General features: G+C 62.5%; 38 protein-coding genes. 31 read left to right on the top strand and 7 right to left on the bottom strand.

Annotated features, from left to right (window positions below; translation table 11 throughout):
- The first annotated feature begins 6 nt into the window (after positions 1-6).
- The 8 genes from pdhA (at position 7) to AC3A4H_RS12605 (ending at position 7,750) form a co-directional block, all read left to right on the top strand.
- The gene (gene pdhA / locus AC3A4H_RS12570) at positions 7-1,050 is read left to right on the top strand and encodes a pyruvate dehydrogenase (acetyl-transferring) E1 component subunit alpha (protein ID WP_487766943.1); all 1,044 of its coding nucleotides are present in this window, start codon (positions 7-9) and stop codon (positions 1,048-1,050) included.
- Between the two features lie 15 nt (positions 1,051-1,065).
- Entirely contained in the window at positions 1,066-2,457 is a 1,392-nt protein-coding gene (locus AC3A4H_RS12575; RefSeq protein WP_487766944.1) for a pyruvate dehydrogenase complex E1 component subunit beta, read from the top strand.
- A 15-nt stretch (positions 2,458-2,472) separates the two neighbouring features.
- Positions 2,473-3,828, top strand: coding sequence for a pyruvate dehydrogenase complex dihydrolipoamide acetyltransferase (locus tag AC3A4H_RS12580; RefSeq protein WP_487766945.1), 1,356 nt, complete (start codon positions 2,473-2,475; stop codon positions 3,826-3,828).
- A gap of 11 nt (positions 3,829-3,839) precedes the next feature.
- Complete coding sequence (locus AC3A4H_RS12585) at positions 3,840-4,478, top strand: SGNH/GDSL hydrolase family protein (protein ID WP_487766946.1); 639 nt, start codon at positions 3,840-3,842, stop codon at positions 4,476-4,478.
- 15 nt (positions 4,479-4,493) lie between these two features.
- Positions 4,494-5,939, top strand: a complete 1,446-nt coding sequence (gene lpdA, locus AC3A4H_RS12590) for a dihydrolipoyl dehydrogenase (RefSeq protein ID WP_487766947.1) — start codon at positions 4,494-4,496, stop codon at positions 5,937-5,939.
- A 79-nt stretch (positions 5,940-6,018) separates the two neighbouring features.
- The gene (locus AC3A4H_RS12595) at positions 6,019-6,303 is read left to right on the top strand and encodes a GlsB/YeaQ/YmgE family stress response membrane protein (RefSeq protein ID WP_348779582.1); all 285 of its coding nucleotides are present in this window, start codon (positions 6,019-6,021) and stop codon (positions 6,301-6,303) included.
- Between the two features lie 8 nt (positions 6,304-6,311).
- Positions 6,312-7,289: a lipoyl synthase gene (gene lipA / locus AC3A4H_RS12600; RefSeq protein WP_487766948.1), complete on the top strand. Its 978-nt coding sequence runs from the start codon at positions 6,312-6,314 to the stop codon at positions 7,287-7,289.
- Positions 7,289-7,750: a type II toxin-antitoxin system RatA family toxin gene (locus AC3A4H_RS12605; RefSeq protein ID WP_487766949.1), complete on the top strand. Its 462-nt coding sequence runs from the start codon at positions 7,289-7,291 to the stop codon at positions 7,748-7,750. Before lipA ends, AC3A4H_RS12605 begins: the two co-directional genes overlap by 1 nt.
- Here AC3A4H_RS12605 and AC3A4H_RS12610 read toward each other — a convergent pair whose 3' ends face one another.
- Both AC3A4H_RS12610 and AC3A4H_RS12615 read right to left on the bottom strand, forming a co-directional pair.
- The gene (locus AC3A4H_RS12610; RefSeq protein WP_487766950.1) at positions 7,751-8,236 is read right to left on the bottom strand and encodes a CinA family protein; all 486 of its coding nucleotides are present in this window, start codon (positions 8,234-8,236) and stop codon (positions 7,751-7,753) included.
- The gene (locus AC3A4H_RS12615; protein ID WP_487766951.1) at positions 8,233-9,426 is read right to left on the bottom strand and encodes a bifunctional 2-C-methyl-D-erythritol 4-phosphate cytidylyltransferase/2-C-methyl-D-erythritol 2,4-cyclodiphosphate synthase; all 1,194 of its coding nucleotides are present in this window, start codon (positions 9,424-9,426) and stop codon (positions 8,233-8,235) included. Before AC3A4H_RS12615 ends, AC3A4H_RS12610 begins: the two co-directional genes overlap by 4 nt.
- Positions 9,427-9,595: 169 nt before the next feature.
- On the opposite strand from AC3A4H_RS12615, the gene dusB reads away from it, so the two are divergent.
- The 8 genes from dusB to hflX all read left to right on the top strand — a co-directional run bounded on the left by dusB (position 9,596) and on the right by hflX (position 20,297).
- Complete coding sequence (dusB, locus tag AC3A4H_RS12620; RefSeq protein ID WP_487766952.1) at positions 9,596-10,606, top strand: tRNA dihydrouridine synthase DusB; 1,011 nt, start codon at positions 9,596-9,598, stop codon at positions 10,604-10,606.
- The gene (locus AC3A4H_RS12625; RefSeq protein ID WP_487766953.1) at positions 10,603-11,745 is read left to right on the top strand and encodes a two-component system sensor histidine kinase NtrB; all 1,143 of its coding nucleotides are present in this window, start codon (positions 10,603-10,605) and stop codon (positions 11,743-11,745) included. The genes dusB and AC3A4H_RS12625 overlap by 4 nt, the downstream gene beginning before the upstream one ends.
- On the top strand, positions 11,742-13,196 hold the full coding sequence (ntrC, locus tag AC3A4H_RS12630; RefSeq protein WP_487766954.1) for a nitrogen regulation protein NR(I): 1,455 nt from the start codon (positions 11,742-11,744) through the stop codon (positions 13,194-13,196). Before AC3A4H_RS12625 ends, ntrC begins: the two co-directional genes overlap by 4 nt.
- Positions 13,197-13,315: 119 nt before the next feature.
- Complete coding sequence (locus AC3A4H_RS12635; RefSeq protein WP_487766955.1) at positions 13,316-15,607, top strand: sensor histidine kinase NtrY-like; 2,292 nt, start codon at positions 13,316-13,318, stop codon at positions 15,605-15,607.
- Positions 15,597-16,958, top strand: coding sequence for a nitrogen assimilation response regulator NtrX (gene ntrX / locus AC3A4H_RS12640; RefSeq protein WP_487766956.1), 1,362 nt, complete (start codon positions 15,597-15,599; stop codon positions 16,956-16,958). The genes AC3A4H_RS12635 and ntrX overlap by 11 nt, the downstream gene beginning before the upstream one ends.
- 34 nt (positions 16,959-16,992) lie before the next feature.
- Complete coding sequence (trkA, locus tag AC3A4H_RS12645) at positions 16,993-18,369, top strand: Trk system potassium transporter TrkA (RefSeq protein ID WP_348779592.1); 1,377 nt, start codon at positions 16,993-16,995, stop codon at positions 18,367-18,369.
- Positions 18,370-18,653: 284 nt separating this feature from the next.
- Positions 18,654-18,902, top strand: a complete 249-nt coding sequence (gene hfq, locus AC3A4H_RS12650) for an RNA chaperone Hfq (protein WP_348779593.1) — start codon at positions 18,654-18,656, stop codon at positions 18,900-18,902.
- A gap of 78 nt (positions 18,903-18,980) precedes the next feature.
- The gene (hflX, locus tag AC3A4H_RS12655) at positions 18,981-20,297 is read left to right on the top strand and encodes a GTPase HflX (protein WP_487766983.1); all 1,317 of its coding nucleotides are present in this window, start codon (positions 18,981-18,983) and stop codon (positions 20,295-20,297) included.
- Positions 20,298-20,303: 6 nt separating this feature from the next.
- Here hflX and mazG read toward each other — a convergent pair whose 3' ends face one another.
- On the bottom strand, positions 20,304-21,128 hold the full coding sequence (gene mazG, locus AC3A4H_RS12660) for a nucleoside triphosphate pyrophosphohydrolase (RefSeq protein WP_487766957.1): 825 nt from the start codon (positions 21,126-21,128) through the stop codon (positions 20,304-20,306).
- Positions 21,129-21,225: 97 nt separating this feature from the next.
- Entirely contained in the window at positions 21,226-22,275 is a 1,050-nt protein-coding gene (locus tag AC3A4H_RS12665; protein ID WP_487766958.1) for a LacI family transcriptional regulator, read from the bottom strand.
- A gap of 233 nt (positions 22,276-22,508) precedes the next feature.
- Between AC3A4H_RS12665 and AC3A4H_RS12670 the strand changes: the two genes are divergently transcribed.
- The 6 genes from AC3A4H_RS12670 to AC3A4H_RS12695 all read left to right on the top strand — a co-directional run bounded on the left by AC3A4H_RS12670 (position 22,509) and on the right by AC3A4H_RS12695 (position 28,520).
- Positions 22,509-23,762, top strand: a complete 1,254-nt coding sequence (locus AC3A4H_RS12670) for an ABC transporter substrate-binding protein (protein ID WP_487766959.1) — start codon at positions 22,509-22,511, stop codon at positions 23,760-23,762.
- Positions 23,763-23,901: 139 nt separating this feature from the next.
- Positions 23,902-24,783 (top strand): carbohydrate ABC transporter permease, encoded by an 882-nt coding sequence (locus AC3A4H_RS12675; protein WP_487766960.1) that lies wholly within the window; start codon positions 23,902-23,904, stop codon positions 24,781-24,783.
- Positions 24,780-25,661 (top strand): carbohydrate ABC transporter permease, encoded by an 882-nt coding sequence (locus AC3A4H_RS12680; RefSeq protein ID WP_487766961.1) that lies wholly within the window; start codon positions 24,780-24,782, stop codon positions 25,659-25,661. The genes AC3A4H_RS12675 and AC3A4H_RS12680 overlap by 4 nt, the downstream gene beginning before the upstream one ends.
- A 3-nt stretch (positions 25,662-25,664) precedes the next feature.
- Complete coding sequence (locus tag AC3A4H_RS12685; protein ID WP_487766962.1) at positions 25,665-26,780, top strand: ABC transporter ATP-binding protein; 1,116 nt, start codon at positions 25,665-25,667, stop codon at positions 26,778-26,780.
- A gap of 10 nt (positions 26,781-26,790) precedes the next feature.
- Positions 26,791-27,834 (top strand): hypothetical protein, encoded by a 1,044-nt coding sequence (locus tag AC3A4H_RS12690; RefSeq protein WP_487766963.1) that lies wholly within the window; start codon positions 26,791-26,793, stop codon positions 27,832-27,834.
- Positions 27,831-28,520, top strand: coding sequence for a D-lyxose/D-mannose family sugar isomerase (locus tag AC3A4H_RS12695; RefSeq protein ID WP_487766964.1), 690 nt, complete (start codon positions 27,831-27,833; stop codon positions 28,518-28,520). Before AC3A4H_RS12690 ends, AC3A4H_RS12695 begins: the two co-directional genes overlap by 4 nt.
- Positions 28,521-28,594: 74 nt before the next feature.
- Here the strand turns inward: AC3A4H_RS12695 and AC3A4H_RS12700 are convergent, their stop codons facing one another.
- Positions 28,595-29,539, bottom strand: a complete 945-nt coding sequence (locus tag AC3A4H_RS12700) for a phytanoyl-CoA dioxygenase family protein (protein WP_487766965.1) — start codon at positions 29,537-29,539, stop codon at positions 28,595-28,597.
- A gap of 174 nt (positions 29,540-29,713) precedes the next feature.
- On the opposite strand from AC3A4H_RS12700, the gene AC3A4H_RS12705 reads away from it, so the two are divergent.
- On the top strand, positions 29,714-30,529 hold the full coding sequence (locus tag AC3A4H_RS12705) for a helix-turn-helix domain-containing protein (RefSeq protein ID WP_487766966.1): 816 nt from the start codon (positions 29,714-29,716) through the stop codon (positions 30,527-30,529).
- 69 nt (positions 30,530-30,598) lie between these two features.
- On the opposite strand, the gene AC3A4H_RS12710 is transcribed toward AC3A4H_RS12705, so the two are convergent.
- Together AC3A4H_RS12710 and AC3A4H_RS12715 are read right to left on the bottom strand one after the other, a co-directional pair.
- The gene (locus AC3A4H_RS12710) at positions 30,599-31,300 is read right to left on the bottom strand and encodes a polysaccharide deacetylase family protein (protein WP_487766967.1); all 702 of its coding nucleotides are present in this window, start codon (positions 31,298-31,300) and stop codon (positions 30,599-30,601) included.
- A gap of 12 nt (positions 31,301-31,312) precedes the next feature.
- Positions 31,313-32,047, bottom strand: a complete 735-nt coding sequence (locus AC3A4H_RS12715; RefSeq protein ID WP_487766968.1) for a glycosyltransferase family 25 protein — start codon at positions 32,045-32,047, stop codon at positions 31,313-31,315.
- Between the two features lie 334 nt (positions 32,048-32,381).
- Between AC3A4H_RS12715 and AC3A4H_RS12720 the strand changes: the two genes are divergently transcribed.
- From AC3A4H_RS12720 to AC3A4H_RS12755, 8 genes are all read left to right on the top strand, one after another.
- Entirely contained in the window at positions 32,382-33,590 is a 1,209-nt protein-coding gene (locus AC3A4H_RS12720) for a septal ring lytic transglycosylase RlpA family protein (RefSeq protein ID WP_487766969.1), read from the top strand.
- A 131-nt stretch (positions 33,591-33,721) separates the two neighbouring features.
- A complete protein-coding gene (locus AC3A4H_RS12725) occupies positions 33,722-34,885 on the top strand; it encodes a D-alanyl-D-alanine carboxypeptidase family protein (RefSeq protein WP_348779638.1) in 1,164 nt (387 codons plus the stop codon).
- A gap of 92 nt (positions 34,886-34,977) precedes the next feature.
- Complete coding sequence (tmk, locus tag AC3A4H_RS12730) at positions 34,978-35,649, top strand: dTMP kinase (protein WP_487766970.1); 672 nt, start codon at positions 34,978-34,980, stop codon at positions 35,647-35,649.
- A complete protein-coding gene (locus AC3A4H_RS12735; RefSeq protein WP_487766971.1) occupies positions 35,646-36,701 on the top strand; it encodes a DNA polymerase III subunit delta' in 1,056 nt (351 codons plus the stop codon). Before tmk ends, AC3A4H_RS12735 begins: the two co-directional genes overlap by 4 nt.
- Positions 36,702-36,790: 89 nt before the next feature.
- The gene (gene metG / locus AC3A4H_RS12740) at positions 36,791-38,344 is read left to right on the top strand and encodes a methionine--tRNA ligase (protein WP_487766972.1); all 1,554 of its coding nucleotides are present in this window, start codon (positions 36,791-36,793) and stop codon (positions 38,342-38,344) included.
- Between the two features lie 11 nt (positions 38,345-38,355).
- Positions 38,356-39,147 carry a TatD family hydrolase gene (locus AC3A4H_RS12745; protein WP_487766973.1) on the top strand — a complete coding sequence of 264 codons (792 nt, stop codon included), beginning with the start codon at positions 38,356-38,358 and terminating at the stop codon, positions 39,145-39,147.
- Positions 39,148-39,150: 3 nt separating this feature from the next.
- Positions 39,151-39,969, top strand: a complete 819-nt coding sequence (locus tag AC3A4H_RS12750; RefSeq protein ID WP_487766974.1) for an MBL fold metallo-hydrolase — start codon at positions 39,151-39,153, stop codon at positions 39,967-39,969.
- Between the two features lie 19 nt (positions 39,970-39,988).
- Positions 39,989-40,459 carry a YbaK/EbsC family protein gene (locus AC3A4H_RS12755; RefSeq protein WP_487766975.1) on the top strand — a complete coding sequence of 157 codons (471 nt, stop codon included), beginning with the start codon at positions 39,989-39,991 and terminating at the stop codon, positions 40,457-40,459.
- Positions 40,460-40,694 lie beyond the last annotated feature (235 nt).

A 40,694-nucleotide genomic window follows, 5' to 3' on the forward strand; every position in this document is an offset into this window, starting at 1 on the left:
TGATGCATGGCTTCTGTCGCCAGGAAGGCGTCCGCTAAATCGAGGGCGGACGGCAAATCGAATTCCGCGCTCGTGGCGCCGAAACCCGCCGAGTTCACCCGGGATCAGGAACTCAAGGCCTATCGCGACATGCTGTTGATTCGGCGCTTCGAAGAGAAGGCCGGCCAGCTTTACGGCATGGGCTTCATCGGAGGCTTCTGCCACCTCTATATCGGCCAGGAAGCAGTCGTCACCGGCATGCAGATGGCGCTGCGCGAAGGCGACCAGATGATCACCGCCTACCGCGACCATGGCCACATGCTTGCCATGGACATGTCGCCGCGTGGCGTGATGGCCGAGCTCACCGGTCGCCGTGGAGGCTACTCCAAGGGCAAGGGTGGCTCCATGCACATGTTCTCCAAGGAGAAGAATTTCTATGGCGGCCATGGCATCGTCGGCGCCCAGGTGTCACTGGGTACGGGCCTGGCCTTCGCCAATCGCTATCGCGAGGACGGCAGGGTCGCGCTGACCTACTTCGGTGACGGCGCGGCCAACCAGGGCCAGGTCTACGAAAGCTTCAACATGGCTTCGCTGTGGAAGCTTCCCGTGGTCTACATCATCGAGAACAACCGCTACGCCATGGGCACGTCGGTCACCCGTTCGTCGGCTGAGACCGATTTCTCGCACCGCGGCGCCTCGTTCAAGATTCCCGGCATTCAGGTCGACGGCATGGATGTGCGCGCGGTGAACTCCGCCGCCGATCTGGCAGTCGAATGGTGCCGCACGGGCAAGGGCCCGATCATCCTTGAAATGCTGACCTACCGCTATCGCGGCCACTCGATGTCGGACCCGGCAAAGTATCGGACCAAGGAGGAAGTGCAAAAAATGCGCTCCGAGCACGATCCGATCGAGCAGGTCAAGGCGCGCCTGTTTGACAAGAAGTGGGCGACGGAAGACGAGCTCAAGGCGATCGACAAGGAAGTCCGCGACATCGTCGCCGATTCCGCCGAGTTCGCGCAGACCGATCCCGAGCCGGATGCATCCGAGCTCTACACCGACATCACGCTGTAAGGGGAGCGCAGAGACATGCCGATCGAAATTCTCATGCCCGCGCTCTCGCCCACCATGGAAGAGGGCAACCTCGCGAAGTGGCTCAAGACCGAAGGCGACAAAGTCGTCGCCGGTGACGTGATTGCGGAAATCGAAACCGACAAGGCCACCATGGAAGTGGAAGCCGTAGACGAAGGCACGCTCGGAAAAATCCTGGTTCCTGCCGGCACCGAGGGCGTCAAGGTCAATACGCCGATAGCTGTCCTGTTGGGCGATGGCGAAAGCGCTGCCGATATCGGCAAGGCGAAGGCTGCGCCCGCCGCGCCCGAAGCCGCGCCTCAGACGGTGTCCGAAGCCGTGCAGGAAGCGAAGGCCGCGGAGAAAGTTCCGGCCGCGCCGATGATCGAAGTGGCCGCAGACCCCGATATTCCTGCTGGCACCGAAATGGTGACGATGACGGTTCGCGAAGCGCTGCGCGATGCGATGGCCGAGGAGATGCGCCGCGACCCGGACGTTTTCGTCATGGGTGAAGAGGTTGCCGAATACCAGGGCGCCTACAAGATCACGCAGGGGCTTCTGCAGGAGTTCGGCCCGCGCCGCGTCGTCGACACCCCGATCACCGAGCATGGCTTTGCCGGCGTTGGCGTGGGCGCGGCGATGGCCGGCCTGAAGCCGATCGTCGAATTCATGACCTTCAACTTCGCCATGCAGGCGATTGACCAGATCGTAAACTCGGCGGCCAAGACGCTTTACATGTCTGGCGGCCAGATGGGCGCGCCGATGGTCTTCCGTGGCCCCAATGGCGCGGCTGCCCGCGTCGCCGCGCAGCACTCCCAGTGCTATGCGGCCTGGTACAGCCATATCCCTGGCCTGAAGGTGGTGATGCCCTATACGGCGGCCGACGCGAAGGGCCTGCTCAAGGCGGCCATCCGCGATCCGAACCCGGTCATCTTCCTCGAGAACGAAATCCTCTACGGCCAGTCCTTCGACGTGCCGAAGCTCGATGATTTCGTGCTGCCGATCGGCAAGGCGCGCATCCATAAGGCTGGCAAGGATGCCACCATCGTCTCGTTCGGCATAGGCATGACCTATGCGGTCAAGGCGGAGGCCGAACTGCGCGAAATGGGCATCGATGTCGAGATCATCGATTTGCGCACCATTCGCCCGCTCGACTTCGACACCATCATCGCTTCGGTGAAGAAGACCAATCGTCTGGTCGTCGTGGAAGAAGGTTTCCCGCAGAGCTCGGTCGGCGACTACATCGCCAACCAGGTCTCGCAGCGCGCCTTCGACCATCTCGATGCGCCGGTCATCACCATTGCCGGCAAGGACGTGCCGATGCCTTACGCCGCAAATCTCGAAAAGCTCGCATTGCCGAATGTCGGCGAGGTGGTCGAGGCGGTCAAATCCGTCACCTATCGCGGCTGAGGGAGGGCGCGGAAAATGCCGATCAACATCACCATGCCCGCGCTCTCGCCCACCATGGAAGAGGGCAATCTGGCCAAGTGGCTGGTCAAAGAGGGCGACAAGGTTTCGCCCGGCGACGTGATCGCCGAGATCGAGACCGACAAGGCGACGATGGAAGTCGAAGCCGTCGATGAAGGCACCGTTGCCAAGCTGGTCGTGCCGGCTGGCACCGAAGACGTGAAGGTCAACGCCGTCATCGCCATTCTGGCGGGCGAGGGCGAGGATGCGGGTGCCGCTGCCAAGGCTGACAGTGGCGCCAAGCCGGCTGCTCAACAGCCCGAAGCGGCAAAGGCGGCCCCGGCAAAGGCCGAGGAGGCCAAGCCTCAGCCCGCGCCGGCCGCTCAGCCTGCTCAGCTAGCCACTGCGAACGGCGCGGCAGTGTCCTCCGGGGCACGCTTCTTTGCATCTCCGCTGGCGCGTCGCATCGCCAAGGATGCCGGCGTCGACCTCGCGGCGGTGGCCGGCACCGGTCCGCATGGCCGCGTGGTGAAGGCCGATGTGGAAGCGGCGATCGCCGGAGGCGCCAAAGCTGCTCCGGCACCGGCAGTTGGAGCGCCTACTCCGGCTCCGGCCGCCAAGCCGATGTCGGACGAGCAGGTGCTAAAACTGTTCGAAGCGGGCAGCTACGAGCTCATCCCGCACGACAATATGCGAAAAGTCATTGCGCGGCGGCTGGTCGAGGCCAAGACCACCATCCCGCATTTCTACCTGACGCTCGACTGCGAGCTCGACGCGCTGCTGGCGCTGCGCGCCCAGCTCAATGCCGCCGCCCCGGTGCGCAAGACGGAAAAGGGCGAGGTGCCGGCCTACAAGCTGTCGGTCAACGACCTGATCATCAAGGCGATGGCGCTGGCGCTGCGCGACGTGCCGACCGCCAACGTGTCGTGGACGGATACGGCCATGATCCAGCACAAGCACTCGGATGTCGGCGTCGCCGTCTCGATCCCGGGTGGCCTGATCACGCCGATCGTGCGCCGCGCCGAGGAAAAGAGCCTGTCCACCATCTCCAACGAGATGAAGGACCTGGCCGCGCGGGCCCGCGACCGTAAGCTGAAGCCCGAGGAGTACCAGGGCGGCACCACGGCCGTTTCCAATCTCGGCATGTTCGGCATCAAGGATTTCTCCGCCGTCATCAACCCGCCGCACGCGACCATCCTGGCGGTGGGTGCGGGCGAAGAGCGGGCCGTGGTGAAGAACGGCGAGATCAGGATCGCCAACATGATGTCGGTGACGCTGTCGACGGATCATCGCGCGGTCGACGGTGCGTTGGGCGCCGAACTGCTCGGTGCCTTCAAGCGGCATATCGAGAACCCGATGGGCATGCTGGTTTAGGAGCGTGCCCGGTGAAAACCGTCCTCTGCTACGGCGACTCGCTGACCTGGGGTTACAATGCCGAAGGTTCTTCACGCCATGCGCTGGAGGACCGTTGGCCAAGTGTGCTCCAGGCGGCGCTGGGAGACGAGGTGCGGGTCATAGCCGAGGGCTTGAATGGCCGCACCACCGCCTTCGACGACCACTCCGCGCCGGAAGATCGCAATGGCACGCGCGTGCTGCCGACTTTGCTCGGCACGCATTCGCCGCTGGACCTGATCATCATCATGCTCGGCTCCAACGACATGAAGCCCTGGGTTCACGGCAATCCGCTTGCCGCGAAGCACGGAATGGGGCGGCTGGTGAAGATCGTGCGCGGCCACGCCTACCCGCTGGAGGCCGAGGCTCCGGAGGTTCTGCTGGTTTCGCCGCCCCCGATCCGCAGCACCGATAATGTCGAGTTTGCGCAGATGTTCGCTGGCGGCGACACTGCGTCGGCCAAGCTGGCGGGCCTCTATTCTGCGCTGGCCGACAGTGCCGGCTGCGGCTTTTTCGACGCCGGCTCCGTCGCCGAAACCACGCCGCTCGACGGCGTGCACCTGGATGCCGCCAACACACGCAAAATTGGCGAAGCGCTCGCGCCGCTGGTGCGGGTCATGCTTGCGCTTTGATCTGAGGAGATGACTGTGGCCGAAAACTATGACGTGATCATCATCGGCTCGGGACCCGGCGGCTATGTCACGGCAGTGCGCTCGGCGCAGCTCGGCTTCAAGACGGCCATAGTTGAGCGCGAGCATCTCGGCGGCATCTGCCTTAACTGGGGCTGCATTCCCACCAAGGCGCTGCTGCGTTCGGCCGAGATCATGCACTATGCCGAGCACGCCAAGAACTACGGCGTCAAGATCGACGGCACCGTTAGCGCCGACGTCAAGGCTGTGGTGGACCGCTCGCGCGGCGTTTCAGCGCGGCTGAATGGCGGCGTTGGCTTCCTGATGAAGAAGAACAAGGTCGACGTGATCTGGGGTGAGGCCAAGCTGTCGAAGCCGGGCGAGATCGTCGTCTCGAAGTCTTCGAAGAGGCCGATGGAACCGCAGCATCCGGTGCCCAAGAACGTCAAGGGCGAGGGCACCTATACGGCCAAGCACATCATCCTCGCCACCGGCGCGCGCCCGCGTGCGCTGCCCGGCATCGAGCCGGATGGCAAGCTGATCTGGACCTATTTCGAAGCCATGATCCCGCAGGAACTGCCGAAGTCGCTGCTGGTCATGGGCTCGGGCGCAATCGGCATCGAGTTCGCCAGCTTCTACCGCACGCTCGGGGTCGACGTGACCGTGGTCGAAGTCATGCCGGCGGTGATGCCAGTCGAGGATGCGGAGGTCTCCGCCTTTGCCAAGAAGCAGTTCGAAAAGCAGGGCATGAAGATCCTTCTCGAGGCCAAGGTGACCAAGGTCGAGAAGGGCGCGAACTCCGTCACCGCCCATGTCGAACTGAAGGACGGCAAGGTCGAGAAGATCACCGCCGACCGCATGATCTCGGCCGTCGGCGTGCAGGGCAATATCGAGAACCTCGGGCTGGAAGCGCTCGGCGTGAAGACCGACCGCGGCTGCGTCGTCATCGACGGCTACGGCCGCACCAATGTGCCGGGCATCTACGCCATCGGCGACGTTGCCGGGCCGCCGATGCTCGCCCACAAGGCCGAGCATGAGGGCGTGATCTGCGTCGAGAAGATCGCCGGCCTGCCGAACGTCCACCCAATGGACAAGCTGAAGATCCCGGGCTGCACCTATTGCAACCCGCAAGTCGCCTCGGTCGGCCTGACCGAAGCCAAGGCGAAGGAAGCCGGCTATGACATCCGGGTCGGCCGCTTCCAGTTCGGCGCCAATGGCAAGGCCATCGCGCTCGGTGAGGATCAGGGCTTCGTCAAGACCATCTTCGACAAGAAGACCGGCCAGCTTCTCGGCGCGCACATGATCGGCGCGGAAGTGACCGAACTGATCCAGGGTTTTGTGGTGGCGATGAACCTCGAAACCACCGAGGAAGAGCTGATGCACACGATCTTCCCGCATCCGACCCTTTCGGAGATGATGAAGGAGAGTGTGCTCGACGCCTACGGCCGCGCGTTGAACGCATAGCCGCAGGCGCCCCGCCGGGCTGTTGTTTCGGTAGCCTGTGGCTTATATGGTCTTGGCAAACGGTCGCCAGGAGACTGTGATGGACCAGAGCGTTGGTATCATGAGCATGCCGGGAGTCGGCTTTTTCGGCATGCTCGTCATCGGCTTTCTCGCCGGCTACGTCGCCGAGAAGACCATGAATCGCGACCACGGATTTCTAACCAACATCCTGGTCGGCATCGCAGGTTCGTTTGTCGGCGGCACCCTCGCTGGCCTTCTCAAGGTCCATTATTACGGCTTCTTCGGCAATCTGCTGGTCGCCATAGCCGGGGCGATCATCATTCTCTGGATATTCGGCCGCGCGCAGCCGGCGCGGCCACGCTAGGAACAGACATGGTTACAGTGCTCGATCTCGTTTCGGCCCCACAGCGCGTGCGGCACCCGGAAAAGGCCCACCGGCCCGACCAGGAGGTGCTGCGCAAGCCGGATTGGATCCGCGTCAAGGCGCCAGTGTCCAAGGGCTACATGGAAACCCGCGAGATCGTGAAATCGCACAAGCTGGTGACGGTGTGCGAGGAGGCGGGCTGCCCGAATATCGGCGAGTGCTGGGAAAAGAAGCACGCCACCTTCATGATCATGGGCGAGATCTGCACCCGCGCCTGCGCCTTCTGCAACGTGGCGACGGGCAAGCCGCTGCCGCTTGACCCGAACGAGCCCGAGAGCGTGGCGAAAGCAGTGGCCCAGATGGGGCTCTCCCATGTCGTCATCACCTCGGTCGACCGCGACGATCTCGCGGACGGCGGCGCGCAGCATTTCGCCGATGTGATTTATGCCATCCGCGCGCTGAACCCCACGACCACCATCGAAATCCTCACGCCCGACTTCCTGCGCAAGGACGGCGCGCTGGAGATCGTGGTGGCGGCCAAGCCCGACGTGTTCAACCACAATCTCGAGACCGTTCCGTCCAACTATCTGACCGTGCGGGCCGGCGCGCGCTACTTCCACTCCATCCGCCTGTTGCAGCGGGTGAAGGAACTCGACCCGTCGATCTTCACCAAGTCCGGCATCATGGTCGGGCTCGGCGAGGAGCGCAATGAAGTGCTGCAGCTGATGGACGACCTGCGCAGCGCCGACGTCGACTTCATGACCATCGGCCAGTACCTGCAGCCGACGAAGAAGCACCACGCGGTGAAGAAGTTCGTCACGCCCGAGGAGTTCAAGTCCTACGAGACGATCGGCATGACCAAGGGCTTTCTGCTGGTCGCTTCGAGCCCGCTGACGCGTTCGTCGCACCATGCCGGCGACGACTTCGCAAAGCTGCGCGCCGCCCGCGAAGAGCATCTCAGGAAGACTGCCAAAGCTTCCGACTGATGCCTAAATTCGAGACCATACGCCGAGTGTCCCACGCGCCGGACCAGATGTTTGCGCTGGTTGCGGACGTGGAGAAATATCCGCAGTTCCTGCCTTTGTGCGAGGGGCTGACCGTGCGTTCGCGCAAGGAGCGCGACGGCCGCACCGTCCTCGTCGCCAGCATGACCGTGGGTTACAAGGCGATAAGGGAGACCTTCACCACCCAGGTCCACCTGAAGCCGGACGAGAATACGATCGACGTGAAATACCTCGATGGCCCGTTCGAATATCTGACCAACATCTGGCGCTTCGATGACGCGGACGCCGGCGCGACCGACATCCATTTTTTCATCGATTACGAGTTCAAGAGCCGCGTTCTTGGCGCGCTGATGGGGGCGATGTTCGATCGCGCCTTCCGCATGTTCGTGGAAGCCTTCGAAAAGCGCGCGACCGAAATCTACGGCCCGGCCAAGGTGGCCTGATCAGCCGAGGGCCTTCACGCCCATGGTAAGGGCGGTCCGCACCGTCTCGCGGCGGATGAAATCGCGCCCTTCATTCGGAAAAACGCGGCTTTCCGCGATGGTGGGCTGGCCGCGCAGCGCCAGCCCGAACCAGACAAGGCCCACCGGCTTTTCGGCCGAGCCGCCATCAGGGCCGGCAATGCCGGTGACGGCAAGCGCGATGCCCGCGCGCGAGTTGGCGAGGGCGCCACTGGCCATCTCCAGCGCAGTTTCGCGCGACACCGCGCCATGCGCCTGCAGCGTGGCGGCAGAAACGCCCAGCATGTCCATCTTGGCTTCGTTGGAATAGGTGACGAAGCCGCGGTCGACTACCGCCGAGGAACCGGGAATGTCGGTCATGGCGGCAATGATCATGCCGCCGGTGCAGGATTCGGCGGTTGCAGCCATGATGCCGTGGCGCGCACAGGCCTTCAGTAAACTGTCGGCGAGTTCGCGCAACTCGTTCATTCGGGCAGTTCTCCGGGATAGACCACGCTCGCGGTCGCGATTGCCGCGATGCCTTCCTCGCGGCCGACGAAGCCAAGCCGTTCATTTGTCGTCGCCTTGACCGACACGCGGCCCTCATCGATGCCGAGCATGTCAGACAGCGCCGCGGTCATGGCTTCCCGATGCGGCCCCACCCGCGGGGCCTCGCAGATGAGCGTGACGTCGGCATTGGCGATGCGGCCGCCCCTCGAGCGCACCAGCTTGACGGCATGTTCCACGAAGATGCGCGAGGCCGCGCCCTTCCACTGCGGATCGGATGGCGGGAAATGCGTGCCGATGTCGCCCGCGCCGCAGGTCGCCAGCAGGGCATCCGTCAGCGCATGCAGGCAGACATCCGCGTCGGAATGGCCGGAGAGCTTCTTGCTGTGGGGAATATCGACGCCGCACAGCGTCACATGATCGCCTGGCTCGAAGCAATGCACGTCATAGCCGTTGCCGGTGCGCACATCCGGAAAGCTGTTCGAGGCGGAAAGACGTTGGTCGGCCATGGCGATATCCCTTGCCCAGGTCAGTTTCACATTGTCGGGCAGGCCGGGCACGATACGCACCGGCATCCCCACCCATTCGGCAATTGCCGCGTCGTCGGTGAAGTCGTTGCGGCCTTGTGCATGGGCCTGTTGGTGTGCTGCGAGAATCGCCTCGTATGGAAAACCCTGCGGCGTCTGCGCAGCATGCAGCCCGGCCCTGGCGACGGTTTCAGCAATGGTGCCGTCCGCCGCCTCGCGCTTCAGAGTATCCGAAACGGGCAGGGCAGGCAGCGCGCCGTGACCTCCGTCGATGGCAGAAATGACGCGGTCGATGAGCGAGGCGTCGACGAAAGGACGCACGCCATCATGGATCAGCACCTTCCCCGGATGGTACTGCTGCAGGGCCAGAAGACCGAGGCGTGTCGAATCCTGGCGCGTTGCTCCGCCATGCACCACCGCGACCCGATCGGCGAGCTCGCCCAGGGCCGCACGCAGCAGTTCGCTGTCGTCGGGGTGAATTACGACAGCAACGGCACCGATGCCAGGGTGATCAAGAAAAGTTGCAACCGTGCGGGCTAGGACAGTCCGGCCGCCGATCTTCCGATACTGCTTTGGGCCCTCTGTCCGGCCGGCACGTTCTCCGCGACCGGCGGCAACAATCACCACGGCGGTGGAGGCTAGCATGATTGACGATTCAGGTTCGCGTTTTTCCATGGCTGAGGCTTAGTCGCAGCCCGCGTGGAAGGCCAGACTTTTCCCGCCGGCGCCTTGTCCGCGCCACTTTCCCGCATTGCACAATAGGTGCGAACTGTTTAGAAAATAAGCATACAGGAATATTGCTCGGTATTTGTGCATGCCAGAAATCCCAACCCACGCGGAACCGCTCGAAATTGGCGGCGTGAAAATCCGTAATCGGGTTTTCCTGGCGCCGATGTCCGGCATCACGGATGACGCCTTCCGCAAACGCGCCTATGCGCATGGTGCCGGGCTTGTCGTGTCGGAGATGGTTGCGAGCGGCGAGCTTGCAAAGGGGCATTCCGAATCTGGGCGGCGCATTCGTCATTCCGGCCTGCCGGTGCACATGGTGCAGCTTGCCGGCCGCGAAGCGAAACATATGGCCGAGGGCGCGCGTATCGCCGCCGGCGAAGGCGCCGACATCATCGACATCAATATGGGCTGTCCCGCAAAGAAGGTGACCGGTGGCTATGCCGGCTCGGCACTGATGCGCGATCTCGATCATGCCGTGTCCCTGATCGATGCCGTTGTCGGCGCGGTGGATGTGCCTGTGACCGTGAAGATGCGGCTCGGCTGGGACGACGCGGCCCTCAATGCGCCTGTACTGGCGCGTCGCGCCGAAGCTGCCGGCGTGCGGATGGTCACGGTGCATGGCCGCACGCGCTGCCAGTTCTATCAGGGCAAGGCCGATTGGCGTGCCATCGCGCGGGTCAAGGAAGCCGTCTCCATCCCGGTCGTTGCCAATGGCGACGTGTGCAGCCCGGCCGATGCCGCCGAGATGCTGGCGCAGTCCGGCGCGGATGCCGTGATGGTCGGGCGTGCCAGCTATGGAGCGCCGTGGACGGCCGGCGCCATCGCCACTGGCCTCAATGCAGGCGTACCGCGCGCGACCGAGGAACTGGCCGACTATGTCGTCGCGCATTACGAGGACATGCTGGCGCTTTATGGCGTGGAAAGCGGCTTGCGGCAGGCGCGCAAGCATCTCGGCTGGTATCTCGACCGCCACGCAGCGGCGACTTCAGCGGAACTGCGCAAGGCAGTAATGACATCGCTCGATCCGTCGGTGGTGATCCGCAGCCTGCGGGAGGCGTTCGCGGCGTCCGAAACCGATGCGAGGGACGCTGCATGAGCGCGAATGATGTCCCGGCGGCTCGCCTCGCCGATGCCGCACAGATCGTTCTCAACACGATCCGCCGCCCGGTAATCATGATCGGCCCCGACGACCACATTACCTATGCCAATGCCGATGCCGAGGACTTTTTCCGCGTGAGCGCCGCCATGCTCGCCCGCACGACGCTGGATCGGTTCGTGCCCTTCGGCAGCCCCATCCTGGCGCTCATCGAGCAGGTGCGCGAGCGGCTTGCTCCGGTCAACGAATATCGGGTCGATATTTCATCGCCGCGCCTGGGCGTCGAGAAGATCGTCGACATCTATGTCGCGCCGGTGCCGGAACTGCAGGGCTCGGTGGTGGTGATGTTCCAGGAACGCTCGATGGCCGACAAGATCGACCGGCAGATGACGCATCGCGGGGCGGCGCGTTCAGTCACCGGCCTTGCCGCCATGCTGGCGCACGAGATCAAGAACCCGCTCTCCGGCATTCGCGGCGCCGCACAGCTTCTTGAGACGGTCGTTTCGGACGACGATCGCGCCTTGACCCGGCTGATTACCGAAGAGACGGATCGCATCGTGGCGCTGGTCGATCGTATGGAGGTGTTTTCGGACGAGCGGCCGATCGACCGCCATCCGGTCAACATTCACGTTGTCCTGGATCGAGTAAAGGCCATTGCGAGGAACGGGTTCGCAAGCAAGATCAACATCTTGGAGGAATATGATCCATCGCTTCCTCCCGTCTTTGCCAATCGGGATCAGTTGATCCAGGTGTTCCTCAACCTGGTGAAGAATGCCGCCGAAGCCATCGGCTCGCGCACGAACGGCGAGATAACACTTTCCACGGCGTTTCGCCCGGGCATGCGGGTCTCGGTGCCCGGGTCGCAAGATCGCGTTTCGCTGCCGCTGGAATTCTGCGTGCATGACAACGGACCCGGCGTGTCGGAGGATATTCTGCCGATCCTGTTCGATCCCTTCATCACCACGAAGCCCAACGGCTCGGGCCTCGGGCTCGCGCTGGTCGCCAAGATCGTGGGTGAGCATGGCGGCGTCATCGAATGCGAGTCCACACCACGGGGCGCGACATTTCGGGTGCTGATGCCGGCGTGGGCGGACACGTCCCTGCCTCGCGGCGAAACCGACGAAGGGGGCAGGGAATGACGCTGCGCGGCAACATATTGGTGGCCGATGACGACGCTGCGATCCGCACCGTGCTGAGCCAGGCTCTGTCGCGCTCGGGCCATGAAGTGAGGGTTACCTCCAACGCGGCCACGCTATGGAGATGGGTAGCAGCAGGCGAGGGCGACCTGGTTATTACCGACGTCGTCATGCCGGACGAAAACGCCTTCGACATGCTGCCGCGCATCAAGAAGGCGCGACCGGATCTGCCGGTGATCGTCATGAGTGCGCAGAACACGTTCATGACGGCGATCCGCGCATCCGAAACCGGCGCCTATGAGTATCTGCCGAAGCCGTTCGACCTCACCGAACTGCTGAACATCGTCAATCGCGCCCTGTCCGAGCCGAAGCAGCCGAAGCTCGAGACGCGCAGCGACGAACAAGCGGAGGCGATGCCGCTGATTGGCCGCTCTGCTGCCATGCAGGACATTTATCGGATGCTTGCGCGGATGATGCAGACCGATCTTACGGTGATGATCTCGGGCGAATCCGGCACCGGCAAGGAGCTCGTTGCCCGCGCCCTGCACGAATTTGGCCGGCGCCGCAATGGGCCCTTCGTTGCCATCAATATGGCGGCGATCCCGCGCGACCTTATCGAGTCGGAACTCTTCGGCCACGAGAAGGGCGCCTTCACCGGGGCCCAGAGCCGTTACTCAGGCCGATTCGAGCAGGCGGAAGGCGGCACGCTGTTCCTGGACGAGATCGGCGACATGCCGATGGAGGCGCAGACGCGCCTGCTGCGCGTGCTGCAGCAGGGCGAGTACACCACCGTTGGCGGCCGCACGCCGATCAAGACCGACGTGCGCATCGTTGCCGCGACCAACAAGGATCTTCGCGCAGGCATCAGCCAGGGACTGTTCCGCGAGGACCTGTTCTACCGCCTGAACGTCGTGCCGCTGCGCCTGCCCCCCCTGCGCGAACGCTCGGAGGATGTTCCGGACCTCGTCCGGCATTTCTTCAAGCGCGCCGAGAGCGAGGGATTGCAGGCGAAGCGAATTTCCGGCGGCGGCCTCGAACTGATGAAGCGCTATCCGTGGCCCGGCAATGTGCGCGAGCTGGAAAATCTTGTCTGGCGCCTGGCCGCGCTTTATCCGCAGGATGAAATTTCCACGGAGATCATCGAATCCGAGTTGCGCACCAGCCCGGAGCCGTCCGCGGAAGGCGGGGCCATGCCGCATGAGCTGTCGATCGGACAGGCCGTGGAGATGTTCCTGCAGCGCTATTTCGCGTCTTTCGCCGGTGACCTGCCTCCGCCGGGCCTTTATGAGCGCATTCTGGCGGAGGTGGAGTATCCTCTCGTGCTCGCCTCGATGACGGCGACCCGGGGAAACCAGATCAAGGCGGCGGAGTTGCTGGGTCTCAACCGCAATACCTTGCGAAAGAAGATCCGTGAACTTGGCGTAAACGTTTATCGAAATTCCAAGCAGAACTGATTTCTCTGGGGGATATCGAAAAAATCCGCGCCAATCTTTTCGGCGGCTGACCGCTCTTGTTGCATAATCGCCACAATGCGTTGCATAGGTCGACGCAATTGCGGTCTTGTAGCGGTGGCATGGCGAATCAGGCGAAAAAATCGGGGCGGGCGACGGTCGTGCCAGAAGCGAGCGTGGAAGGGCGGCGCCTACTTGCTCTGCCTGGCATCCTGGCCATCGTCGGCGCGCTGCTGACGGCGGCGATTTCCTTCGCGATATTGGTCGGGGCCACGCCGCTGACACCGAATGAGACGATCACGCTGATCATCATCGGTGTGAATGCCGCCTTCATCCTGTTCCTTGTCGGCCTGATCGTGCGGGAAGTTCACCGCATCCTCTCAGCACGGCGCGTCGGAAAGGCTGCATCCAGGCTGCATGTGCGCATCGTCACGATGTTCGCGCTGGTTGCGGCCATCCCCGCCATCACTGTGGCGGTCATCGCCTCCATCACGCTCAACATCGGTCTCGACCGCTGGTTCGAAATCCGGACCAAGACGATCGTCAACTATTCGCTTTCGATCGCTGACGCGTATGTCCAGGAAAATGCGCGCAACCTGCAAGGCACCACGCTGTCCATGGCCTATGACCTGGACAATGCGCGCACGCTCTACAATCTCGACCGCACCGGGTTCCGCAATTTCATGAGCCAGCAGGCCGTGGGTCGCGCGCTGGCCCATGCCGCTCTGATCAATGCCGACGGCTCATTCGTCATGACTGCGCAGACGCCGGCCGAATTTGCCATGCCCGAACCGCCCGCCGGAGCGGTGGAGACGGCGGCGGACGGCAAGCCGGTGCTGATCGAGCCGCGCACGCGCAATATTGTGGGCGCAATCATAAAGCTGCGTGAGCTCGACGGGCTCTATCTCTACACGATGCGGCTGGTTGACCCCGAGGTCATCAAGGCGCGTGAGATCGTTCGCGCCAACGCTGACGAATACAGGGGGCTGGAAGCCAACCGGCGCACGTCGCAGGTGGCAATCGCGCTTCCCTATCTGTCGCTCACGCTGATCGTTGTTCTCTCCGCGATCTGGACCGGCATCGCGGTTGCCGACAGGCTCGTGCGACCGATCCGCCAGCTGATCGGCGCGGCCGATGAGGTTGCCACCGGAAACCTGGACGTTTCCGTGCCGGTGCGCCCCTCCGATGGCGACGTCGCCTCGCTGGGCAACACGTTCAACAAGATGCTGCTGCAGCTGAAATCGCAGCGCGATGAAATCCTGGGAGCCAAGGATCTGGCCGACGAACGGCGTCGATTCTCGGAGGCCGTGCTCGAGGGCGTCACCGTGGGGGTCATCGGCGTCGATCCGTTTGGCACTGTCACCATCGTCAACAACTCCGCCGAAACCATGCTGGCAATCTCGGCCGACGCTTCGGTGGGGCAGAACCTCTCGGTGATCCTGCCGCATGTGGGGCGTGTCTTTGAAATCGCGCGCACCTCAAGAAAGCACGTTTACCGCGAGCAGGTCACTTTCTACAGGGCCGGGGCGGAGCGCACATTCAATGTGCAGGTGACGATCGAGGAAGGCGACGGCGAGAAGCAGGACAAGTCCTATGTCGTCACGGTCGACGACATCACCGACCTGCTGCAGGCGCAGCGGTCTTCCGCCTGGGCCGACGTCGCCCGCCGAATTGCCCACGAGATCAAGAACCCGCTGACCCCGATCCAGCTCTCGGCCGAGCGCATTCGCCGGCGCTACGGCAAGGTGATCACCGAGGATCGCGAGGTTTTCGACCAGTGTACGGACACCATCATCCGTCAGGTCGAAGATATCGGTCGCATGGTCGACGAATTCTCGGCCTTCGCGCGCATGCCGAAGCCCGAGATGAAGAACATCGACCTGCGCGAGCCGCTGCGCGAGGCTTCGTTCCTGGTCGAAGTCAGCCGGTCGGAAATCGCCTTCGAACGCGATTTCGGCAGCGAGCCGCTCAAGGGCACATTCGACAGCCGCCTTCTTTCCCAGGCGTTCGGCAACATCATCAAGAACGCCTCCGAGGCGATCGAATCGGCCCAACGCGAGAACGGGGAAAAGGGTGCTATCCGCATCCAGGCGCGACGCGACGGCTCCAAGTTCCGTATCGACGTCATGGACAACGGCAAGGGTTTGCCGCGCGAAAATCGTCAGCGATTGCTCGAGCCGTATATGACCACGCGCGAGAAAGGCACCGGCCTCGGCCTCGCGATTGTCAAAAAGATCGTCGAAGACCACGGCGGCCGGTTGGAGCTCCATGACGCGCCGGCCGATTTCCACGAGGGTCGGGGCGCGATGGTCAGCATACTGCTCCCTTCGACGGCCGAAGCCCCGACGCCGCAGCGCGGCGAAGTAAGTGTTGAGAACGAAGTGAAAACTGAAAAGGTCGGTAATGGCATCTGACATTCTTATCGTCGATGACGAAGAAGATATTCGAGAGCTCGTCGCCGGTATCCTGAGCGATGAAGGCCATGAAACGCGAACGGCCCACGATGCCGACAGCGCGCTGGCGGCAATCGCCGACCGTGTTCCCAGGTTGGTGTTCCTCGATATCTGGCTGCAGGGGTCGCGCCTGGACGGGCTGGCGCTGTTGGACGAGATCAAGGTCATGCACCCCAACCTTCCGGTGGTGATGATTTCGGGCCACGGCAACATCGAGACGGCGGTTTCGGCGATAAGGCGGGGTGCTTATGACTTCATTGAAAAGCCGTTCAAGGCCGACCGGCTGATTCTGATCGCCGAAAGGGCCCTGGAGACGTCGAAGCTGAAGCGCGAGGTCTCTGACCTGAAGATGCGCACCGGCGACTCGTTCGAACTCATCGGCATGTCGTCGTCCATGACCCATTTGCGCCAGACCATCGAGCGCGTGGCCCCGACAAACAGCCGAATCATGATTGTCGGCCCATCCGGTTCGGGCAAGGAGCAGGTGGCACGCGCGATCCACGCGATGTCGTCGCGCAAGAACGGGCCCTTCGTCTCGGTCAATGCCGCGACCATCACGCCCGAGCGAATGGAGATCGAGCTTTTCGGCACCGAATCCAACGGAGGCGAGCGAAAGGTCGGCGCTTTGGAGGAAGCACACCGTGGCATCCTCTACCTGGACGAAGTGGCCGACATGCCGCGCGAGACCCAGAGCAAGATCCTGCGCGTGCTGGTCGACCAGCAATTCGAACGGGTGGGCGGTACCAAGCGTGTGAAGGTGGATGTGCGAATCATCTCCTCAACCGCGCAGAACCTGGAGGCAATGATCGCCGAGGGGCGCTTCCGTGAGGATCTCTATCACCGGCTTGCGGTGGTGCCTGTAGTGGTGCCTGGGCTGGCAGAGCGGCGCGAGGATATTCCCTATCTCGTCGACGGCTTCATGAAGCAGTACGCGCGGCAAGCCGGCATCAAGCCGCGCCGCATCGCCGACGATGCAATGGCGGTTCTGCAGGCGCACAACTGGCCGGGCAACGTGCGGCAGCTGCGCAACAACATCGAACGCTTGATGATTCTCGTGCGCGGCGACGGCGCGGATACACCGATCACTGCCGACCTGCTGCCGGCGGAGATTGGCGACGTGATGCCGCGCGCGCCCAGCCAGTCGGACCAGCACATCATGGCGCTGCCGCTTCGCGAAGCGCGGGAGATGTTCGAACGGGAATATCTGATCGCGCAGATCAACCGTTTCGGCGGCAACATCTCGCGCACCGCGGAGTTCATTGGTATGGAGCGTTCGGCGCTACATCGCAAACTGAAGTCGCTCGGGGTTTAGCTTGTTTCATTCGCATATCCGGTCGGCGGTTTAGATGCGTGTCATTATCTGCGGGGCAGGGCAGGTCGGCTACGGCATTGCCGAGCGGCTTGCCGCTGAGAAGAACGACGTTTCGGTCATCGACACGTCGCCGGAACTGATTCACGCTATAATGGACGCGCTGGACGTGCGTGGCTTCGTTGGCCACGGCTCGCACCCGGAGGTGCTGGAGGCAGCCGGGGCGCAGAACGCCGACATGATCATCGCCGTCACACTCTACGACGAGGTCAATATCGTCGCCTGCGAGGTGGCGCACGCGCTCTTCAACGTGCCGATGAAGATTGCGCGCATCCGCGCCCAGTCGTATCTCAGGCCGCACTATCAGGACCTTTTCTCGCGCGAGCACTTGCCGATCGACGTCATCATCTCGCCGGAGATGGAAGTGGGCGAGATGGTGCTGCGGCGCATCGCCATTCCTGGCGCAATGGACGTGGTGAGCTTTGCCGAGAACAAGATCGCGATGGTGGCGATCGAGTGCCTGGAGGATTGCCCGGTCGTCCACACGCCTCTCTCACAGCTTTCCGATCTGTTCCCGGACCTGCCATCGACGGTTGTCGGCATCGTGCGGGCTGGCAAGCTGTTCATCCCGCGCTCGGTTGATCGTCTCGAACCGGAAGACGTCGCCTATGTGGTGACGACCAAGGACCAGGTGCGCCGCACCCTTGGCCTCTTCGGCCATGAGGAACAGGAGGCCACGCGAATCGTCGTTGCCGGCGGCGGCAATGTCGGCCTCTACGTCGCCAAGATGATCGAGCAGCGGCAGTCGCGCACGAAAATCAAGATCATCGAAGCAAACCGCGACCGTGCCATCACCGTTGCCGACGAGCTTCGTCGAACCGTGGTGCTTAGCGGCAGCGCTCTGGACCAGAACCTGCTTTTGCAGGCGGACATCCAAGATGCGGACCTCATGGTCGCGCTGACCAACAACGACCAGGTGAACATCCTGTCCAGCGTCATGGCCAAGCGTCTTGGCTGCAAGGCCAACCTGGCGCTGATCAACAATCCGACCTATCAGGATCTGACCAAGTCGCTCGGCATCGATGCGCATGTGAACCCAGGGGCCGTCACCATTTCGCGGGTGCTGCAGCACGTTCGCCGTGGGCGCATCCGCGCCGTGCACAGCGTTCAGCGGGGCGCGGCGGAGATCATCGAGGCAGAGGCCTTGGAGACCTCGCCACTGGTGGGGGCATACTTGCGCGACCTCAACCTGCCGCATGGCATTCGCATCGGCGCGATCTACCGCGACGGCCAGGTGATCAAACCCAGCGGCGGATCGAAAATTCAGCCAAAGGACCGGGTGGTCATATTTGCGCTTGCCGAAGCGGTGCGGCAGGTGGAGCAGATGTTCCGCGTCAGCCTCGAATTCTTCTGATTTTCCTAACGTAAACTGGTATTGTCATGGCGTTTTACGCACACGCTCAAGATTCTCCGACCGGGCCGAAAATTGCAGATGGTTGTGCTCAAACTTTTGTCGCAACCGGAATTTTTGGCGTTGCAGAAGAAACGCCGGCCTGATAACCGCATAAGTGGAATTACTTTGATACAACTCGTTCTGCTTGTCGCAGACGCGGCAAGGGGCGGTTTGCACGCTTGACACAGGCTTGTAACTTTGGCGCAGTGGCCGGCAAATCGACGGGGTCGAGAAAGATAAGAAAAATGGCGGAACGCACGCAAAATCTCCAGGATCTGTTCCTGAATTCTGTTCGTAAGAGCAAGAACCCACTCACGATCTTCCTCATTAATGGCGTCAAGCTTACAGGCGTTGTGACCTCGTTCGACAACTTCTGCGTCTTGCTGCGCCGCGACGGGCATTCACAACTCGTCTACAAACATGCAATCTCTACCATCATGCCGAGCCAGCCGGTTCAGATGTTCGATGGTGAGGAAAATTCTCAGGGAGCCTGATTGGCCCAAGACAAGAACCCCGGAAACGGCGAGCGCAGGCCCGGGAACAATGGCCCGGGTCTCACACCCGGTGAGAAGCTGACAAGCGCTGTTGTTGTCGTACCTGTTCTAACGCGCCAGCCGCGCGGGGAGGACGATTCGAATCGCCCCCGCATGACGCGCTCGTCCGAGGCTCGCCTCGAAGAGGCGGTAGGTCTGGCGGCCGCGATCGATCTCAATCCGGTTCACACCGCAGTCGTGACGGTGAACGACCCGCGCCCGGCCACCCTGCTGGGCAGCGGCAAGGTCGATGAGCTTGCCGAGGTGGTCAAGGAGACCGATGCCGAGCTGGTGATCGTCGATCACCCGCTTACGCCGGTGCAGCAGCGCAATCTCGAAAAGGCGACGAACGCCAAGGTGCTCGACCGCACCGGCCTGATTCTCGAGATCTTCGGCCGGCGCGCGCGCACAAAGGAAGGCACGCTGCAGGTCGATCTCGCTCATCTCAACTACCAGAAGGGCCGGCTGGTGCGCAGCTGGACCCACCTTGAGCGCCAGCGCGGCGGCGCCGGTTTCCTCGGCGGCCCCGGCGAAACGCAGATCGAAGCGGACCGTCGTGCGCTTCAGGAAAAGATCATCAAGCTCAAGCGCGAGCTGGAGACGGTGCGCCGCACCCGCGACCTGCATCGCGCAAAGCGCCGCAAGGTGCCGTTTCCGGTCGTTGCGATCGTCGGCTACACCAATGCCGGCAAGTCCACCCTGTTCAACCGGCTGACCGGAGCAGGCGTGCTGGCCGAGGACATGCTGTTTGCCACCCTCGACCCGACTTTGCGCCGGGTGCGCCTGCCACATGGCACGCCGATAATCCTGTCCGATACGGTTGGCTTCATCTCCGATCTGCCGACTCATTTGATTGCCGCCTTCCGAGCCACGCTGGAAGAGGTGGTTGAGGCCGATCTGATCATCCATCTGCGCGATATTTCAGACCCGGACACTGCAGCGCAGGCGGAGGACGTAGAGCGCATTCTTGGCGATCTCGGCGTCGATCCCGCGGATGACATGCGAATCATCGAGGTCTGGAACAAGATCGACCGCCTGGACGAAGGCAATCGCGCGCGTCTTCTGGCCGAGAGCGAGCGCGGAAAGCCTGCGCCGCCCATCGCCGTCTCCGCCATCACAGGCGAGGGCATGGACACACTCACGGCGCTGATCGAAGAGCGATTGTCGGGAGAGTTGAAGCCGATAACGGTCGAGCTCGCGCCCGACCAACTCGGTTTGATCGACTGGCTCTATCGCAACGGCGATGTCGTCAAACGCGCTGACAATGAGGACGGCAGCGTGACGATTTCCATGCAGGCCACGGCAGCTGCATGCGAGGAGATCGAAGCCAGATTAAGACGGCACAACAAGGGGTAGGGCGCGTTACTTCGCGCCCTTTGCCTGCTGCCAGAGCGCTTCCATTTCCTCCAGCGTTGCCTCCTGCAACGTCCTCCCGGATTTTTCGAGCGCACTCTCCACATGATGGAAGCGAGTGCGGAACTTCTCGTTGGTGCCGCTCAGGGCCGCTTCCGAATCGAGTCCCAGATGGCGCCCGAAGTTGACGAGCGCAAACAGCACGTCGCCGAATTCGTCCTGGATCGCGGCTTGGTCGGCCTTGCCCATCGCTTCGCGAAGCTCGCCGATTTCTTCCTCGATCTTGTCGAGGATCGGTGCAGCCTCCTTCCAGTCGAAGCCGACGCGCGCCGCCTTTTCCTGTAGCTTCAGTGCGCGCGTGAGGGCCGGGAATGCGACGGGAACGCCGTCGAGAAACCCACTGCCATGGTCCTCCGGATCCTGGCCGCGAGCCAAGCGCGCTTCGCGCTTCTCGGCCTTCTCTTCCGCCTTGATCGATTCCCACATGCCCTTGGCCATGCCGGCGCCGCGCGCCTCTTCGTCGCCGAAGACATGCGGGTGGCGGCGGATCATCTTCGTGGTGACCGCCTCCACCACATCGCCGAAATCGAACTCGCCGGCTTCCTTGGCCATCTGAGCGTGATAGACCACCTGTAGAAGAAGGTCGCCCAGTTCCTGGCGCAGGTCGTCGAAATCGCCACGCGCGATGGCGTCGGCGACCTCATAGGCTTCCTCGATCGTGTATGGCGCGATCGTCTGGAAATTCTGCTCGATGTCCCACGGGCAGCCGGTGACCGGTGCGCGCAATGCGGCCATGATTTCAATCAGCCGCGAGATGTCTTTAGATGGCTTCATGGCCGCGTGCTAGCCCCGTTACAGCGGATGTTCGGCCGGGCGTGTTTGCCGCTGGCGCCGGTCATCATCGATGATTGGAGGGGTTAAAGCCGATCGCTCATGTCGTCGCAACAAAATTGAGCTCTGGCTTCTGCAGGATCTGCAGCCCTTTCGGATCGCCCCCGGCTATTGCCGCCAGCAGAGCGCGTCCCATCTGCCAGCCAGCATCGGTAATGTCTTCGTAGATCGTGTCGATCTGGGGGCGGACGAGGTTGAACAGTCCGGAGGTGCGCTTCGCGACAATCCCGATGTCCCTGCCCGGGCTGAACCCGCGATCGCTGATTGCGGCCATCACGGCAAGCGCGGAAACCTCGCCGCCGCAGACATAGCCGTCGGGCGGATTGGGTTCGCCCAAGCGCTGGAACACTTGTGCCTGGATGTCTGCTGCGGAGCTGTCGAGGTCGACGCCTTCCGCCAAATCGAAGGAGACGCCAGATTCGCGTACAGCGCTCATGAAACCATACTGAACGTGCTGGAAAAACGTGAAGCGGCGTGGCGGTAGGATGATGGACAGCCGTTTGCGGCCGCTTGCGATCAGGCGTTTCGTTGCCTCGTAGGCGAAGCTGAAATTGTCGAAATCCACATAGGGATGAGGGGTGCCGAGATCGGTGCGCCCGTGACACACAAACGGGAAGTCATGCTCGAGCAGCAGCTTCACGCGTTCGTCGAACGGCTCGGTGCGCGAGAAGACGATGCCGTCGGCCATACGGTTGCGCATGATATGGCGTACGGGATCGGTGCTCGGCGCATTGGCGAAATGCGGCGTGACCACCAGGTGATAGGCCGTGTTGCGCAGCGCCTCCGTCAGGCCGCGGATCAACGACGTGCTGAAGCCCAGTATCTCTTCATGGGGATCGAGCACGAGCGTGATGACATTCGTGCGCCCCGTGCGCAGTCTCTGCGCGGCACGGTCGGGCAGATAGCCGATCTCTTCCGCAACCCGCTGCACTTTCTGGCGCGTTTCAAGGGCGATCTGGGGCGCGCCGCCGAGCGCCCGCGATACGGTCGTCACGGCCAGGCCGGTCAGCTCCGCGATCGTGCGAAGCGTCGGCTTGGCCACCGCGTCATCACCTGTCTCGCGTCTCCCGCCTCTGTCCGTACCGTCCATCCGTCGTGCCTCATCAATGCTGCGCGAATTACGCGCTTGTAACGTTATAAATCCGCCCAAACGACATTAAAAGACTGGGAGGCCCCCTCTTTACAGTAGCTTCTGGCTCGCCGCCAAGATGACGTTGAGCGGAAACAGTGCATGCGGCCACGCACCTTGACACCAACCTGATTTATATCGTTATAAATTCACAGCTGGCGCATATTGTCGCCATGTCCATAGGGGAGGTTTTCATGTCACTGCGTACGATTACAAAGCTTGCTGCGAGTGTCGCGCTTATCGCACTTACCTCGGGTGCCGCAAAGGCGGCCGACAATGTCGAGGTTCTGCACTGGTGGACGTCGGGAGGTGAAGCCGCTGCGCTGGACGTGCTCAAGAAGGACCTCGAATCCAAGGGCGTGACCTGGTCCGACATGCCGGTCGCCGGCGGCGGCGGCGAGGCGGCCATGACCGCGCTGCGGGCTCGCGTCACGGCGGGCAACCCGCCTACGGCCGTGCAGGCGCTGGGCTTCGACATCACCGACTGGGCCAAGCAGGGCGTCGTGGGCGACCTGAGCGAAGTCGCCAATGCGGAAGGCTGGGACAAGGTGATCCCGACCGCGCTGCAGAACTTTTCCAAATTCGATGGCAAGTGGATCGCAGCGCCTGTGAACGTGCATTCGACCAACTGGGTGTGGATCTCCAAGAAGGCGCTGGATGCTGCCGGCGGCAAGGAGCCCCAGAACTGGGATGAGTTCGTCGCCATGCTCGACAAGATGAAGGCAAACGCCATCACGCCGCTCGCCCATGGCGGCCAGCCCTGGCAGGACGCGACCCTGTTCGACGCGGTGGTGCTGTCTCTGGGCACCGACTTCTACAAGGCATCCATGATCGACGTCGACCCCGCGGCGCTGGGCGGCGACAAGATGAAGGAAGCGTTCGGCCGCATGGAGAAGCTGCGCTCCTATGTCGACGACAACTTCTCCGGCCGGGACTGGAACCTGGCTTCGGCCATGGTCATCGAAGGCAAGGCCGGCGCGCAGATGATGGGCGACTGGGCCAAGGGCGAGTTCCTCAAGGCCGGCCAGAAGCCGGGCGCCGACTTTGTCTGCATCCGCTTCCCGGGCACTCAGGGCGCTGTCACCTTCAACTCCGACCAGTTCATGATGTTCAAGGTCGGTGAGGACAAGCAGAAGGCGCAGCTCATGATGGCCTCGGCCATCGAGGACCCGAAGTTCCAGTCGGCCTTCAACGTGGTGAAGGGCTCGGTGCCCGCACGCACCGACGTGCCGAACACAGACTTCGACGATTGCGGCAAGAAGGGCATGGCCGACCTGGCCGAAGCCAACGAGAAGGGCACGCTGTTCGGTTCCATGGCCCACGGCCATTCCGTGCCGGCCTCGATCAAGAATGCGATGTACGACGTCGTCACGCGCCACTTCAACGGCGACCTGTCGACGGACGACGCGCCGGCCGAACTCGCTGCCGCGGTTGCGGCCGCACAATAAGGCGTGGGGGCCTGCCGGCGGGGGCGATGTCTTTAGCACCCGCCGGCAACTTTGAGAGAGCGCCGTGCAGCCGTCCGGCCGCTCCTGTTCCAGCGCGCAATATCGGTGGCCGATGCCGCCGTTTGCGGGATGACGCATAATGCCGACACGCAATCAGTTGCAGTCCATCGTGCCGAAATTGGTGCTCGCGCCCAGCTTCGCGATGGTCCTGCTCTTCGTCTACGCCTTCATTCTCTACACCGGCTATCTGTCGCTGACGGATTCCAAGATGCTGCCCTCCTATGGGCTGGTCGGCTTCGAGAACTACGCGAAGTTGTGGAAGCTGCCGCACTGGTGGCGCGCGCTCACCAACCTGGCGATCTTCGGTGTGCTCTACATCGCGGTGTGCTCGGTGCTGGGCCTATTCCTGGCCATTCTGCTTGACCAGAAGATCCGAGCCGAGGGTTTTCTTCGCCCGATCTATCTCTACCCGATGGCGCTGTCCTTCATCGTCACCGGCACCGCCTGGAAGTGGTTCCTCGACCCCGGCATCGGCTTGGAGCACACCATGCAGATGTGGGGCTGGGACAGTTTTTCCTTCACCTGGATCAAGGACCGCAATCTGGCAATCTACACCGTGGTGATGGCCGCGGTCTGGCAGTCTTCGGGCTTCGTCATGGCGATGTTCCTGGCCGGCCTGCGCGGCGTCGATAACGAGATCATCAAGGCGGCCCAGATCGACGGCGCCTCGACGGTCACCATCTATCGCCGCATCATCATCCCGCTGATGCGGCCTGTTTTCCTGTCGGCCTTCGTGGTGCTCGCCCACCTCGCCATCAAGTCTTATGACCTGGTGGTGGCGCTGACCGGCGGCGGGCCGGGGCAGGCGACCGAACTGCCGGCCACCTTCATGTATTCCTACACCTTCACCCGCAACCAGATGGGCATCGGCGCGTCGTCTGCGGTGATCATGCTGGTCATGATCTTTTCCATCATCGTTCCGTACCTCTATTCGGAACTGCGGGGAGGGCCGCGCCAATGAGCCTGCCTTCATCCGACAACGCGACGCAGGTCAACAGGCTGACGCGCGGGCTGATCTATCTCGTGCTCGTGCTGTTTGCGATCTACTACCTGCTGCCGCTCTACGTGATGATCGTGAACTCGGTGAAGCCGCTCTCCGAAATCCGCGAAGGCAACATGCTGGCCTTGCCGAGAGAAGTGACGCTCGATCCATGGTTCACCGCCTGGTCGACGGCGCAGATCGGAGTGCAGGCGACCGGCCTGAAACCCTACTTCATCAACTCGATCCTGATGGCAGTGCCAGCCGTCGCGATTTCGACGATGCTCGGCGCGCTGAACGGCTTTGTCCTCACCAAATGGCGTTTTCGGGGCGACAATCTGGTGTTCGGGCTGATGCTTCTGGCCTGCTTCATCCCGTTCCAGATCGCGCTTATTCCCGCCGCGCGCATCCTGGGCATGCTTGGCCTTGCCGGGACAACGCGCGGGCTGGTGTTGATCCATGTGGCCTATGGCCTCGGCTTCACGACCCTGTTCTTCCGCAACTACTATGCCGCGTTTCCAACCGAACTGGTGAAGGCCGCGCAGATCGACGGCGCCAGCTTCTTCCAGATTTTCCGGCGCATCCTGCTGCCGTCCTCCGCGCCGATCATCGTGGTGACGGTGATCTGGCAGTTCACCAACATCTGGAACGATTTTCTGTTCGGCGCCTCCTTCGGGGACTTCAAGTCGCAACCGATGACCGTTGCGCTGAACAATCTCGTTTCATCCTCGAGCGGCGTGAAGGAATACAACGTCCATTTTGCCGGCGCGATCCTGGCGGCCTTGCCGACGCTGGTCGTCTACATCGTGTCGGGCCGGTATTTCGTGCGGGGCCTCATGGCCGGCGCGGTGAAGGGTTAGAGCATGTCGTTCCTGCAAATCCGCAATCTCGAAAAGACCTTCGGCAGCGTGAAGGTTCTGAAGGGCATCGATCTCGACGTGGAGGAGGGCGGCTTCCTGGTCCTTGTCGGACCCTCCGGTTGCGGCAAGTCTACCCTGCTCAACTCCATCGCCGGGCTGGAGGCCATCACCGGTGGCTCGATCAGCATCGGCGGCAGGGTGATCGACAAGCTGCATCCTTCGCAGCGCGACATTGCCATGGTCTTCCAGTCCTATGCGCTGTACCCAAACATGAGCGTGGCGGGAAACATCGGTTTCGGCATGGAGATCCGTGGCGTGCCGAAGCCGGAGCGCGAAAAGGCCATCGCTTCCGTTGCCGAGATGCTGCAGATCGGCCATCTGCTCGACCGCAAGCCCAGCCAGCTTTCCGGCGGCCAGCGCCAGCGCGTCGCAATCGGCCGGGCGCTCGTGCGCAAGCCGCAGGTGTTCCTGTTCGACGAACCACTTTCCAACCTCGACGCCAAGCTCCGCGTGGACATGCGCACTGAGATAAAACGCCTGCACCAGCGCATGGGCACGACCATCGTCTATGTCACGCATGACCAGATCGAGGCGATGACGCTGGCAACCAAGATCGCCGTGCTGAAGGACGGGCTGCTGCAGCAGTCGGGCACGCCCGCAGAAATCTATAACAATCCGGCCAATCTCTTCGTCGCCGACTTCATGGGCTCGCCGGCCATGAACCTTATCCCGGTGACGATTGCCAAGAACGGTTCGGGTGTCTCCATCTCCACGCATCGCGAGGAGCAGGCCCCGCTTGTTCTCGGCGTGCCGAATGCGCCGTCCGCGCTTGCAGCGCATGACGGCAAGGAGGTCATTTTCGGCATCCGTCCCGAAGCGCTGACCGACCGCGACGGCGCGGACCGCAATGCGCTCAACCTTGCGGAAAGCGAATGCATGATCGAGGTGGTCGAGCCGGCGGGCTCCGACACTTTCGCCGTGACCCGTCTGGGCAAGAAGCACGTGACCGCGCGGCTGCGCGCAGACGCAAATGTCGCCGCCGGCAAGAAAATGAAGCTGGCGTTCAATCTCGACAAGGCGGTGTTCTTCGACCCGACCAGCGGCCAGCGGATCGTCTGAGGGGCGGAGAGTGACCGCCGTCAACAGCCGCGCTCTGGCCGCCGAAGCGAAAGCGGCCGCCACCGCCGCAGCAGTGGCTGGATCGAACTGGCGGCTCACTTGGGATCGTGGGCAGGCCGCCGTCTTCGCCACTGGCGGTTCCCTGCACAACCTGGTTTTCCGCCTGGACAATGGCTGTACCGTCGCGCCGCTGTCGGAGGCGCCCTGGTTCTGTGAGCCTTCGGTGATGACGGACGAGACGATCCCTGCCCATCTGCGCCAGCTTGGCGGGGAATGGCCATGTGTTCCGTTTGGCACCACGGCGATCGATCCGCATCACCACGGCTTTGGCACTGACAACGCCTGGCATGTGGTGGAGCGGTCTGCGGACGCCATCACGCTCGCCATAGACTATCCGGAGCAGCATCCGATCAAGCGGCTGGAGCGTCGCATTTTGGGTGTAGCAGGTGAGGCGGCCGTTGCCATCGAGCTGACGGTTGAGGCGCGGGCCGATTGCGTGCTGCCGATTGGCCTGCACCCGATCTTCAAGCTTGCGGGCGAGGGCCGCCGGATGCGGCTCGATCCCGGCCTATTTGTGCGCGGCTATACCTTCCCGAAGGTGTTCGAAACTGGCGTTTCCCGCTTGAGGCCGGCCTCAACGTTCACCACGCTGGGCAAGGTGTCGCTGGCGGGCGAGGGGGTGGCCGATCTTTCACGGCCGCCGGCCGGTCTGCTTGAAGAAATACTCCAACTTGCCGGCGTCGGCGGCTGCGTTTGCATCGACTACCCGGACGATGGGTATCGAGCGCGGCTGGACTGGAACGCGGATGACTTTCCCTCGCTGGTAATATGGCTCTCCAACCGAGGCCGCAGCGTGCGACCCTGGTCGAACAGCTTTCGTGGCATCGGCATCGAACCCGTGAATGCCTTTTTCGACGACACGGGACTTGCACTCCATGCACCAGCTGACCTGTCGCTTGGGCGCCAATTCCGCGCCGGCGAGAGATGGACGACACTCTATCGAATTTCGGCTACCTGTCTTGCCGCCTCCCAACATGAAGGACCGACAGCATGAAGCGCTCGCGCGTCAATGAAATCATCCGCGAGGGAGACGCCTTCATCCGCTCCTTCGGCTACGTCATGCCGCCTTTCGCCTATTGGTCGCCGGAGGAGTTGAAGGCCTGCCGTCCGGCCGGCATCGTAGAATCGCGCCTCGGCTGGGACATCACCGACTACGGGCAAGGCAAATTTGACGAACTCGGCCTGTTCCTGTTCACCGTGCGCAACGGCCGCGCAGAGGACCTCTCGCGCGGCAAGGGCATGCTCTATGCCGAAAAGATCATGATCTCGCGCAAGGACCAGCTTTCACCCATGCACCGCCATGTGGTGAAGGCCGAGGACATCATCAACCGCGGCGGCGGTAAGCTGGTCATTGAGCTGTTCATGCCGGACGAAGAGGGAAATATAGACCGGAACCGCGAGGTCGAGGTTCCGACCGACGGCGTCATCCGCAAGCTGCCGGCAGGCGGCTTGTTGAAGCTCGATCCCGGCGAGAGCGTGACCTTGCTGCCCGGCATGTGGCACGCATTCTGGGGCGAGGGCGCGGACGTGCTGATCGGCGAGGTTTCGACGGTGAACGACGACCTGACCGACAACATCTTTGCCGATCCGATCGGGCGCTTCTCCAGCATCGAGGAAGACGAGGCGCCGCTGCATTTGCTGGTGTCAGACTACGACCACTTCATCGACGGCAAGGGCTGATAGGGCCGGACACGGACCACACTCGGTTGGACAAGGGGCGGCGGCTTTAAAGAAGACCCGCCGCCCCTTCCAATTCAGTGCCAGCTGTAGAGGCCAAGTAGCTTGCGGCCAAGCTCGTTCAACTCAGCCGTCTTGGCGTTCTTCTTTTCCCAATCGCGTGGGTCGCCGGGGAACGCCGCACGCTTTGGTGCCTCGCGCTCGCGCCAGGAATGGATGCGGGCTTCGCGCTCCTCGACGTCTTCCTCGTCGGCCGGAAACATCGAGATGTATTGCGCCATGCGCACCCGGTCCTTGGAGTGGTTCGGCCGCACCCCATGCGCCAGCAGCGTGTTGAAGATCAGAAGGTCGCCGGGGTTCATCTCGATATTGGTGATCGTCAGGCCGGTCAGGTCCGGGTGATGCGGGTCGCGATCGGCGGGTTGCGTTTTCACCCAATCCTCGAAATTTTCGAACAATTCGGGAATGCACTGGAAGCCGCCGATGTCGCCATCCTGCTTGACGAGCGACAGCACGCCCTGGACGCCGATCGGCAGTGGGCGGAGCGAAGTATCGCTATCCCAGTGAATAAAGCCGTTCGGGTTGCCCGGCGTCTTTTTGGGCGGATTGAGATTGGCGCGATCGATGGCAACCCAGAGATCCTCCCGGTCCCAGATGTCGACGAAGGCATCGTAGACGCGCTGTACCTGCCGATTGTCCCAGAGGTACTGGTGGTTGTAGATTTCTACCATGCCGGCGCCGTTCAGCTCCTTCATCAGGTGGTCGCGCCGCTGCGGTGCATACCAGGTGGACGGATCCTTCGGGTCCTTTTCGTCGAATTCCCAAAGCAGGTCGATCAGCCGCTGGACATTCTCCTGCGGCACGGCGTTGCGCACGATCACATAGCCCTTTGTGGTCCAGTGCTGCCAGTCGGCCTCGCTGAGCACGCGCAGCGGCAGCGTCTTCTCGATGTCCTTGAGCTGCGTGGTGACGTTCTTCGACGTCGGATGGCTGTCCTTCTTCAGATCTGTCGCGTGCGCCACGGTTTCCTCCATTTTCCGCCTGGTCCTTGATGGCACAATCCTAGCGCGAACCCGCTGAGCGAAGTTGTACTGCCGGCGCTCATCCTGATACTATTCTGGCGTTTCAACGCGATTGTTGCCCGAATGAAGCCATTTCTGGAAAAGTTGCAGCCTTTGCCTGGCACTTCATGGGCTATGCTCAACCGCCGGCTCGACAACGAAATTCCCTTCCAGTGGCACCATCATCCGGAACTGGAGCTGACGCTGACGCTCAATTCGCGCGGACAGCGTTTTATTGGCGATCACATTGGCAGCTATGACGACGGCGACCTCGTGCTGATCGGGCCGAACCTGCCGCATAGCTGGAGTTCGGCCGAGAAGATCAACCAAGGCGGCCCGCACGTTGCGTTGGTCATGTGGTTTCGGCCGGAATGGGCGCAGACGCTTGCGGGCACGTTCGTCGAGCTCGGTGCCGTGGCTGCCATGGTGGAACGGGCCGCCACGGGACTGAAATTCACCGAGGCCTGTGCGGCGAAGGCACGGCCGATCATCGAGGAGCTGTTCACACGGCCAGCCGACGAGCGGCTGCTCTGCCTCATGCAGGTGCTGAACTTGCTGGCGCAGGACGCCGGCGCCGAGCCGCTGGCGAGCCCGCGAAGCGTACCGGCGCCGGCGGGGCCGGACCGGTCTCGGATCGACCGGGTACTTGACCACATCCATCTCAACTACGCGTCGGGTCTCTCGCTGGCGGAACTGGCCGATGTGGGCGCGCTCAGCGCGTCGGGCCTGCACCGTCTATTCCGTCGCCATACGCATATGTCGGTCACGGACTACATCATGCGTCTGAAGATCGGCGAGGCCTGCGCCATGCTTTCCGGCACCTCGAAGCCGATCGCGCATATAGCCGAGGCCGTGGGCTACGAAACGCTTGCCAACTTCAACCGGCAGTTCAGGGCGCTCAAGGGAATGACGCCCCGCAGCTATCGCCGGAGCTTTCGTGCCGCGGGGTGAGGTTTAGGCGCCCCAGACGACAAGGAGCGGGTGAAAGCCCTTTACGAGTCTCGTTTCGCCGCTGAAACGTCAGTCCATCAGGCATTTCCTGACGAAGTGCAGCCAGGTGTCGTGGCGCCGCACGGTCATGCGCGGCAGGAGCAGCATGTCGTCCTGCGGCCGGGCGTGGCCCCGGTTCACCGTGGTCGCGTTTGTGTAACCCGCTTCCTCGACTATCTGCCGGAGCTCGCCATTCTGACCGCCGTAGGGATAGCAGAAGGCGTCGACGGCGCTGCCCAGCATGTCTTCCAGCTCGTGGCGGGCGTCGGTGATCTGGCGCCGCGCCTCGCTTGGCGCGACGGTTGGCAGCCGCACATGATCTAGCGTGTGCGAGCCGACCTCATGGCCGAGCGCTGCCCACTCCCGCATCTCGGCCTTCGACATGCAGGCGGCATAGGGAACGCCCAGCGGCACGTCCCATTCATTGGAGCCGCCGATCTGCCGGCTGACGAAATAGTTCGTGGCCGTGAAGCCGAATTCCTGCAGCACGGGCATCGCATTGACATAGACGTTGCGAAAGCCGTCGTCGAAGGTAATGCCCGCGACCTTGCCGGTCTTCTCGCCGCGCAAATAGGGCAACAGGTCGCGCATCGAGAGGCCGGTGAAGCCCAGCCGCTTTAGCCACGTCATCTGGCGGCGAAAATCGCGCGGATCGACCGTCAGCGCGCGAAAGCGGCTGCCGCGCGGGGCGGGGATGTCGATCTGGTGGTACATGAAGATCGGAATTGGCATGTCTGGCACCGCTCAACGACGACGCATTGCCGCCAGCCTTGCGCGCATCGCAATTCTGGCTCTGTAGATCGGGCGCAACAGCTCGCGCTTGAGTTTCGAAATCTGCCGCTTCGGCTTGAGCGTGCTGCCGCCAAGGGTGGGCGATATTTCCCGAATTCCCCCAGGTACGACAGACCGGGGCACCACGCCGGTCACCCACGGCATCTGGAGCAGAACGTCGACCGGACGATCCACGGTTTCGGTTGCCTTGAGCAATCGTGCCGCCGCGTCGCGGCTGACGAGCTGCGTCACCATGCCAAGCCCAGCGCAGACCGGCTCGATCAGCGAAACGTCTTTCGACCGGGCTACGAGACGGCCGTGCTCCCGGCCATCTCTGAAGGGAAAACGGATGAAGCCTTCGCGCTCGATATTCGCCAGCGCCAGTTCGAGCCCATCGAAGAAGGGCGCGACCGGGGCCGCATCGTCTTCCATGATGAGCGCGGCGTCGAGCTTCTGGTCGAGAATGGCCTGCCAGGCGCGCCGATGGGACAGGAAGCAGGCTATCTCGTTGCGGTTCAGTTCAAACGGGTAGGTTGGCCGATGCCGGCGAGGGCCGTAGAATCTTTGAATGCCCTCTTCGTCAAGCAGCTTTCCGTCCACGGCATCGATGACTTCCGCCGGGAAGGGCAAGCTGGTCAAAAGCGTTTGGACGTGCTCCCTGCGCTGCTCTGCGCGCGCGAGGTGGATGATGAACGCCTTTACGATCATGCAATATCTTTCAGGCCCAAAAGCTGGAATTAAGTCAACAAGCTTCGGAAGTTCTTACACCAAGAAGCTGATGCTGGAAGCCCGTAAGCACAATCAAAGCGCTGCTCCGAATCCATTCGGCCGCAAATTCCGTCAAGCGCAACGAGTGTCAACTTGCGGCTAGCCATCTCTCCAGCGTTGATGCACTCGTGCCCAGTTCTCGCCACAATCGGTTAACGGTGCGCTAACAAATTACCGAATATGAGAGGGATTGGAGCTGTGAATGCGGGCGGATGTCCACCGCATTTGGTTTTGTATTGCGTAGCTTGATGACATCTTCAGGGGACAATCGATAATGCTGATTTTGGCGCGCCGGCACATTCGCCGCGCTTCAACCGTCGCTGTTTTTGCGTTGTCCGCTGCTTTTCTTGCCGCTTGTGCAGCCCCGACGCCAAAGCCTGCCAGCAAGAAGCGTCCGAAGGAGTTCTTCGCCGAGTCCGAATACGGGGTCAAGGCCAGTCCGCGGGTTACCAACAAGCGTTCGAACCTGCCGCGTGGAGGAGGGCGAGACCAGCTCGGCCGCCCCTACACGGTGCGCGGGAAGGTCTACTATCCGAAAGAAGAAAAGAACTACAAGGTGGTCGGCGCCGCTTCCTGGTATGGCGATGCCTTCCATGGCCGCCTTACCGCCAACGGCGAAATCTACGACATGACGCATCTGACGGCGGCGCACCCGACCATGCCGCTGCCGAGCTACGCGCGGGTCACCAACACGAAGAATGGAAACTCCGTCATCGTGCGCGTCAACGATCGCGGCCCATATTCGGACGACCGCGTCATCGATCTTTCGCGCCGCGCTGCCGAAATGCTCGACTATATGAACGGCGGTACGGCCGATGTGAAGGTCGAATATGTCGGTCGTGCACCGCTCGATGGCCAGGACGACCAGTTCCTGCTCGCGTCGTTCCGGCCTGGCAATGGCGCGCCGGATCCGTCGATCGGTTTGCCCAGCGGTGTCATGATCGCCATGAACGGCCCGACTCCCAGCGCGGATGTCGGTCAGATGGTGCCAGTGCCCACCTTCTCGCCCATGCAGCCGCAACTTCCGCCGTCGGGCGACCTGCCTTTCGGCCAGGCCGTCGCGGTCAGCAGCGTCATCTTGCCGGATTTCGGGCCGATCGTTCCCCAGCGGCCGACCCGGCCCACACAGCTTGCGCTTGCCACCATGTCCTACGCGGCTGAAGCTCAGAGCAGTGCTGCAGCCGCATTCGCAGCGGTTGATGGTACGGCTGGCGAAGCGCAGTGGAAGCGCGGCGATCAGGGTTCCGTTTCAGGGCCGATCGCACCCTACATTGCTGTCGGAACCTTCAGCCGAAGCGACGAAGCCAAGCAGGTTGCCCGTTCTCTTTCGGCAGTCGGCAAGGCAACGATCGAGCGCACCCGCGTCAAGGGAGCGAGCCTTTACACGGTCAGCCTTCATGCAGACGGCCGGGCTTCTCTCGACGCGATGCTGGAAAGCGCCTGGGCGAATGGCGCGCCGGACGCGTTTCCGGTTCGAGACTAGTTGTTGAGGCTGTGGTGGCATGAAGTCGGGCGGGGCAGGGCCCCTCTCGGCGTCGAACACTTGCTACCTTGTCGATTGGCCTGTTACCCTATTTCCAGTCCAAGCTGCAAATTAACTGGACTGGTGTTGTGATGCCTTTTCGACCGTCTTTCTTTGCCGCGTTTTTGAGCCTCGCACTGGTTTTTAGCTTTGCGGCATCCGCCAACGCTCAATTGTTCGAATCGAAGGCCAAAGAGGCCTTCATGATCGATGCCGACACGGGATCGATCCTTTTCTCCAAGAACGCCGACACGCCATTTCCGCCGGCTTCGCTTGCCAAGCTCATGACCATGGAGGTCGTGTTCCATGCAATCAAGGAAGGCCGCTACACTCTCGACGATACATTCGCGGTCAGCGAAAATGCGTGGCGCAACGGCGGCGCAAAGTCCGGCGGCTCGACCATGTTCGCCGCCCTCAAGTCCACCATCCGCCTGGAGGATTTGATCAAGGGGATCGCCGTGCAGTCCGCTAATGATGGCTGCATCATCATTGCCGAAGGCATGGCCGGCAGCGAGGAGAATTTCGCGACGCTGATGACCGAGCGCGCACGCGAACTGGGTCTCACGAAGTCGGTGTTCAAGAATTCCACGGGCCTTCCCGCCGATGGCCAGGTGATGACGGCGCGCGAACTCGTCGAACTGTCTGAGCACATCTGGCGCGAATACCCTGATCTCTACAAATATTTTGCCGAGCCGGACTTTACCTGGAACAAGATCACCCAGCGCAATCGCAACCCGATCCTTGCCATGGACATCGGTGGAGATGGCCTGAAGACGGGTTATACGGAGGAATCCGGCTACGGCATCGTGGGTTCGGTCAGCAGAGACGGCCGCCGTATCTTCGTGGCCCTCAGCGGAATGAGCAGCGACCGCGAGCGCTCCGAGGAGGTGCGCAAGATCCTGGACTGGGGCATGCGGGCGTTTCAAAAGACCCAGTTGTTCGCCGATGGCGAAGTGGTGGCGGAGGCCGGCATATACGGCGGCGCCAAATCGGGCATCGCGCTGAAGGCACACGGGCCGATTTCGATTCTGGTTCCGATCACCAACCGCGACCGTCTGACGGCGCAGGTGGTCTATGAGGGGCCGATCATCGCGCCGGTCGAAGAGGGAACCCGAATTGGCACCTTGCGGGTCAAGATCGGCGACACGCTAAGCCAGGAAACACCTCTCTATGCTGCTGAGAGCGTGGGGCTCGGGCCCTTGCACAGGCGTGCTCTCGACGCGGTCGGAGAGTTGCTCATCGGCTGGATGCGCTGATCATCGTAAAAGTGGACGTATCGTCCCCACCGGCATAAGACGGGGTCAACCGGCGCCGGACCTCAGTTCCGGTCCGAGCAAGGACAAATGAATTGACGCGCGGACTTTTCATAAGCTTCGAAGGTGGCGAGGGCGCCGGCAAGTCGACGCAGATCAAGCTGCTAGCGGCCAAGCTTCGCGCGAAGGGCTATCGGTTGACGGTCACGCGGGAGCCCGGCGGCTCGCCCGGCGCGGAAGCGATACGCCACGTCATCCTGTCGGGCGCGGCCGAGACTTTCGGCCCGAAGATGGAAGCTTTGCTGTTTGCAGCAGCGCGCTCCGACCATATCGAGCAGGTCATCCGGCCAGCCATCGAGCGCGGCGACATCGTTCTCTGCGACCGTTTCGTGGATTCATCGCGCGTCTATCAGGGCGGTTCGGGGGAAATCGATCCTGTCTTCATGACGGCACTCGAGCGCGTCTCGGTCAACGGCATGATGCCGGACCTGACGCTGATCTTCGATATCGATCCGGCGCTCGGAATGCAGCGCGCGGCAGCGCGGCGGGGCGATGATGCTGCGGACAGGTTCGAGAAGGAGACGCTCGCGGTCCATCGAAGCCGCCGCAAAGCCTATCTTGAAATCGCCCGCAAGGAGCCCGAGCGCTGCATCGTCATCGACGCGTCGCAGCCCGTTGAGACGGTCGAGCACGCGGTGACGGAAGCCGTGTTCCGAACCGTCGAGGCGTGTTTTGCAAGCGCCTCGGGCCAGGCCCAGGAGGCGTGATGTTCGAACGCATCGCACCAGAGCAGCACGACACTCTGGACGGCGTGCCGGAGCCGGCCGAGAACCCGTTCCTGTTCGGGCATGAGAGCGCGGCTGCCATGCTCGCCGCCGCCTACCGCGCCCGAAAGCTGCCGCACGCGCTGCTGCTGGCCGGGCCCCAGGGCATCGGCAAGGCAACGCTGGCGTTCCACCTCGCGTACCACCTGTTGAAGAACCCGAACCCTTCGGTAGCCCCGGAGACGCTGTCTACGCCTGATACGGCCTCGCCGCTGTTCCGTCAGGTTGCGATGGGCGCGCATCCGGGCGTCCTTCACCTGACACGGCCATTGAATGAAAAGACGAAGGCCTTCAAGACGGTCCTGACCGTGGATGAAATCCGCAAGGTCAACCGGTTCCTCTCGATGACTTCCCATGACGGAAGCTACCGCGTGGTTATCGTCGATCCTGCCGACGACATGAACACCAATGCGGCAAACGCGCTGCTCAAGAACCTCGAGGAGCCCCCGGCAAAGACGCTGTTCATCCTCATCACCCATTCGCCGGGCAGCCTGCTTCCCACGATCCGTTCTCGCTGCCAGATGGTTAGGTTGTCGCCGCTCGACGCAGGCACTCTGCTGCAGGCGCTTGGGCGCGCCGACACTCCGCTGCCGGAGAGCTCTGAAGCACGGGCGGCGCTTGCAGAGCGGGCAGGGGGCAGCGCGCGCAACGCAATCGTCCTGACGCAATATGGCGGGCTGGAGATCGCGGAGGCCGTCGATGGGCTTCTGGCCGCGCCGCATCTGGACGTGGCCGCCGCGCACAAGCTTGCCGAGGTGGTGGCCGCGCGCGACCAGGCCATGCGTTTCGACATCTTCAACCGCCATGCCCTCGACCTGCTCGCGGATGCCGCTAGCGCCGCCGCGCTGAACAATGATATCGCGCGCGCCAATCGTCTCTCGGAAGCATGGCAGGAGGCGCGGGCGTCGATCAACGAGGCCGAGATCTACAATCTCGACAAGAAGCAGCATGTGCTTAACATGATCATGCGTCTCAACGCGGCCATGCGAATGTGAAGCTCCTTCACGGGTGCGGGATAGCAATCGCTTTCCCGATGCGTTATCTCACCGCTCAATTCACCATTTGAAGTACGAACGGCTTCTTCATGTCCCGCGAAAAATTCTATCTGACGACAGCCATATCCTACCCCAACGGCAAGCCTCACATCGGGCACGCCTACGAGCTGATCGCGACGGACGCGCTGGCACGCTTCCAGCGCCTCGATGGCAAGGACGTTTTCTTCCTGACCGGCACCGACGAGCACGGCATCAAGATGCTGCAGACGGCGCGCAAGGAAGGCATCACGCCGCGCGAGCTGGCGGACCGCAATACGGCCGAGTTCCAGCGCATGGCCGAAGCGTTGAACGCGTCCAACGACGACTTCATCCGCACTTCCGAAAAGCGCCACTATGAGGCTTCCCAGACCATCTGGAAGGCCATGGCCGCCAGCGGCGACATCTACAAGGGCGGCTATGCCGGCTGGTATTCGGTTCGCGACGAAGCTTATTACGGCGAGGAGGAAACCGAGGTCCGCCCCGATGGCATCCGCTACGGACCTCAGGGGACCCCAGTGGAATGGGTGGAGGAAGAAAGCTATTTCTTCCGCCTGTCGGCCTACCAGGACCGGCTGCTGGCGCACTACGAAAAGCATCCTGAATTCGTCGGCCCGCCGGAGCGGCGCAACGAGATCGTCAGCTTCGTCAAATCCGGGCTGAAGGACCTCTCGGTTTCCCGCACCACCTTCGACTGGGGCATTCCGGTGCCTGGCGACGAGAAGCACGTGATGTATGTCTGGGTCGATGCCTTGACCAACTACATCACGGCTCTTGGCTATCCGGACACCAATGCCGAACGCTGGCGCTACTGGCCGGCCGATGTTCACGTCATCGGCAAGGACATCACCCGCTTCCACACGGTCTACTGGCCCGCATTCCTGATGTCTGCCGGCCTCGAGTTGCCGAAGCGGGTTTTCGGTCACGGCTTCGTGTTCAACCGCGGCGAGAAGATGTCCAAGTCGGTCGGCAACGTGATCGACCCGTTCGCGCTGGTTTCGCACTACGGCCTCGACCAGGTTCGCTACTTCCTTCTGCGCGAGGTGCCGTTCGGCCAGGATGGCAACTACAGCCACGAGGCGATCGTCAACCGCACCAACGCCGACCTTGCCAACGACCTGGGCAATCTCGCCCAGCGCTCGCTGTCGATGATCGCCAAGAATTGCGGCGGCGTGGTTCCGCAGCGCGGCACCCTGGCCGAGGTCGACAACGCATTACTGGAGCAGGCCAGTGCAGCGCTCGTCACCGCGCGCAAGACGATGTCCGAGCAGGCAATCCATCAGGCGCTCGCCGCCATCTTTGCCGTCGTTGCCGAGGCAAACCGCTATTTCGCCGCGCAGGAGCCGTGGGCGCTCAAGAAAACAGATCCCGCGCGCATGGAAACCGTGCTCTACACAACCGCCGAAACAATCAGGCGCATCAGCATCATGTGCCAGCCTTACATTCCGGAGTCCGCCTCCAGGCTGCTGGACCTTCTGGCCATTCCGGCCGAGGAGCGCAGCTTCGACAGGATCGCCGACGACCACGCGCTGACGCCTGGAACCGCGCTGCCGGCTCCCCAGGCGGTTTTCCCGCGCTATGTAGAGCCTGCCGCGGCCGAGTCTTGAAACGCTTGAAAATGCTTGTCGACAGTCACTGCCATCTCGACTTTCCCGACTTCGCCCAGGAGCGCGCCGACATCGTCGCGCGCGCCCAGGCCGCGGGGGTCGGGCGCATGGTCACGATTTCCACGCGGGTGAAGCGGTTTCCCGAGATATTGGAGATCGCGGAGGCCTTCGACCCGGTGTACTGTTCTGTCGGCACGCATCCGCACAATGCCGGCGAAGAGATCGACGTCTCGGCGGACGAACTCGTAAGGCTGGCAGCACATCCGAAGGTGGTGGCGATCGGCGAGGCCGGGCTCGACTATTTTTACGACAAGGCGCCGCGCGAGGCGCAGGCGCAGAGCTTCCGTGCCCATATCGACGCCGCCCGCCGAACCGGCCTGCCGCTGGTCATCCATTCGCGCGACGCCGACGACGACATGATCGCAATCCTGGAGGAAGAAAGCGGGAAGGGGGCTTTCCCCTTCGTGCTGCACTGCTTCTCGTCAGGACGAACGCTTGCCCAGGCGGGCGTGCGGCTCGGAGGTTATGTCTCGTTTTCCGGTATAGTGACGTTCAAGAAGTCGGAGGAGCTGCGCGCGATCGCGGCGGAGGTGCCTCGTGACAGGCTGTTGGTCGAGACGGACGCACCCTACCTGGCGCCGGTGCCGTATCGAGGCAAGCGCAACGAACCCGCCTATGTCGCGCACACCGCCAAGGTGCTTGGGGAAACGCTGGGCCTCGGCGAGGAAGAGATCGCCACAATCACCACGGACAACTTCTTTCGCCTGTTCAGCAAGATGCCACGACCCGCGCAGGGCGCCTGAGGCATGACGGACCTGCTTCGCCTCACCATCCTTGGCTGCGGCTCATCGCCGGGAACGCCGCGGATCACGGGCGATTGGGGCGATTGCGATCCGCAGAACCCAAGGAACAGGCGCCGTCGCGCCGCCGCCATGGTCGAGCGTGTCTCCGCCAGCGGCGGGGTCACGCGCGTTGTGATCGACACCGGCCCGGATTTCCGCGAGCAGATGCTGATGGCGGGCGTGAAGCGGATTGATGCGGTTGTCTATACGCATCCGCATGCCGACCATATCCATGGCATCGACGACCTACGTGGCTTCGTGCTGGAGCAGCGCCAGCTTGTGGACATCTATGCCGACCAGCCGACCCTGAACCGCCTGTACGAGGCGTTCGGCTATTGTTTTGAAACGCCGCTCGGCAGCTCCTATCCGCCTATCCTGCGGGCGCATGAGATCGAGCATTCGGACCCGGTGTCGATTGAAGGAGAGGGCGGCACCCTCACCTTTGTGCCGCTGCCGCAGATACATGGCGACATCATCTCGCTCGGCTTTCGTGTCGGACCGATGGCCTATTGCTCCGACGTCAGCCACTTTCCGCCGGCGACGGCCGAACTGATGCAGGACCTCGACGTGCTGGTAATCGATGCTCTGCAATATCGACCCCACCCGAGCCATCTTTCGCTCAATGAAGCTCTGGAATGGATCGATCGGCTGAGGCCCAAGCGGGCTGTGCTGACGCATATGCACGTGCCGCTGGACTACGCCACCGTCACCGACCAGACGCCGGAGAACGTCGAGCCGGCCTATGATGGCATGATCATCGAAATCCCTTTGAAATCAATGTGAACGAGGTGGAGGCTCAACGATGGCTGGCAGTATCGATCGCGTGATGGAAGCCGCGGCAGCCGCCGGGCTCGAGATCGAAATTCGTCGCATGGGAGCCTCCACGCGCACCGCTGAGGAAGCTGCTGAGCAATGTGGCTGCTCGCCCGCACAGATCGTGAAATCGCTGGTGTTTCAAGGCGAAAGCAGTGGAAAGCTTTACCTGTTCCTGGTCTCGGGACCTAATCAGCTCGATCTTTCCAAAGCTGCGGAACTCGTTTCGGAAACGCTCAAGCGCGCCGACCCGCGTTACATCCGCGAGCAGACCGGCTTTGCCATCGGCGGCGTCTCGCCACTGGGACATTTGATCGAGATCCCGGCCTTCGCGGACCAGACGCTGCTGTCGTTTGATCTGGTCTGGGCAGCGGCCGGCGCGCATGACGCCGTGTTTTCTTCCGAGCCGACGGCCTTGTTTGCTGCCGCACGCGCCAGGACGGCAGACCTGGCCGCGTAAGCTCATGTGGCGGGAACGCCGTGAAGTTCGCGTCGAAGATGATGCTGTAGCCCGGAGGCCGACTCTGGTGTTCCTGACATCGCGCCTTGGCCTCTCTTGGCCGGGTTCATGAACTCGCGAGTTCCATAATCTATCTTATGTGACTTTTATTTGTGGCCGGGTGGATTCTACCTTGAAGTGCGACTTTGCAGCGATATCAATGGCTTATCGCAGGCAAGGAACCGCAGATGAAACG

The organism is Pseudaminobacter sp. Soil_N_29 (assembly GCF_057656055.1).

Bases quoted from the DNA above. Each gene is read 5' to 3' on its own strand.
- pdhA (WP_487766943.1), top strand. From the start codon at position 7: ATGGCTTCTGTCGCCAGGAAGGCGTCCGCTAAATCGAGGGCGGACGGC.
- AC3A4H_RS12575 (WP_487766944.1), top strand. From the start codon at position 1,066: ATGCCGATCGAAATTCTCATGCCCGCGCTCTCGCCCACCATGGAAGAG.
- AC3A4H_RS12580 (WP_487766945.1), top strand. From the start codon at position 2,473: ATGCCGATCAACATCACCATGCCCGCGCTCTCGCCCACCATGGAAGAG.
- AC3A4H_RS12595 (WP_348779582.1), top strand. From the start codon at position 6,019: ATGGACCAGAGCGTTGGTATCATGAGCATGCCGGGAGTCGGCTTTTTC.
- lipA (WP_487766948.1), top strand. From the start codon at position 6,312: ATGGTTACAGTGCTCGATCTCGTTTCGGCCCCACAGCGCGTGCGGCAC.
- AC3A4H_RS12605 (WP_487766949.1), top strand. From the start codon at position 7,289: ATGCCTAAATTCGAGACCATACGCCGAGTGTCCCACGCGCCGGACCAG.
- AC3A4H_RS12610 (WP_487766950.1), bottom strand. From the start codon at position 8,236: ATGAACGAGTTGCGCGAACTCGCCGACAGTTTACTGAAGGCCTGTGCG.
- AC3A4H_RS12615 (WP_487766951.1), bottom strand. From the start codon at position 9,426: ATGCTAGCCTCCACCGCCGTGGTGATTGTTGCCGCCGGTCGCGGAGAA.
- dusB (WP_487766952.1), top strand. From the start codon at position 9,596: ATGCCAGAAATCCCAACCCACGCGGAACCGCTCGAAATTGGCGGCGTG.
- AC3A4H_RS12625 (WP_487766953.1), top strand. From the start codon at position 10,603: ATGAGCGCGAATGATGTCCCGGCGGCTCGCCTCGCCGATGCCGCACAG.
- ntrC (WP_487766954.1), top strand. From the start codon at position 11,742: ATGACGCTGCGCGGCAACATATTGGTGGCCGATGACGACGCTGCGATC.
- AC3A4H_RS12635 (WP_487766955.1), top strand. From the start codon at position 13,316: ATGGCGAATCAGGCGAAAAAATCGGGGCGGGCGACGGTCGTGCCAGAA.
- ntrX (WP_487766956.1), top strand. From the start codon at position 15,597: ATGGCATCTGACATTCTTATCGTCGATGACGAAGAAGATATTCGAGAG.
- trkA (WP_348779592.1), top strand. From the start codon at position 16,993: ATGCGTGTCATTATCTGCGGGGCAGGGCAGGTCGGCTACGGCATTGCC.
- hfq (WP_348779593.1), top strand. From the start codon at position 18,654: ATGGCGGAACGCACGCAAAATCTCCAGGATCTGTTCCTGAATTCTGTT.
- mazG (WP_487766957.1), bottom strand. From the start codon at position 21,128: ATGAAGCCATCTAAAGACATCTCGCGGCTGATTGAAATCATGGCCGCA.
- AC3A4H_RS12665 (WP_487766958.1), bottom strand. From the start codon at position 22,275: ATGGACGGTACGGACAGAGGCGGGAGACGCGAGACAGGTGATGACGCG.
- AC3A4H_RS12670 (WP_487766959.1), top strand. From the start codon at position 22,509: ATGTCACTGCGTACGATTACAAAGCTTGCTGCGAGTGTCGCGCTTATC.
- AC3A4H_RS12675 (WP_487766960.1), top strand. From the start codon at position 23,902: ATGCCGACACGCAATCAGTTGCAGTCCATCGTGCCGAAATTGGTGCTC.
- AC3A4H_RS12680 (WP_487766961.1), top strand. From the start codon at position 24,780: ATGAGCCTGCCTTCATCCGACAACGCGACGCAGGTCAACAGGCTGACG.
- AC3A4H_RS12685 (WP_487766962.1), top strand. From the start codon at position 25,665: ATGTCGTTCCTGCAAATCCGCAATCTCGAAAAGACCTTCGGCAGCGTG.
- AC3A4H_RS12695 (WP_487766964.1), top strand. From the start codon at position 27,831: ATGAAGCGCTCGCGCGTCAATGAAATCATCCGCGAGGGAGACGCCTTC.
- AC3A4H_RS12705 (WP_487766966.1), top strand. From the start codon at position 29,714: ATGCTCAACCGCCGGCTCGACAACGAAATTCCCTTCCAGTGGCACCAT.
- AC3A4H_RS12710 (WP_487766967.1), bottom strand. From the start codon at position 31,300: ATGCCAATTCCGATCTTCATGTACCACCAGATCGACATCCCCGCCCCG.
- AC3A4H_RS12715 (WP_487766968.1), bottom strand. From the start codon at position 32,047: ATGATCGTAAAGGCGTTCATCATCCACCTCGCGCGCGCAGAGCAGCGC.
- AC3A4H_RS12720 (WP_487766969.1), top strand. From the start codon at position 32,382: ATGCTGATTTTGGCGCGCCGGCACATTCGCCGCGCTTCAACCGTCGCT.
- AC3A4H_RS12725 (WP_348779638.1), top strand. From the start codon at position 33,722: ATGCCTTTTCGACCGTCTTTCTTTGCCGCGTTTTTGAGCCTCGCACTG.
- metG (WP_487766972.1), top strand. From the start codon at position 36,791: ATGTCCCGCGAAAAATTCTATCTGACGACAGCCATATCCTACCCCAAC.
- AC3A4H_RS12745 (WP_487766973.1), top strand. From the start codon at position 38,356: ATGCTTGTCGACAGTCACTGCCATCTCGACTTTCCCGACTTCGCCCAG.
- AC3A4H_RS12750 (WP_487766974.1), top strand. From the start codon at position 39,151: ATGACGGACCTGCTTCGCCTCACCATCCTTGGCTGCGGCTCATCGCCG.
- AC3A4H_RS12755 (WP_487766975.1), top strand. From the start codon at position 39,989: ATGGCTGGCAGTATCGATCGCGTGATGGAAGCCGCGGCAGCCGCCGGG.